The organism is Amycolatopsis sp. NPDC049691, from assembly GCF_040675005.1.
Classification (GTDB): Bacteria; Actinomycetota; Actinomycetes; order Mycobacteriales; family Pseudonocardiaceae; genus Amycolatopsis.
The window spans coordinates 283,017-340,076 of sequence record NZ_JBFANX010000010.1 but is presented as its reverse complement, the minus strand read 5'-3'; the positions used below and the strand labels follow the sequence as shown (position 1 = coordinate 340,076).

Sequence of the window (57,060 nt, the reverse complement as noted above, 5' to 3'; positions counted from 1 at the left end):
CCGGCGGCTGCAGCACATGCAGCGGCTCGTCGGGCGCGGGATGCCGGTGCGCGAGGCGGCCGCGGCGGCCTTCGGCGGCGCGCCGGCGGACCCGCCCGAAGTGCCGGCCGCCCGCCGGGTGCGCGAGCTCGAGGAGGCGGCCGACGACCTGCGCTCGGCCACGGTCGCGGGCCTGCTCGACGAAACGCTCGGCACGCTCGGCCCGGCGGCGGCGTGGACCGACGTCCTGGCCCCGGTCCTGCGCGGCCTGGGCGACCGCTGGCAGCGCGGCGACCTCTGCTTCGCGTCGGAATGGGCGCTGACGACGGAGATCTCGCTCGCGTTCGAGCGGTTCAGCCACCGCTTCCCGGAGGCGGTGCCGGGGCGGCCGGTGCTGCTGGCCTGCTGCCCGGCCGAGCGGCATTCGCTGCCGATGGAGGCCCTGCGCGCGACGCTGGCGGAGGCGGGCATCCCGGTGGCGTACCTGGGTCAGCTGGTCCCGGCGGAGACCGTCGCCGACCTGGCCGCGCGGCTGGACCCGGTGCTGGTGCTGCTGTGGTCGCTGGCACCCCCGACGGCCGACGACCTCCTCGCGGCGAGGGTGCGTGACCTGGGCCGGGTGGTGGGCACGGCGGGGCCGGGCTGGGCGCACCTCGGCGATCGCGGCTTCGCGCGCGTGAACGACCTGGCGTCGGCGGTGGACCTGGCCGTGGAGAGCGTGCGGGCTTAGGTCGCGCCGGGGCGGCCGGATGCGGATTCGTTGCACTCCGGTGCGGGTGCCGCTCACCGGTGCGCCGCGAGCCAGCGGCCGACATCGATGTCATTCTTCCTAATTCTTGTCCTCCTTGTCTTCTTGACGCTGCCTGCGCGCGCGGCGGAAGCTTCCTGGCAACGTTGTCACCCACGCCCGAACGGAGTTCTCCCATGGCGGAGGAGTACGGCATCGCCGCCGATGTCGAGCCCGCGGAGGTGACCGCCGTTTCGCGGCGGCACGTCCTGGCCGCCGGGACCGGCCTGCTGGCCGGGTTCGGCCTCGCGGCCGTCCTGCCCGGGGTCGCGTCCGCCGCGCCCGCCGCCGCCGACGCGCAGGCGGCGAAGACCGACCTGGCCCTGTTCCGCCCGGTGCAGGTGTCCTCGACCGCCTACGCCGCCACCCCGGCCGACTTCGCCGTCGACGGGCTCGCCCAGGTCGGCGTCAAGGGGTCCGGCTGGCGCGCCGAGCCGGGCGACGGCCAGTGGATCGTCGTCGACCTCCAGGGTCAGTGCCGGATCGACTCGGTCGTGCTGACCTTCGAAGCCCAGCCCGGCGACCCCGCGTTCGACGCTGCCGGCTCACGCAGCCACACCAGCGGCTTCGAGATCCTCTCCAGCTACGCCGTGTCCTTCGACCTCGACGTCTCCGGCGACGGCAAGGCCTGGCGCACCGTCCACCACACCGACGCCGGCACCGGCGGCGTCGTCACGATCCCGCTGCCGGCCGTCACCGCGCGCTGGGTCCGCTTCAGCGCGGGGAGCCGGTCGACGACCAACCCGCTGGGCCTCAACGGCTTCCAGGTGTTCGGCACCAGCAAGGACAACCGGCCCGCGGTCCGCGGCTGGACGAGCTTCCCCGTCCGCCCGAACGACGACCCGCCCGCGCTCGCCGTCGCGGCCGACGGCACCGTCCCGCTCGAGTCCGGCTGGGTCCTCACCATGGACGACTGGGCGCCCACCGGTGACGGCAAGGCGCTCTCCGGAACCACCGTGGACACCCGCGGCTGGCTCCCGGCGACCGTCCCCGGCACGGTCCTCGCGTCGCTGGTCGAGCAGGGCCAGCTGCCCGACCCGGTCTCCGGGATGAACCAGCTCCACGTCCCGGAAGCGCTCTCTCGCCACGCCTGGTGGTACCGCCGCCGCTTCGCCCTCCCGCGCGGCCTCGACACCTCGCCGGGCCGGCACGTCTGGCTCGAGTTCGACGGCGTCAACCACGAAGCGCAGATCTGGCTCAACGGCGCCGAAATCGGCACCCAGAGCCACCCGTTCGGCCGCGGCGCGTACGACGTCACGGCGGCGCTGCGCCGCACCGGCGACCAGGCCCTCGCGGTGAAGATCTCGCCGATGCCGCGGCCGGGCAGCCCGGGCGACAAGGGCGCCGACGGCAGCTCCTGGCGCGACGCGGGCAGCACCATGTTCGACAACTCGCCGACCTACCTCGCGGTGTCCGGCTGGGACTGGATGCCCGCGGTGCGCGACCGCGCGTCCGGCATCTGGGACCACGTCCGCCTGCGCTCGACCGGCGCGGCGGTCCTCGGTGACGTCCGCGTCGACACGAAGGTGCCCGACGCGGCCACGGCCGAGGTGACGCTCACCGTGCCGGTGCGCAACGCCGCCGCGACCGCCCAGCGCGTCAAGGTCGGCGCGGCTTTCGGGCCCGTCAGCGTGTCCACCACGGTCACCGTCCCGGCCGGCCAGACCACCGACGTCGCGTTCCCCAAGCAGGTGGTGAAGAACCCGAAGCTGTGGTGGCCCAACGGCTACGGCGACCCGAACCTGTACGACCTGACGCTCACCGCGGCGATCGGCGCGAGCACCAGCGACCGCCGGACGGTCAAGATCGGCCTGCGCGAGATCGGCTACCGGTACGACCTGCCGATCGTGATCGCCGACGGCCGCGCCACCCAGACCGTCGACCTCGCGCCGCAGAACGCCCGGTTCGTCCGCATGCAGGGCCTCAAGCGCGCCACGGGCTGGGGCTTCTCGCTCTGGACGATGGCCGTGCTCGACAGCTCCGGCACGGACGTGGCGCAGGGCAAGGCGGCCAGTTCGCTGTCGGTGGCCGACGGCAACCCGCCCGAGCGGGCCTTCGACGGCGACCCGAACACCCGCTGGACGTCGGCCTACGAGGACAACCAGTGGCTGCAGGTCGACCTCGGCGCCGCGACCGCGTTCGACAAGGTCGTGCTGACCTGGGAAACCGCCTACGCGGCGACCTTCAAGATCCAGGTGTCGCAGGACGGCGACACGTGGACCGACGCGGCGTCGGTGGACAACAGCCCGAAGCCGCTGACCTTCCTCGTCAACGGCGTCAAGGTGTTCGCCCGCGGCGGCAGCTGGGGCTGGGACGAGCTGCTGCGCCGGATGCCGGCCGAGCGGACCGACGCCGTCGTCTCCCTGCACCGGGACATGAACTTCACGCTGCTGCGCAACTGGGTCGGCTCGTCCTACCGCCAGGAGCTGTTCGACGCCTGCGACAAGTACGGCATCCTGCTGTGGAACGAGTTCTGGGACGGCTGGTCGACCGACCCGGCCAACCACGACATCTTCCTCGCGCAGGCGAAGGACACCGTGCTGCGCTACCGCCACCACGCGTGCGCGACGGTCTGGTTCGGCTGCAACGAAGGCACCCCGCCGCCGGTGATCGACAACGCGCTGCGGGACATCGTGCACGCCAACACCGATCTGCTGTACCAGGGCAACTCGGCGGGCGGGGTGATCACCGGCGACGGCCCCTACTTCTGGCAGGACCCGAAGCGCTACTTCACCGGTGAGGCGACCGGCGGCAAGTACGGGTTCTGGAGCGAGATCGGGCTGCCGACGGTGTCGGTCGTGGAGAGCATGCGCAACCTCGTCGGCTCCGGCGACCCCGGCTGGCCGATCGGCGCGCCGTGGTTCCTGCACGACTGGTCCACCGGCGGCAACCAGTCGCCGCAGAGCTACCTCGCCGCGATCGACGCGCGGCTCGCGCCCTCGACGAGCCTGGCCGAGTTCTGCCGGAAGGCGCAGTTCGTCAACTACGAGAACATGCGGGCGATCTTCGAGGCGTGGAACACGAAGCTGTGGGCCGACGCGACCGGCGTGCTGCTCTGGATGTCGCACCCCGCGTGGCACAGCACGGTGTGGCAGACCTACGACTACGACCTCGACGTCAACGGCAGCTACTACGGTGCGCGCAAGGGCTGCGAGGCCCGGCACGTCCAGGCCGACCTGACGACGTGGCAGATCCGCGTCGTCAACCACACGCCGGCCCCGTTGAGCGGGGTGACGGTCACCGCCCGGCTGTTCTCCTTGGACGGTGCCTCGCTCGGCGCTCCGGTGCAGCAGAAGCTCGACGTCGCCGCGAACGTGGGCGCTCCGGCGTTCACCGTGCCGTTCGACGCCGGGCACCCGGACCTGCACCTGCTCCGGCTGACCCTGACCGACGCGGGCGGGGCGGTGCTGGCGGAGAACACGTACTGGCGCTACCGCAGCGACACGGCCATGCGCGCGCTCAACCAGCTGCCGGGCGCGCGGCTGACGTCGTCGTTGAAGGCCGACGGCGACGCCTTCACCGCGACCGTCCGCAACGACGGGCGGACGGTCGCGGCGATGATCCGGCTGTCGCTGCGCGAGCGCAACGGCGTCGACCGCGTCCTGCCGACCCGCTACGGCGACAACTACTTCTGGCTGTTGCCGGGGGAGAGCCGCACGGTCCGCGTCGAGCCGCGGCGGCGCGTGCCGGGCGCGCGGCTGCAGGTCGAGGCCTACAACGTGGCGGCGAAGCTGACGTCGTAGCCGCGTTCGTGCGGGCGCACGAATCGACGAGGTGAATTCGTCCCTCCCGACGAACTAGGCTGGCGGTGTCCCGCCTAGCTTCGGGAGGTGCTCGTTTCGGTGAACCTGCGCCCGCACGCCAGCCTCGGCCGCGTCCTCGACGACCTGGGCGGCACGCTCCTAGACCTCGTCCTCGGGGACGCCGACCGGCCCGGCGGCATCGGCGGCGTCGCGATCCACGACCCGCTCGACGAGCCCGCGCTCCCGCAGCACGCGCTGGTGCTGGGCGTCGGCCTCGCCGAACCGGACGAGGTGGTGCGCCAGCTGCGGATCCTGGCCCGCCACGACGCCGCCGGGCTGGTGCTGCGGGCGCCGGTCACCGTGACGGCCGCGATCACCGCCGCCGTCGAGGAGTCCGGCGTCGCGCTGCTAAGCCTGGCCCGCGGTGCGTCGTGGGCCCAGCTGGCGGCGATGCTGCGGTCGCTGCTGGCCGAGGGGGACGTCGGCGACGCCGAACCGGAGACCCTGGCCGGGCTGCCCTCGGGTGATCTCTTCGCCGTGGCCAACGCGATCGGGGCGCTCATCGACGCGCCGGTGACCATCGAGGACCGCCGCTCGCGCGTGCTCGCGTTCTCCGGCCGCCAGGACGAAGCCGACCCCTCGCGCGTCGAGACCATCCTGGGGCGGCAGGTGCCCGAGCGGTTCTCCCGGATGCTGGCCGACCGCGGGGTGTTTCGCGAGCTCTACCGCAGTGACCGGCCGGTGTACGTCGACCGCCCGCCGGAGAGCCCCGACGGGTTCATGATCCCGCGCGTCGCCGTCGCGGTCCGGGCCGGCGACGAGATCCTCGGCTCGATCTGGGCGGCGGTCCGCGAACCGCTGACCCCCGACCGCACCCAGGCGCTGTGCGACGCGGCCCGCCTGGTGGCACTGCACCTGCTGCGCGTCCGGGCCGGCGCCGACGTCGAACGCCGGCTGCGCGCGGACCTGCTGAGCACGGCCCTCGAAGGCGGGGCGGCCGCCCGGGAAGCGTTGAGCCGCCTGGGGTTGGCCGACCAGCCGGTCGTCGTGCTTTCGCTGGCGGTGCTGGAAAACGGTGCCGAGGACGCGGAGCTCGCCACCGAGCGGCAGCGGCTGGCCGACGGCCTCGCGATGCACCTGAGCGCGGTCCACCCGCGCTGCGCGGCGGCGCTCGTCGGCGACACGGCGTACGGGCTGGTCCCGGTGACCCGCGACGCCGACGGCGAACGCCGCGCGCTGCGGATCGCGAAGGACTTCCTGGACCGGGTGGGCGACCGCGTCCGGGCCGTCATCGGCATCGGACCGGTGGCGCGCAGCGCGGCCGAGCTCCCGGAAGCCCGCGACAGCGCGGACCGCGCGTTGCGCGTGCTGCGGTCGGGCAGCGGCGCGGGCCGCCGCGTGGCGTCGCTGGCCGACGTGCACGTCGAGGCGCTGCTGCTGGAGCTGCAGGACCTGGTCGCGGCGCGCGGCGACCGCCCGACCGGCCCGGTCGCCCGCCTGCTCGACTACGACGAGCAGCACCACGCCCACCTCGTCGAGACGCTGCGGGCCTGGCTCGACGCGTTCGGCGACGTGATCGCCGCGTCGGCCGCCGTGCACGTCCACCCGAACACGTTCCGGTACCGCCTGCGCCGGCTGGCCGAGGTCGGCGGCTTCGACATGGCGGACCCGGAGGCTCGTTTCGCGGCGATGCTCCAGCTCCGGGTGGTGGCCCCGCCGGCGGGTTGAGGCCGGCTGGGCGGCTTCGGCAGCTCGACACCCCCCGTGATGCTCGAGCTTCGAGTGGTCGCGCCGCGGCGGCACCCGCTTTGCCGCGCGCCCGGCCGGCGTCGGCGGCCCCAACCGGCCTCGGCGCCCCAGCGACCGGCCCGCCCGAAATGTCGGTGATTAACTACCGACCTTCGACTCCAACATGGTGACTTACCTACTTTCGACCGGTGTGCGACCCCTTCGGGGCATGTGACCCTGCTCGGACTTCACGACAGGTGATCAAGTTTCCACGGAGGTGTACCGGGTGTCACGCAAACGGATCATCGCGGGGACGGCGGCGGTGAGCGCGGCCGTCGTCGCGGTGTCACTGGCCACGACCGGCTCGCCGGCCTACGCGACCATCGCGCAGCCGTCGATGCACGCGCTGAACGCCCTCGCGATGCCGTTCGGCAGCGTCGTGCGGTCGCAGCAGGAGATCGGCGGCGTGCCGGTGTTCGGCGGCCAGCTGGTCCAGCTGCGCGACAAGGCCGGCGCGGTCCTCGCGACGCACGGCCGCACCACGAAGAAGACCAGCGGTGCGTTCCCGGCGAGCGACGCCGGTGCCGCGGACGCCGCCATCGCGGACGTCGCCCAGCGCACCGGCCTCGCCGAGAACACCCTCAAGGCCGACGCGCCCCGCGCGTACTGGTACGACGCCACCCTCGGCGGTGGGAAGGGCGACGGCATCGCCGTGCCGGCCTACCAGGTCACCGTGCACGGCGCGAAGCTGAACGACAAGTGGACCGAGGTAGTCAAGGCCGGCACGCGGGACGTCCTGACGTCGTGGTCGGAGGTCCGCGAGGCCAACCGGGACGTCTGCGACGCCAACCACAAGGTGGTCAGCGGCAGCACCGAATCCGTGCGCTGCGGCACCGCTTTCGACGTCACCCGCAAGGAAGGCGGCGCCGAGTCGGGCGTCGCCGACGTCAACAACGTCTACACCTTCTTCGGCCAGGCTTCGGACTTCTACCAGAAGTACGTCGGCGTCGACCTCACGAACCTCATCGGCGCCGACTACTCCGACGGCACCGGCAAGGCGCTGCGCGGCACCGTCCGGATCTGCGTCAGCGGCGAATGCCCGTTCGCCAACGCCTTCTGGGACGGCGAGCAGATGGCCTTCGGCGAAGGCGTCACCACCGACGACATCACCGGCCACGAGCTCACCCACGGTGTCACCCAGCACACGTCCGGCCTGAGCGGCGGCCAGGCCGACTCGATCAACGAGGGCCTGTCCGACGTCTTCGGCAAGTTCATCGGCATCACCTCGAACGACCCGAACGACACCGGCGACAACCGCTGGCTGCTCGGCGCGGGCTCGTCGCTCGGCGCGATCCGGAACATGAAGGACCCGCGCTCGTCGCTCAAACCGCAGCCGGACATGGTCAACGGCCCCGGCTGGGACACGAACAACCCGGACGAGCACATCAACGACGGCGTCGTCAACAAGGCCGACTACCTCATCACCGACGGCGACACCTTCAACGGCCGGACGGTCCGCGGCCTCGGCCTCGACAAGTCCGTCCAGATCTGGTGGGGCGTCGAGAACACGCTCACCCAGAGCGCGACGTTCAAGGACGTCGGCGACGCCCTCAACTCCTCCTGCGCGGCGCTCGCCAAGGCGGGCACCGCGGGCATCACCGCCGACGACTGCACCCAGGTCGGCAACGCGGTGAAGGCCACCCAGCTGGACCAGGACCCCAGCTAGTCGCATTTGCGCCGAAGGCCGCTCCGGGAGCCCGGAGCGGCCTTCGGCCTGCAAAACCGGTTGGTGGCCCGGAGAACCGCCGCTACGCTGCCCGGAGTCCGAGACCGCGTCGAACGAAGGGAGCCGGCCGTGCGCGTCGCCGTCGTCTCCCGCCCGCGGTCCGAGGTGATCCTCGTGTCCCCGCGCCCCCGGTGCCTGCCGCGCGGCTCGCACCGGCACCCCGTGCCGCACTCCACTGCGTCGTTCTCCACTGCGTCATCCTCCACTGTGGACTGACCGGCACGGTGCGGAATCGCGCCGCCACCACCGGATCGTCCGCAAAGGACAGCGCCATGCGCACGCACGACCTGACCACCGTCCGCAACCTCGGCATCCTCGCCCACGTCGACGCGGGCAAGACCACCGTCACCGAACGGATCCTGCACGTCACCGGAGCCACCCACAAGACCGGCGAGGTCCACGACGGCACCACCGTCACCGACTTCGACCCGCAGGAACGCGACCGCGGCATCACGATCTTCGCCGCGGCCGTCGGCTGCACGTGGCGCGGCCACCGGCTCACCGTCGTCGACACGCCCGGCCACGTCGACTTCACCGCCGAGGTCGAGCGGTCGCTGCGCGTCCTCGACGGCGCGATCGCCGTGTTCGACGGCGTCGCGGGGGTCGAGCCGCAGAGCGAAACCGTGTGGCGCCAGGCCGACCGGCACGGCGTCCCGCGGATCGCCTTCGTCAACAAGCTCGACCGCGCGGGCGCCGACCTCGACGCGGCCGTCGCGTCGATCCGGGCGCGGCTGCACCCGGCGCCGCTGGTCGTGCAGCTGCCGATCGGGCGCGAGGACGGCTTCACCGGTGTCGTCGACCTCGTGCGCCTGCCGGAGGACGCCTCGGCGGAGGCACGGCGGCGGCGCCGGGTGCTCGAAGAGGCCGTCGCCGAGCTGCACCCGGTGGCGCTGGACGAGTTCTGCGCCACCGGGACGATCTCGGCGGAGACCTTGGAAAAGGCCCTGCGGGCGCTGACCCTCAGCGGCGACGGGCTCGTCGTGCTGTGCGGCGCGGCCTACCGCGACCGCGGGATCGAGCCGCTGCTCGACGCCGTGGTGGCCTACCTGCCGTCGCCGCCGGACGTCCCGCCGGTGCGCGCCGACCGGCCCGCCGATCCGGCGGCGCCGCTGGCCGCGCTGGTGTTCAAGGTGGTCGCGACCGCCACCGGCCGGCTGACGTACGTGCGGGTGTATTCGGGAACGCTGCGGAAGGGGGATCAGGTGCGCGACGGCGAGCGCGTCGAGCGCGTCGCGCGGGTGCTGCGCGTGCAGGCGGACCGGCACGCGCAGCTGGACTGCGCGGTGGCCGGCGACATCGTGGCGGTGGCCGGGCCGAAGACGGCCCGGGTCGGCGCCACGCTCTGCGCGCCGGACGCCCCGGTGCTGCTGGAGCCGCCGCCGACGGCGGACCCGGTGGTCTCGGTGGCCGTCGAAGCCCGCCGGGCGGGTGACGGCGAACGGCTGGCATCGGCGCTGGCGCGGCTGGCGGAGGAGGACCCGTCGCTGGTCGTGCGGACCGATCCGGAGACCGGGCAGACGCTGCTGTCCGGCCTGGGCGAGCTGCACCTGGAGGTGGCGGTGGAGAAGCTGCGGCTCGACCGCGGGCTCGAAGTCGCGGTCGGCCGTCCTTCGGTCGCGCATCGCGAAACCGTGGTCCGCGGGCTGTCCGGGCTGCTGTACCGGCACGTCAAGCAGGACGGCGGGGCGGGCCAGTTCGCCCACGTGGTCCTCGACGTCGAGCCGGCCGCCGAGGGCTTCGAGTTCGCCTCGGCGGTCGTCGGCGGCCGGGTGCCGCGCGAGTACGTCCGCGCGGTCGAAGCCGGGTGCCGGGACGCCCTGGCCGAGGGGCCGCTGGGCGGGCACCCGGTGACGGGCCTGCGGGTGGTGCTGACCGACGGGACGACCCACCCGAAGGACTCGTCGGACCCGGCGTTCCGCACGGCGGGGCGGCTCGGCCTGCGGGAAGCCCTGCGCGCGTGCGAGCTGCGGCTGCTGGAACCGGTCGCCGAGGTGGCGGTGACGGTGCCGGCGGAAGCGGTCGGCACGGTGCTCGGCGACCTCGCGGCCCGCCGCGGCCGCGTGGCGGGTTCGCAGGTCCGCGCGGGCACGGCCGTGGTGACGGCGACGGTCCCGGTGGCCGAGCTGTTCGGCTACGCGAACCGGCTGCGCAGCCGGACGCAGGGCCGCGGCACGTTCACCGCGACGCCGTCCGGCTACGCCCCGGTGCCGTAAGCGTCGTGAGTGTTGAGCCGGGTTTTAACCCGGCTCAACACTCACGACCCGCCGGCCGAAGCGACTCCGGCGAGGAGGGCGTCGACGTCGGCTTCCGTCGTGTACGGCGCGATGCCCGCCCGGACCGCGCCCGTGTCGCCGAGCCCGAGGTGCCGCGAGCACTCGATGGCGTAGAAACTCCCCGCCGGCGCGTTCACGCCCAGCGCCCCGAGGTGCTCGTACACCGCCTGTGACGCGACGCCGTCGACGGAGAACAGGACCGTCGGTGTGCGGTGCCGGTCCGGTGCGCCGTACCGCGTCACGCCCGGGAGCGCGGCCAACCCGGCCTCCACCCGCGCGAGGAGCGCGTTTTCGTGGTCCTCCAACGCCGCCAAGGACTCGAGCAGCCGCGCGCGGCGGGAGCCCGAACCCGGCACCAGGCCCGCCAGGAAGTCGATCGCCGCGGTCGTGCCGGCCAGCAGCTCGTACGGCAGCGTCCCCAGCTCGAACCGCTCCGGGACCGCGTCGGTCGACGGCAGCAGCTTGTCCGGGTGCAGCGTCTCCAGCAGCGACGGCGCCGCGGCGACCAGGCCCAGGTGCGGGCCGAGGAACTTGTACGGCGAGCACGCGTAGAAGTCGGCTCCCAGTGCCGTGACGTCGAGGGGGGCGTGCGGGGTGAGGTGCACGCCGTCGACGTACAGCAGCGCGCCGGCCTCGTGCACCGCGGCCGCGATCGCCGGGATGTCCGGCCGGGTGCCGAGCAGGTTCGACGCCGCCGTCACCGCCACCAGCCGCGTCCGCTCCGACAGCAGGTCCGCGACGGCGGTGGTCGCCAGCAGTCCGGTCGCGGGGTCGAAGTCGGCCCAGCGCACGGTCGCGCCGGCGGCCGCCGCGGCCTGCACCCACGGCCGGATGTTCGCGTCGTGGTCGAGCCGGGTGACGACGACCTCGTCGCCCGGTCCCCAGTTCTTGGCCAGCGCGCGGGAGAAGTCGTAGGTCAGCTGCGTCATGCTGCGCCCGAAGACGACCCCGCCCGGATCCGCGGCCAGCAGGTCGGCGACGGCCTGGCGCGCCTCGGCGACCACCGCGCTCGCCCGGCGCTCGGCCGCCGTGACGACGCCGCGGTTGGAGATCCCGGAGCACATCGTGCCGGCCACCGCCTCGCCGACGACGTCGGGAACCTGCGAGCCACCCGGACCGTCGAAGTGCGCGGCGGAGAGGGCGGGGAAGTGCTTGCGGATCGTCTGCACGTCGTAGCTCATGGCGTCAGCGTGCCAGGAACCCGGCGGTTGCGGGGGTGCCCGCGGGCCCGCCGTTCGTTGCCGTGCTTGTAGTTGCCGGTGGCGCGGGCCATCAGCGGCTGGTGGGTGATCGTGACGGTGCCGTTTCCCCGGGGTGGAACCGGGGGTTTCCCGGATGGCGCCGGAGCGGGGGCCCGACAGAATGCGAGGGATGATCAGAGGGGGACGAGGGGTGCGGGCCAAACTGGGGAACGCGTACGTGCTGCTGGGCGCGCAGGTGCTCGTCCTGGCGGTGCTGCTGGTGTCGTACACCAGCGGCCGCCTGAGGTTTCCCGCTTACCGCGTCGACCTGGACGTCTACCGGCTCGGCTCGGCGGCGCTGTTGCACGGCGACGCGCTGTACGGCACCCTCCCGCCGACCGGCGACGGCCAGCTGCTGCTGTTCACCTACCCGCCGTTCGCGGCGGTCGTGCTGGCGCCGCTGGCCGTGCTGCCGTACTGGGCGGCCTGCCTGGTGGCCACCGTGGGCACCCTCGGCTTGCTGGCGTTGGTGCTGGTCACGGTGCTGCGGGCGCTCGGCGCGCGAGCCGGCCGGCGGCGGGTCGCGGTGCTCCTCCTGGCGGCCGAAGTCCTCGAGCCGGTGCTGCGCACGGTGTACGCGGGGCAGCTCGACCTGCTGCTGCTCGCCCTCGTCGTGCTCGACGTTCTCGTGGACACCCCGCGGTGGCCGCGCGGCCTGCTGATCGGGCTCGCCGCCGCGATCAAGCTGACCCCGGCGGTGTTCCTGCTGTACTTCCTGCTCCGCCGGGACACCCGGGCCGCCATCACGAGCATCGTCACGTTCCTGGCCGCGACGGCGCTGGGCTTCCTGCTGGCCGGCGCCGACTCGGTGCGGTACTGGACGGGCGCGCTCTGGGACACCGGCCGCGTCGGCGAGCCGACCTACGCCGGCGACCAGTCGCTGCTGGGGCTGCTCGCCCGCGCCGGCGTGCCCGCCGACGCGCGGACCGCGTGGTGGCTGCCGCTGGTGGCGGTGGTCCTCGTGCTGACCGCGCTGGGCGTGCGGCGCGCGCTGAACGCGGGGGAGCGGACGGTCGCGCTCGGCGTCAATGCCGTCGGCGGCCTGCTGATCTCCCCGATTTCGTGGACGCACCACTGGGTCTGGGCCGTGGTCGTGCTGCTCGGCTGGGCGGAGCTGGCGCGCCGCACCCGCCGGCGCGGGTTCGCCGTCGTCGCCGGGGTCGGCGCGGTGCTGTTCGTCGCCGGGCCGCAGTGGTGGTGGCCGCGCGGCGGGGAAACCGAACGCGACTGGACGTTCCTCCAGCAGCTGACCGGCAACGGCTACGTCCTCTTCGGGCTCGCCGTGCTGGTCACCGCCGTGCTGGTCCGCTTCCCGCGGCCGGTCGACGACTTCAGCGGTGCCGTTCCGGCCGTCGCCACAGCCAGCCCGCGCCGAGGATGAGCATCGCCGTGCCGAGCGCCAGCGCGAGGCAGATCCCGGCGGTGTTCATCGGCAGCACGTCGGTGACCGCCTGCGGCAGCGGCAGCAGCGCGGCCAGGCCGGCCACGGTGTAGACGGTGCCGGCGGCGACCAGGAACCGGGCGGCCAGGCGCGAGGAGCGGGTGCAGAACACCGCGGCGGCTCCGGTCAGCAGGTGCGCCAGCGCCCACGGCCCGGACACCGAGAACACACCGAACAGCTCGTGCGGGCCACTGCCGTCGGCGACCCCGGACATCAGCTCCAGCGCGGCGAGCACGAGGAACAGCAAGCCGATCAGCATGCCCATGCCCTGCACGGGGGCGGGGCCGCGCCGGGTCCCGGGTTCGGTGGCCGTCATGTTCACCAGGTTCCCCGTGCGGCGTCTTTTAATGCACCCCTCAAGGGGTATTCGGGGCGTCGACGAAAGGGAAGCCGATGACCGAGTACCGCCACACCGCGACCGCCGACATCCCCGCCGACGAGCTGTTCGCGTTCCTGAGCCACCCCGAGAACCTGCCGCGGTACTTCCCGGAGATGAAGGTGGCCGAGCCGAAGGGCGGCGACAGCGTCCACGTCGAGGCGGAGGTGCACGGCCACCGCGTCGCGAGCGAGGCCTGGCTGCACACCGACGCGGCGACCCGCTCGCTGAAGTGGGGCGCGGAAGGCCCCGACGACTACCACGGCGAACTGCGGATAGCCGAGGACGGCCCGGCGTCGTCGGAGATCACGGTGACGCTGCACAGCGTCCGCGAAGCCGAAGGCGACGAGGTCCAGCGGGGCCTGGAGCAGACGGTCGCCGCGATGACCCACGCGGCCACCTCGGACGCCGACGTCGAAGCGGCCGAGGGGCAGGGTGGCTGGACGTCCTACGACAAGGGGGAATCGTCGAGCTGAGGTTCGATTTCACCTCATTGTGTGGCTAGCCGGACGGAATCCGCTCTCGTAGGTTGATTGCCTCTCTTCCCCCGGCGAAGGCGGCCCCTCCATGCCCGACGCAGACCCGCGCGCCGGCGTGCTGTCCAAACGCGCGCTGGTGACCGCGTCGCACGCGGTCGAACGCGCGGCCCTCGCCGACGGCGCCGGCGCCGACACCGTGGTGTTCGCGCTGTTCCAGCGGTTGCCGTACTTCGAACGCGAACGCGAGGTGTACGCGCGGATCGCGCGGAAGGCCGCCGTCACGGTCGTCGGCATGGTCGGCTCGGGCCGGCCCGACCTGCCGCACGGCGTCACGCCGGTGCTGCTGCGCCCCGACGAGCCGATGGCGCGCGAGTGGTCGGTCGTGGTGCTGTCGCCGACGTTCGGGGCGTCCGTCGTCGCGCGGGACCTCGAGGAGATCGACCCGCAGGCGACGTCGGTCGAGCGGGCGCGGCTGTTCCGCGGCCGCTGGGGGCTGCGGCGCGACGAGGCGTACGCCGAGGTGGTCCGGCTGCGCGACGCGATGGGCGACCGGCTGCCGCCGGCGGTCCGGCGGCAGGTCGGCCAGGTCCTGGCGTCGGTGGAAACCCCGGCGGAGCTGGACATCGAGAGCCGCGCGGAGGCCGCGCTGCGGCACCTGGCGTCCCGGCTGGACGCCGCCCGCGCCTCGGCGCCGGTCCGGGTGGGCCCGGCGGTCGACCCGGACACGGGGCTGGACACCCTCGCCGGCCTCACGCGCTGGCTCGGCGACGCGACGGACACGGTGCCGCTCGGCCTGGTCCTGGTGGTGGTCGACGACCTGGCGGCCGTCGAACGCCGGCACGGCACGCGCGTCCGGATGCACACGGAGCAGAACATCGCCGAACTCCTGCGCGGCGGCCTCCGCCCCGTCGACCGCGCGGTCCGGCTCGGCCCGGGGGAGTTCCTGGTGATCCAGCCGGCCGTTTCGGCGGCGGCGCTGACGGCGCGCGGCCGCCACCTGGAATCGAGGCTGGCGGCGCTGCACGCGACTTACCCGTTCGTGGACCTGCACCCGCGGACGACGACGTTGCTGACCCGCCGTCGCCCGCTGCCGCTGCGGAAGCTGCGCGCCCAGGTGCGGGAGGTGCCGGCGGTGCCGTTGTGGCCGCCGAGCCAGGGCTCGCTGCCGATTCCGCCGGAGCCGCAGGGCACGGCGGTGGGCGCCCGGTTCCGCTGAAGGTCACCCAAAGTGTATAACGACCTATACGGCCGTCGTCGGGACAGTGTTCCAGCCGGATCTGCGATCATGACGCCGTGAAGCCACGCCGCTGGAACCCCGACACCGTCGCGCCGCCGCTGGGCCGCTACAGCCACCTGGCGGAGGTGCCCGCCGGGTACCGGCTGGTCTTCCTCGCCGGGCAGCTCGGCGTGGGCCCGGACGGCGTCCTCGCCGGCTCCGGCGCCGAAGCCCAGGGCAACCGGATCTTCGCCAACCTCGGCGCGCTCCTCGCCGCCGAAGGCGCCGGGCCGGAACACCTCGTCAAGCTGCTGACGCTGGTCGCGGGTACCGAGCACCTCGACGGCTACCGCGCCGCGCAGGCCGAAGCCTTCGCGCGGTGGTTCCCGGACGGCGACTACCCCGCGCAGACCCTCGCGGTCGTCGCGGGGCTGGCGCGACCCGAGTACGCCGTGGAGGTCGAGGCGGTCGCCGCCGTGCCGGGCTAGGCGAAGAGTGTCAGCGCCAGCCCGGTGCCGATGATCAGCACGCACGCCGCGATCGTCGTGCGCCGGTAGTGCAGGATCAGCGCCGCGAACTCGCGCAACAGCGCGCTCGGCAGGAAGTACCGCGCGGTCGGCGCCCCCGTCGCGTCGAAGGGCAGGCCGAGCCGGCGGCACTCGACGGCCGTGCGGAAGACGTGGTAGTTGCTCGTCACCGCCAGCACGCGGTGCGGCCGCACGCCGCCGGGCAGCAGGTCCGCCGAAAACCGGAGGTTCTCCTCGGTCGTCGTCGCGCGGTCCTCGCGGCGGATCCGGTCGGCCGGGATCCCGCGGGCGACCAGGTACTCGTGCATCGCGGCGGCCTCGGTGACGGTCTCGCCCGGACCCCGGCCGCCGGACACCACCACCAGCGGCGGTTCCGCTTCGCGCTCGAACAGCCGGATCGCGCGCTCGAGCCGGGCGGCCAGCAGCGGCGTCACGCGGTCGCCCGCCAAGCCGCAGCCGAGGACGATGATCGCTTCGACCCCGGTGCGGCGCCGCAGCCTGCCGTACAGGATCGAGTAGCCGAGCAGGGACGCGAACAGGAACCCGAAGTAGCACGCGAGCACCGCCGCCGTCGTGACCAGCGCCGAGCCCCACCGCCCGAGCGGCACGAAGAACAGGCCCTCGAGCACCAGCAGGCCTACGCCGAGGACGAACGACAACAGGTTCCCGAGGCTCCGGCCCTCGCGCCGGACCATCCGGACGCCGTTGCCGATCAGCGCGGCCGGCAACACCACCGCGACGAGCACCGCGACCGCCGCCAGCAGCCCGGCCAGCACCGGGGTCAGCCACTCCAGGTGCAGGGCCGCGCGCAGCAGCCACAACGCGGTGAGCAGGAGCGCGATCCCGAGCCAGACGGCGTTGCCGAGCCGGCGGGGTTCGCGGGCCAGGCGGACCGCGAACACCAGCAGCGCCACGGCGGCGCAGCCGGGCAGCACGGCGTTCGTGACGCTCACCCCCTCCCGTGCAAGGCCAACGTAGAGCACGCTGCCGGGAACCGGGCGGCGGCACGGCGATCTGTCATGGTGGAGGGGTGAGCGACCGGCGACCGGCCTTCGTGCTGCACGAGCACTGGCGCCCGCGGCACCACTTCGACCTCCGGCTGGAGGAGGGTGGCGTGCTGCGCTCGTGGGCCGTGCCGCGCGGGCTCCCGCCGGACGCGCGCGGCAACCGGCTCGCCGTCGCCGTGCCCGACCACGGGCTCGACCATCTCGGCTACGAGGACGACACGAAGAAGGTCGCCGACACCGGCTGGTGGGAGGAGCACGACCGCACGGACAAGCGCCTCCTGTTCACCCTGCACGGCCGGACGGGCGCGGTCCGCTACGCGCTGATCCGCACCGACCGCGACTGGCTGCTGCACCGCACCCGCGACCAGCCGGGAGACGCCGATGCGCGCTGAAGTCCTCTCCGCCACGCCCACGCTCTTCCGCGACGACCTCGCACTCGACGAGGACGCCAACACCGCGTTGCTGACCTGGTTGCACGACCGTGTCGACGGCGTCTTCGTCGCCGGGACGACGGGCGAGTTCCCGGCGCTGGACCGCGCCGAACGCCGGACGCTCGCCGGGATCGCGCTGGACGTGTTCGGCGCGGAGCGCACGATCGTGCACGTCGGCGCGGCGAGCACGCGCGAAGCCGTTTCCCTGACGAAGGACGCCCTCGCTGCGGGTGCCACGCGGCTGGCCGTGATCACGCCCTACTACCTGCCTGCGGACGCCGACGCGGTCCGCCGGCACTTCGCGGCGGTGCGCGAGGCGGCGGGCGACGCCGACGTCTACGGCTACCTCTTCCCGGAACGCACCGGCGTGACGCTGTCGCCGGCGGAGTTCGCCAAGACGGGCCTGCGTGGCGGCAAGCTGTCAGGCGCCGCGGCGACCCGGTTCGCCGACTTCCGTGCGGCCCTGCCGGAGGCGCGGTTCTGGTCGGGTGCGGACACCGACGTCGCGGCGGTGGCCCGGGCCGGCGGGGCGGGCGTGGTGTCCGGGCTGTCGGCGGCGTTCCCGGAACCCTTCACGGACCTGGCGGCCGCGGTCGAGGCCGGCGACGCCGAAGCCGGCCGCACTGCCCAGGCCCGCGCCGACGCCGTCCGGGCTGCGCTGGGCGGCACGGTCGAAGGGATCAAGGAGGCGGTCCGGGTGCGGGGCTTCGGGAACGGTCTGCTGCGGATGCCCGCCCCGGCCCCGCCCGTGGAGCGGATCGCGGCCTACGCCCGCAGCTGAACCCCCGCGCGCATCGCCCGGTGCGCCCAGTGGCCCAGCACCGCGAGCAGCGCGATCTCCAGCACCATCATCAAGCGTTCGACCAGGCCGGTCGCCACCGTCGGGAGGTGGCCGCCGAGCACCACGTTGACCGCGAACGGCACGATGAACGGCAGGTAGAACGGGATCGCCGCCAGCGCCAGCCGCCGCGACCAGGTCGCGAAGCGCCGCCAGCGCGGGTCGTCGCGGTGCCGCCGCCCGAGCGCCCAGCCGACGACCGGGAGGCTCAGGCACGTCACGGCCGACGCGTAGAGGTGGATCTTGCCGGTGGCGGTGATGGCACCGCCTTGCGGGTCCTTCGCGAAGACGGCGACGGCCAGCAGGCTCACGCACCACAGCGCCTTCGCCGCCACCAGCGCCGGGTTCGCCAGCAGGCCCCGCCGGTAGAGCGCCACCAGCAGCAGCGCCGAGCCGGTGCTGGTGAGCAGCAGCGCGCCGTCCCACATCCAGCGGCCGGGGCTCAGCGCGTAGTCGCTGAGCATCGTGCTCACCGGGTCGAGCGGGGCGAGCCGCCGGTCGAGGTGAAGCACGGCCAGCAGCACAACGGCGCCGGCGAACGCGGCCAGGGCGCCGGGCACGAGCAGCCGGGCGCGGAGACGGGGACGGACGGGCGCGGGGTACAGCATGTAGAGGGACACTCCCGGGCGGCTCGGCTGGTTCAAGCGGAGCCGCGGACGCTACCCGTGACCATTCCGTGATCGACACGCGACACGCCCGAGATGTGACCCGGACCACTCAGCGGTCGCCGTCCTGCGGGATCTCCGCCGAGTCCGTCAGCCGCAGCTTGCGCCGCGCCCGCTGGTAGAAGGTCGTCATCCCGAGCCGGACGACCCGGGCGGCGCTGGGCCGGGCCCGCAGGTCGAGGCGGTCGCCGGGGGAGACGTACCCCGCGACCTGGCCGTCGACCTCCACCGCCAGCCTGCCGCTGGTCGGCAGCAGCTCCAGCGTCACCTCGTCGTGCACCGACAGCACCACGCCCCGGCTGTACGCCGAGTGCGGCGCCGCGGGCGTGACCAGCAGCGCCTCCACCGACGGGCTGGTGATCGGGCCGCCGGCGGAGAAGCTGTACGCCGTCGACCCGGTCGGCGTCGCGACCACCACCGCGTCCGCCGAGTAGCTGACAAATGGCTGGCCGCCGACGCGGACCGCGACCACCGCGCTGCCGTCGCCGGGCACGCGGACCACGGCGATGTCGTTGAACGCCGTGATCTTCCGCCCCTCCAGCACGGCGTCCACGGCCAGCCGCGGCTCCACCGTGAACTGGTGGTCGTCGATGGCCGAGAGCGCGCCGGGCAGGTCCGGCACGTCGACCTCGGCCAGGAAACCGAGCTTGCCGAGGTTCACCCCGAGCACCGGCGCGCGCTGCCCGTCGGCCAGCCGCATGGCCCGCAGCATCGTGCCGTCGCCGCCGAGGCTGACGACCAGGTCGGACCGGCGGCCGAGCTCCTCGGCGCTCACCCCGACCGCCGCGCAGTTGAGGCGGACGATCTCGTCGGCGATGCCGAGGATTTCGATGTTCCGGTTGCCCGCCCAGCCGAGCACGGCCTCGACGGCGGCCGCGGAGTCGCGGCGGGGGTGCAGCACGAGTCCCGCGGAGTGCATGTCAGCGGCCCCGGACGGGGGAAGAGAGCGTCATGCGCTCAGTCTGCCCGCTCCCGCCTTCCGTCGCGAGAACCGCAGCGCGCCGTCGTCGATCTTGCCGTGCCGGAGCTTGACGACGTCGTGGGCGTAGCTCATGCCCAGCTGCCACGGCGCCCGCGACCCGGCCTTCGGGAATTCGTCGATCGAGCGCAGCACGTACCCGGCGTCGAAGTCGAGCAGCGGCCGTTCGGTGACCGCCGGATCGTCGTTGACCGGGACGGCCTGGTCGTAGCCGTGCCGGTCGAGGTGGCGCAGCAGCCGCACGACGTATTCGCCGACGAGGTCGGCCTTGAGCGTCCACGACGCGTTCGTGTACCCGATCGTGAACGCGAAGTTCGGCACGCCGCTGAGCATCATCCCCTTGTACGCCATGGTTTCCGGCAGCTTGACGGGGTCGCCGTCGACGACGAGGTCGATGCCGCCGAAAGCCAGCAGCCGTAGCCCGGTGGCGGTGACGACGACGTCCGCGTCGAGGTGGTCGCCCGACTCCAGCCGGATGCCGGTCTCGGTGAAGGTCGCGATCCGGTCGGTGACGACCGAGGCGTCGCCGCGCTTGATGGACCGGAACAGGTCGCCGTCCGGCACCAGGCACAGCCGCTGGTCCCACGGCTGGTAGCGCGGCTTGAAGTGGGTGTCGACGGCGTACCCCGGCGGCAGCTGCTTCATCGCGGCCTTGCGGATGAGCGCCTTGACCACGCCCGGGCGGCGCCGGCTGAGCTGGTAGATCAGCGTGCTCACGGCGACGTTCTTCCAGCGCGCGATCGGGTAGGCCAGCTTCGGGCCGAGCAGGCCGCGCAGCCGGTTGGCCAGCGCGTCCTCCGACGGCAGCGACAGGATGTAGGTGGGGGAGCGCTGCAGCATGGTCACGTGCCCGGCGCGGTCGGTCATCGCCGGCACGAGCGTCACGGCGGTGGCGCCGCTGCCGATCACGACGACCTTCTTGCCGGCGTAGTCGAGGTCTTCGGGCCAGTGCTGCGGGTGCACGACGGTGCCGCCGAAGTTCTCGATGCCGGGGAACTCCGGCGTGTGGCCGGCCGCGTAGTCGTAGTAGCCGCTGCAGACGTAGAGGAACTTCGCGGTGAACTCGACCGGTTTCCCGTCGTGCACCGCCTCGACCGTCCACAGAGCGTCCTCAGTGGACCATGCGGCGCGGACCACCTTGTGCCCGAACCGGATGTGCCGGTCGATCCCGGCGTCGGCCGCGGTGTCCCGGACGTACTTCAGGATCGACGGGCCATCGGCGATGGCCTTCGCGTCGGTCCACGGCCGGAACCGGTACCCGAGGGTCTGCATGTCCGAATCGGACCGGACGCCGGGGTAGCGGAAGAGGTCCCACGTGCCGCCGATGGCGTCGCGGGCCTCCAGGATCGTGTAGGTCTTGCGCGGGAACGCGGTCCGCAGGTGGTGCGCCGCGCCGACGCCGGACAGCCCGGCACCGACGATCAGGACCTCGACGTGCTCGGTCATCGGACGGCCTCCGTCCGCCGCGGGCGCCTCATCACGCGCGAAAGCACGGCGTTGTAGTGGGTAGGGGTGATGCGGGCGAGCGCGTCGAACAGGTAGGCGTCCGGGCCGACCAGGATGCGGGCCTTGCCGCGGTCGACGCCGGCGTGGATGATCGCCGCCGCCTTGTCCGGCGACGTCATGGTCATGGCCTCGAACTGCGCGGCCATCTGCTCCTTGGTGCGGCCCAGGCCTTCCGGGTCGCGCCGCATCCGGGCGTTGCGCGCGATGTTGGTCGTGATGCCGCCCGGGTGCACGGTGATCGCGCGGACCGCGGACCCCCGCAGCTCCTGCCGCAGCGACTCGGTGAAGCCGCGGACGGCGAACTTCGCGGCGCAGTACGCGCTCTGGTTCGGCATGCCGAGCAGGCCGAAGACGCTCGAGGTATTCACGATCGCGCCTTCGCCCTGGTCGACGAGGATCGGCAGGAACGCGCGGGTGCCGTGCACGACACCGTGGAAGTTGATGTCGTGCAGCCAGTCGTCGTCCTCGATGACCGCGTCGAGAACCGTGGACGTGACGGCGACCCCGGCGTTGTTGAACACCGCCGCCAGGGGAGCGGGGAGCCAGTCCTTCACTTCGGAGGCGAAGCGCAGCTGGTCGTCGGCGTCGCGGACGTCGAGCACGCGCGTCAGCACCCGGCCGTGCAAGGTGGCCGCGGTGGCTTTGAGACCGTCTTCGTCGATGTCGGCCAGGGCGACCGGCGAGCCGAGCCGGGACAGGCGCGTGGCGAGCGCGCGGCCGATGCCGGACGCCGCGCCGGTGATCACCACCGGGCGGCCGGTGATGCTACGGGGCCGTGACATCGCTGCTCCTCACGTGCTTGTCGATGAGGTCGAGGATCGTGGGCCACGCGCCTTCGGGCAGGTCGTGACCCATGCCGGCGACGGTTTCCCGGCGGGCGCCCCGGATCGCGCGGGCGGTGGCGGCGCCGCCGGTGGGGTGGACCATCCGGTCGCGGTCGCCGTGGATCACCAGCGTGGGCGCGGTGATCTTCCGCAGCAGCGGAGTCCGGTTGCCCGACTTCATGATCGCGGCGAGCTGGCGGCCGACGCCGCCGGAGGTCGGGTCGCGGTCCCAGCCCGTCCCGGCCAGCTCGCGCACGAAAGCCTCGTCGAACGGAAAGCCGTGGGAGCCGATGTGCCGGAACATCCGGACGGCGCTTTCGACCGCCTCTTCCCGGGTTTTCGGCGGCTTCGCGCCCATCATCCGCAACGTCGAGAACGCGGGGCGGCCGAGCAGGCGCGACCCGGTGGTCGACATGATCGACGTCAGGGTGCGGATCCGCTCCGGGTACAGCGCCGCGACGGTCTGGGAGATCATGCCGCCCATGGAGACGCCGGCGATGTGCGCGGTCTCGAGGTCCAGGGCGTCGAACAGGCCGATGGTGTCGGCGGCCATGTCCGTCAGGTCGTACTGCTGCGCCGGGAACCGGCCGGCGAGCATGCCGAGCAGGCTCGGCGGCCGGAAACGCGGGTGCGTCGAGCGCCCGGCGTCGCGGTTGTCGAACCGGATCACCTCGAAGCCGCGGCCGGCCAGCTGTGCGCAGAAGCCGTCCGGCCAGCTGTGCAGTTGCTGACCCAGCCCGGCGACGAGGACGAGGGGCTCGGCGCCGGCGTCCCCGATCCGTTCGTACGCCAGGGAAATCCCCCGGCCGACGTCGGCGATCTGTTCGGTCACTGCTCTCCTCCGGTCGTTCGGCGGCGCACGACCGCGCGGCCGCCCTTGGCGGGGGCGTAGGCCACGCCCCGCGAATGCCAGCGTTCGTCGGGGTCGCGCGTCGGGACCAGCGTGAAGTCCCGCAGCAGGGTCCGCAGCACGACGGTCATCTCCATGGTCGCGAAGGCGGCGCCGAGGCAGCGGCGGGTGCCGCCGCCGAACGGGATCCACTGGTAGAGGTCCGGGCGCGCGCCGGCGAAGCGGTGCGGGTCGAAGGTGGCCGCGCGCGGGAACACCGCGTCGTCGTCGTGGATCAGCGCGATGCTGACGAGCACCGCGTACCCCTTCGGCAGCGTCCAGCGGCCGAGCCGGAAGCCGTCCTGCTTGACCTGGCGGGCGGTCAGGTCGATGACCGGGCGCGTGCGCTGGACCTCGAGGATGGTGGCGTCGAGGAGCGTGCCGTCGTCTTCCCGCAGCTCGTCGAGCAGCGCGGGGTGCCGGCGGAGGCGTTCGACGGCCCAGGCCAGCGTGGTCGCCGTCGTCTCGTGGCCGGCGGTGAGCAGCGTGAGGAGCTGGTCGGCGATCTCGTCGCGGCCGAGCCCGGAACCGTCGTCGTAGCGGGTCTGCAGCATCATCGAGAGGACGTCGTCTTTTGCTTCGCCGCGGGCCTTGGCGATCAGCCGGTCGACGATCGCGTCGTACTCGCGGCGCATCCGTTCGAAGCGGCGCCACGGGTTGAAGCGGCCCTTCTTGGGGATCGGCGCGACGGCCAGCCGGGACCCGAGGGTGACGAACGGCGGCAGCAGCGCGCGCAGCTCGGCGAACTCGGCTCCCTCGGCGCCGAACACCGCGCGCAGGATGGCGTTGAGCGTGATCCGCATCATCGACGGCAGCGTGGCGAACGCCGTGCCGTCGGGCCAGGTCGCGAACTCGCGGAGCGCCTCCTCCTCGACGATCCGCTCGTAGGCCGCCAGCCGCTTCCCGTGGAAGGGCGGGACCAGGAGCTTGCGCTGCCTTTTGTGCTCGTCGCCGGAGAGCGCGAACATCGAGTGGGGGCCGAGCACGCGGCCGAGGTTGACCTCCAGGTTGTCGACGAGGTCGGGGCCGGAGGTGAACAGCTGCTTGATCTCGGCGGGGTCGCTGACCACGACGGCACGGCCGAAGATCGGCACGTTCACGGTGAAGGCGTCCCCGTACCGCTCTCTGAGCCGCCGCATGCCCCGCAGCGGCTGGGTCAGCGCGTACGCGCCTTGGATCGCGCGGGGCGCGGTCGGTCCCGGCGGCAGCCTCACCGCGCTTGTCATGGTCGTCATCGACCCTCCCGAGAGGTGGTACGCGAGCGTACCGTCGGTACGGTACGCCGGTGTACCATCTCCTTTCAAGGGGAGGGAGATACGGTGACTTCCGTGGATGTCGACACCCGCACGCACCGGCAGCGGCTGCTGGACGGGCTGGCCGCGTCGATCACCGAGGAGGGCTTCCGCGAAACGACGGTCGCCGGCATCGTCCGCCGTGCGCGCACGTCCCGCCGGACGTTCTACGAGCACTTCTCCAGCCGTGAGGAGTGCCTGATCGCGCTGCTGGCCGACGCGAACCGCGCGATGATCCAGCAGATCTCCGACGCCGTCGACCCGGGTGCGCCCTGGCGGGAGCAGGTGCGCCAGGCGATCGAGACGTGGATCGCGTGCGCGGAGTCCGAGCCGGCGATCACGCTGAGCTGGATCCGCGACGTCCCCGCGCTGGGTGCTCCGGCCCGCGAACTGCAGCGCGAGGCGATGGAGGGCTTCATCGCGATGACCCAGCGGCTGACGGACACGCCGGCGTTGCGCGCGGCGGGAATCAGCCCGCCGTCCCGCCAGACGGCGATCATCCTGCTGGGCGGGCTGCGGGAGCTGATCGCGACGACCGTGGAGGACAGCGGCCGGGCCGGCGACGTCACCGAGGTCGCGGTTCGGGCGTCGATCGCCCTGCTCGGCCCGGCCTGAACCCCCGTCAGAGCGCGGGCTTGAGCACCTCCCGGCACCAGGTCCGGAACGCGGTCGGCGCGATCGCCGCCTTGGCCCAGTCCGCGTCGTAGACGCCTTCGTCCTGTGCGGCGAGCATCTCGACCGAGTCAGCGACCACCCGTTCACTCGCGCCCTGGGCCCGGCGCCGGGCGGCGAACTCGGCGAGGGGGATGCGCTGGTAGCGGACCGGCCTGCCCAGTTCCTCGCTCAGCACCCCGGCCATGCCGTCGGGGGTCAGCCGGTCGGGGCCGAACACGGGAACGTCGGCGCGGCCGGTCCAGGAGAGGTCCGTCAGCAGGCCGGCGGCGGTGGCGGCGATGTCCCGCGTCGCGATCGTGGCCAGCGGCCGGTCGCCGGCGCAGGTGAGGGAGAACGTGCCCCGCTCGCGGATCGCGGCGAGCTGGCCGAGCAGGTTCTCCATGTAGAAGGGCGGGGACACCGCGCGGTAGTCCGCACCGGACTTCCGCAGCTCGGCGTCCATGGCGAAGGCCGCGGAGAGGACGCCGGCCGGCTTGGCCCAGCCGTGGCCGGCACTGCTCACGGCCACGACGTGGCCGACGCCGTGGCGGCGGACCGCTTCGGCACCGGCGCGGGCGAAGGCGAGGTAGTGCGTCTCGGCGCTCGCCGCGGCGGGATTCGGCGGCACGAGCCAGAACAGCGCGGCGGCTCCGGGCAGCGCCGCGTCGAGCACGGCCGGGTCGTCGTGGGCTCCTTCGACCACGTCGACCTGCGCGCGGACGTCGTCGTCCAGGCGGGCGGGGTTGCGGACGACGACCTTGACCTTGCTGCCCGCGGAGAGCAGGTGCCGGACGAGCCGGCCGCCGATCTGCCCGGTCGGGGTGGTCACGACGATCATGAGGGCTCCTAACATGAAGGTGAATTCCGCTTCCGAATATAGCGCGGACGGCACCGCGGTCAAGTACGCTGGGGCGACCATGACCGCTTCCCGACGTGTGCTGCGCGCCGATGCCCGGCGAAACCGCGACGCCATCCTCGACGCCGCCGGCGAACTGTTCGCCCAGCGTGGCGACGCCGTCCAGATGGAGGAGATCGCCGACCGCGCCGGCCTGGGCGTCGGCACCCTGTACCGGCACTTCGCCGACAAGCACGCACTGCGCGCGGCGATCATCGGCCGCCGGTTCGAGCAGATGACCTTCCTCGCCCAAGCCGCCGAAGAAGCCGAGGACCCGTGGGTGGCGTTCGAGTCGCTGCTCCACGGCTACCTGGAAGCGGCGGAACCCGACGCCGCGTTCCGGTTCGCCCTCCTCGGGCCGGAAGAGCCGAGCTGGGCCGACATCGAAGAGCAGAAGGTCGCGTTCTCGGCGATCGTCGAGCGCATCGTGCGACGTGCCGTCGAAGCGGGCCGGCTGCGTGCCGACTTCGGCCCCGGCGACTTCGTCCTCGTCACCCGCGCGGCCATGGCGAACATGACCGGCGACGGCCGCTGGCGCCGCCTGATCGACCTGCAGCTGGACGGAATCCGCGCCTGAGCACGCAACGAGGGCGCGGCACCGGCGTGCCGCGCCCTCGTGCCGATCCCGCCGGTTAGGCGTCCAGGTCCCGCGCGATCAACTCGGCCAGCGCGTCGACCGACGCCTGGGCGTGGTCGCCCTCGGCGGTCAGCTCGACCTCGTCGCCGAAACCCGCGCCCAGGGTCATCAACCCCAGGACGCTCGCGGCGTCGACCGGGTCGCCCGCCACCCCCGCGGTGATCTTCGCGATCCGGACCTTCGCCTGCTGACCGGCGGCCGCCTTCGCGACCAGGCCCGCGGGCCGGGCGTGCAGCCCGACACTGCTGGCGACGAGCGTGCGGCGTTGGTACACAGTGGACTCCTTCATGCGTTGACCGGCTGGGTGGGGACGGCGGCGGAACGTTCGGCCGCCCGGAAGCGCACCTGCTTGAGCGCGATCACCGAGCCCGCGGCGACCAGGGTCCCGGCGACCAGCGCCACCAGGAACAGCAGCGGGCTGCCGATCAGGGGGAGCACGAAGATCCCGCCGTGCGGGGCGCGCAGCGTCGCGCCGAACGCCATCGACAGCGCACCCGTGACCGCCGAGCCGAGCATGATCGACGGGATCACCCGGAACGGGTCCGCCGCCGCGAACGGGATCGCGCCCTCGGTGATGAACGACGCGCCGAGCAGCCAGGCCGCGCGGCCGTTCTCGCGCTCGGCCTCGGTGAACAGCTTCTTCCGCACGGTGGACGCGAGCGCCAGTGCCAGCGGCGGCACCATCCCGGCCGCCATCACCGCGGCCATGATCTGCAGCGAGCCCGTGGCGCCGGTGGTCAGGCCGCCGACGGCGAAGGTGTAGGCCGCCTTGTTGACCGGCCCGCCCATGTCGAACGCCATCATCAGGCCGAGCAGCGCGCCCAGCAGCAGCGCGCTGGCCCCGCTGAGGCTGTTGAGCCAGTTCGTCAGCCCGCTCGTCGCGGCCGCCATCGGCTTGCCGACCACGACGTACATCAGCACACCGACCACAATGGACCCGAGCAGCGGGTAGACGACCACCGGCATGATCCCGCGCATCGCCTTCGGCACCCGGACTTTCTTCAGCCACAGCACCACGCCACCGGCCAGCAGACCGGCGACGAGGCCGCCGAGGAAGCCGGCGCCGACGGTGACGGCGATCGCGCCGCCCACGAAACCGGGCGCGATGGCCGGGCGGTCGGCCATCGCGAAGGCGATGAACCCGGCCAGCACCGGCACCAGGAACTTGAAGGCGGCGCTGCCGATCTGGAACATCAGCGCGGCCCAGCCCGCCACCGAACCGGCGTCGAAGTGCTCGGTGACCGCGGGCGCGTCGGAAATCTTGTAGCCGCCCAACGCGAAACCGAGCGCGATGAGGAGCCCGCCGGCGGCGACGAACGGGATCAGGTAGCTGACGCCGGTCATCAGCCACTGGCGGACCTTGGTCCCGGCCTTGTCGTTCGCGCCGACCTTCGAGGTGAGTTCCGGGGCAGCGGGAGCGACCGGCTCGCGGGCCGCGGCCTTGGCGCGTTCGAACAAGCCGGCCGCGTCGTTGATCGCGGCCTTGACCGGCGCCTCGACGATCGGCTTGCCGGCGAACCGGTCCCGGCCCTGCACAGCGAGGTCCGCGGCGAAGATCACGGCGTCCGCGCTCGCGATGTCCTCTGTGGACAGTGGTTCGGAGCCGGCCGAACCCTGCGTCTCGACGACGATCGTGTCGCCGTTGGCCTTCGCGGTCTGCTCGAGCGATTCGGCGGCCATGTAGGTGTGCGCGATGCCGGTGGGGCACGCGGTGATGGCGACGAACTTCATGGTCAGGACACCTCCTGGCGGATGTACGAGGCGACGGCGCCGGCGTCGGTGGCGTCCAGGAGGTGCTGCTTGAACTCCGCCCGGACGAGCCGGCGGGCGAGGGCGGCGAGGACCTTGAGGTGGTCGCTGCCGCCGCCTTCCGGCGCGGCGATGAGGAAGATGAGCTTCGCCGGGCCGTCCGGCGCGCCGAAGTCGACGCCGGCGGCGCTGCGGCCGAACGCCAGCGTCGGCGCGGTCACGGCGGCCGAGCGGCAGTGCGGGATGCCGATGCCGCCTTCGAGCCCGGTGGCCATCTGCTCCTCGCGCGCGGCGACGTCCTTGAGGAACAGGTCGAGGTCGGTCACCCGCCCGGCGTCGACGAGCCGCTGCGCGAGCGCCCGCGTGGCGCCCTGCTTGTCGGCGGCGTCGAGGCCGAGGTCGACCAGGTCGGCGGTGATCAGGTCTGGGGTGGTCATGCGGCGGCTCCGCTGAGGGTGAGGGTGGGGTCGGCGTCGAGTACGCGCACCTGGTCGGGGTGCACGTCGTGGGGGGTGGGCATGCGGCTGCCCTCCTGCGTGACCGCGGCGGTGCCGTAGGCGACCGCGGTGCGCAGGGCTCGGGGGCCGGACCCACCACTGTGGAGGAACCCGGCGAGTGCGGCGTCTCCGGCGCCGACGGTGCTGCGCACGGCGACCAGGGGGCCGAGCGCGTGGTGGGTTTCGGTCTCCCCGACGAGGACGGCGCCGCGCGCGCCCAGGCTGACCAGCACGGTGCCGACGCCCCCGGAGATCAGCTCGCGGCAGAAGGCGACGACGTCGCCGAGCAGCGGCAGCGGGCGGCCGGCGAGCTCGATCAGCTCGTCGAGGTTCGGCTTGAGCAGGTCCGGCCCGCCTTCGCAGGCGGCCGCGAGCGGCGCGCCGGAGGAGTCGACGGCGACCTTCGCCCCGGCGTCGTGGGCCAGTTTCGTGAGCCGCGCGTAGAAGTCGTCGGGCACCCCGGCGGGGAGGCTGCCGCAGCACACCAGCCATTCCGCGCGCGCGGCCAGCTCGACGGCGCGGCGTTCGAGCGTGGCCAGCTCGGCGGGGGAGATCTCCGGACCGGGCTCGTTGATCTTCGTCGTGGTCCCGTCGGCTTCGACGAGCGTGATGTTGCTGCGGGTCGTCCCGGCGATCGGCACGGCGACGACCGGGACGCCTTCGGGGGCGAGCAGGTCGGCCAGGCGGTCGCCGACCAGGCCGCCGGCGGGCAGGAGCGCGACGGTCGGGGTGCCGGCGGCGGCCAGCGCCCGGGCGACGTTGACGCCCTTGCCGCCCGGGTCGAGCCGGACGGCCTCGGCCCGGTTGACCTCGCCGCGGCGCAGGGCGGCCAGCCGCGCGGTCCGGTCGAGGCTCGGGTTCGGGGTGACGGTGACGATCACGCCAGCACCACCTCCGGGCCCGCTTCCTCCAGTTCGGCCACCGCACCGGCGTCGAGGCCGCTGTCGGTGACCAGGACGTCGATCTCGGCCAGCCGCGCGAACCGGCTGAGCTGGTCGGTGCCGTACTTGCTGTGGTCGGCCAGCAGCACCCGCTTGCGGGCGGCGGCGACGACCGCGGCCTTCACCGCGGACTCGGCCATGTCCGGCGTGGTGCAGCCGTGCTCGGCGGAAAAGCCGTTGGCGCCCAGGAAAGCGACCTCGACGAGCAGGCCGTCGAGCGCGTGCAGCGTCCAGGCCTCGACGGCGGCGAGCGTCGTCCCGCGGACGCGGCCGCCGAGGATGTGCAGCGTGATCCCGGGGCGGGTGGCGAGGATCGAGGCGACCGGGATCGAGTTGGTGATCACGGTCAGCTCGCGGTCGGCGGGCAGCAGCGTCGCGAGCCTGCTGGTGGTCGTGCCGGCGTCGAGCAGGATCGAGCCGCGGTCGGGGACCAGGTCGAGCGCGGCCCGGGCGATCGCGTCCTTCTCGGCGGCGTTGGTCCGGTCCCGTTGCGCCACTTCGGGTTCGAAGTCGAGCCGCTCTACGGCGACCGCGCCGCCGTAGACCCGGCGGACGACGCCCTGGCGTTCGAGGACGCCGAGGTCGCGGCGGATGGTCTCGGGGGCGACACCGAGTTCGCCGGCGACGTCGTTGACGTCGACCCGGCCGTCGCGACGTGCGCGTTGCGCCAGGAGCTGGTGCCGTTCGGCGGCGTACATGCCCGTTCCTCTCCGATGTTTGCCCGTTGCAGTTTGATTGTGCCCGTTGTTACCGTACTGTCAATCCCCAGTTACGAGATCCTTTGCCCCCGGAGGTCCCGCCATGCAGTTGTCCGGAGTCGGAGTCAGCCCCGGCCGGGTCGCCGGTCCGCGCGTAGTCGTGGCCGCTGACCTGCGGGAACCCCCGTCCTCGCCGGTGCCGGACGATCTTTCGGCGGAAGCGGGCAAGATCGGGCCCGCGGCGGAAGCGGTCGCGGCCGCGTTGTCCGATCGTGCCCGTTCCGTGTCCGGAGCTGCCCGATCCGTCCTGGAGACGACGGCGGCGATGGCGTCGGATCCCGCCTTGGTCGCGTCCGCCTCGGACCTCGTCCGCACGCGGTCGTTGCCGGCGCCGCGCGCGGTGTGGGAAGCGGCGGGGGAGTTCATGACGGCGCTGCGGTCGGCCGGTGGGTACCTGGCCGAGCGCGTCGCGGACGTCGCCGACGTCCGCGACCGGATCGTCGCCTCGCTGCTGGGCCTGGCCCCGCCGGGCGTTCCGGAGCTGACGTCGCCGAGCGTGCTGGTGGCCCGCGACCTCGCGCCGGCCGACACCGCCGGGCTGGACGCGGACCTCGTGCTCGCGCTGGTGACGGAGGAGGGCGGGCCGACGAGCCACACGGCAATCTTGGCGCGGGCGCTGGGAATCCCGGCGGTCGTCGCGTGCGCGGGTGTCCTGGAGCTGGCGGCGCCCGGGCTGGCGGTCGACGGATCCGCGGGCACGGTTTCACCGTCCGGCGGCGAGGTTTCGGCACCGGCCCGAGCGGCGCGGCCGTCGTGGGACGGCGTCGGGCGGCTCGCGGACGGCCACCGCGTGAAGCTGCTGGCGAACGTGGGGTCACCCGCCGACGCCCGCGCGGCCGCCGCGGCCGGTGCCGAAGGAATCGGCTTGTTCCGCACGGAATTCTGCTACCTGTCGGCTCAAGCCGAGCCGAGCGAGGCCGAGCAGCGTTCCGCTTACGCCGAAGTGCTGGCACCGTTCGCCGGGAAGCCGGTGGTGGTCCGAACTTTGGACGCGGGCTCCGACAAGCCACTGGCGTTCCTGCCGATGGGCGCGGAACCGAACCCGGCACTGGGCGTCCGCGGCCTGCGCGTCGCGTTCGACCGGCCGGACCTGCTGGACCGCCAGCTGGCCGCGATCGTGTCCGCGGCCGGCGACGCGGGAGTCGAGCTGTCGGTGATGGCCCCGATGGTGGCGACGGCTTCCGAGGCGGCGTGGTTCGCGTCCCGGGCCCGCGCGGCGGGCGTTCCCCGGGTGGGCGTGATGATCGAGATCCCGGCGGCGGCGCTGTGCGCGGCGTCGATCCTCGCGGAAGTCGATTTCGTTTCACTGGGCACGAACGACCTCGCCCAGTACGTCTTCGCGGCGGACCGTCAGCTCGGCGCGGTGGCATCGCTGAACGACCCGCACCAGCCGGCGTTGCTGCGCCTGGTGGAGATGGTGGCCGCGGCGGGAGCGTCGGCGGGGAAGCCGGTGGGGGTGTGCGGCGAGGCGGCGGCGGATCCGGCGTTGGCCCCCGTGCTGGTGGGGCTCGGTGTCACGTCGTTGTCGATGAACGCCGTGGCGCTGGCGGGAGTGGGGGCGGCCCTGCGCGCGGTCGACCTCGCCGCGTGCCGCGCGTTAGCTTGACCGTCATGGAAAGTGACGACAGCCGGAACGTGTTCGACGTTCCCGCGGAAATGGCGGCGTTGCCCGCGACCGCCACCACGATGCTGGTGGACAAGTACTTCGTCGACAAACCCTCGGCCAGCGCCCGGATCTTCCGGATCTACCGCGAGGTTCCGCTGCACTACCACGAGGAGTGCGACGAGCACCTCTCCCTGCTCAGCGGCGGTGGCACGTTCCACCTCGACGGCGCGGAGTTCGAGGCGCGGCCGGGGATGTTCCTCTGCTTCGACCGGCGGAAGGTCCACGGCTTCCCGAAGATCACGTCGGAACCCCTGGTGGTGCTGGCGATCGACGTCCCGCGGCGGCGGCCGGACGACATCGTGTTCGTCGACCCTTCCGAAGGGGACGCGAAAACGTTCATGGCCCGCAACGCCTGAGTCTCAAATTGCGACAGCCGCGCGGCTCTCCCGGTTCTAGCGTCGGACCCGGCCGTGCCCCGCCACGGGAGCCGGGCGGCCGACGGAGGCGACGATGAAGGCGCTGGTCTACCACGGTCCGGGTGCGAAGGCTTGGGAAGACGTCCCGGACGCCACCGTCCAGGAGCCGACCGACGTGGTCGTGCGCGTCGACACCACCACGATCTGCGGCACCGACCTGCACATCCTGCAGGGCGACGTCGCCGCGGTCACCGACGGGCGGATCCTCGGCCACGAAGCGGTCGGCACGGTGACCGCGGTCGGCGACGCGGTCCGGGCGTTCGCCGTGGGCGACCGGGTGCTGGTCCCGGCCATCACCCAGTGCGGGCGCTGCGAGTACTGCGGGCGCGGGATGCCGTCCCATTGCCGGACCGTCGGCGGGATCGGCTGGATCTTCGGCCACCTCATCGACGGCACGCAGGCCGAACTCGTGCGAGTGCCCTACGCCGACACATCCCTGTACGCGGTTCCCGACGGGGTCACGAACGAGCAGGCGATCTTCCTGGCCGACTCGCTGCCGACGGGGTACGAGGTCGGCGTCCTGGCCGGCCGCGTCCGCCCGGGCGACACGGTGGCGGTGGTCGGCGCCGGCGCGGTCGGGCTGGCGGCGATCCTGACGACGGGCCTGTGGGGCGCGTCGAAGGTGATCGCGGTGGACTCCAACAAGTTCCGGCTGGAGAAGGCCCTGGAATTCGGCGCGACGGACGCGTTCGAAGCGGGACCCGGTGTTTTGGCGGACGTACAGGCCTTGACGGACGGCCTCGGCGTGGACGTGGCGATCGAAGCGGTGGGCTACCCGGAGACACTGCTGACGGCGGCCTCGCTGGTCCGCCCGGGCGGCCGCATCGCGAACATCGGCGTGCACGGCGTCCCGGTCGAGCTGCCCATGCAGGACATGTGGATCCAGAACCTGACGCTGACGATGGGCCTGGTCGACACGGTGTCGATCCCGACGCTGCTGAAGATGGTGGCGTCCGGCCGCATTCCCGCCGAGCGGATGGGCACGCACCGGTTCACGTTCGCGCAGATGGAAGAGGCGTACGAGGTGTTCGGCAACGCGGCCGCGAACTCGGCGTTGAAGGTGGTCATCACGCCTTAGGTGACGGTCGGGTCCCCGAAGGCGAGCTCGGGCGGGCGTCCTCGACGGCGGGTGACGACGACGGCCGCGGACCCGAACGGGGACGCCGCGACGCCCGGCCGCGACATCTCGAGCCGGAGCTTCAAGGCGCCGGTGACATCGAGGTCGATCGCGGCCGGCTTCCCGACGGCCACGTCGTGCTCGGAACGCGGTCTGCCGTCGAGGAGCACGCGGACGCGGCCGACCTGGAAGCGGTCGGCGGCGTCGTCGAGCACGCCGGCCACGGTCGAAAACCGCTGGTAGTGCCCGCCGAGGTCGAGTTCGACGAACCCGGTCCCGGCGGTCGCCGACGCGGCAGGCCGCAGGAGGATGCTGTGCTCGTACCGCACGTCGCCGATCGACGCCGAGCCACGGCGAACCCCTTGGCCGGCGCAGGTCCAGGGGAGGTCACTCGCGAGGATGGGCTGGGGCTCAGCCGATCCGCCGAGCCACCGGCCGCGGGGAGGTACCGGGTGCGTCCCCCGTCCGGTGATCGCGGCGCGCAGCTCGGCGACGCCTTCGTCGCTGATCTCCCCGATCTCGTACCGCGTCATCGAGTAGGGGTTGAGGAACGCCGGGATGTCGTCGATCGAGCCGCCGGGCAGCACGACGGGCAGGATCCGCCGGGTGCCGTCCTCGATGTCCTTGGTCATCTTGTTGCGGAGCAGGGCGGATTCGAACTGGGCGCCGCGTCCTTCGTCCGGCGGGGCGTCACCGTCGGCGCGCGCCCGGTAGAGGGGAGAGGCGACGGCGACGACGAAGTCCGCCGCCGTGATGTTCCGGGTGGCCCAGAGCGACCAGTCGATGCGGTGGTTGTCGTCCCACTGGTCGAGCACGACCTCGAGGCCGATCCGGCTGCGCAGGAAGGTCGCGAACCGCCGGACCTGGTCCTTGTGGTCCTGGGTGTCGTGCGAGTAGCTGAAGAACACCCTGGGCGGATCGGGCACGGACATCGGGTTCCCCTCGGGATCGGTCGGTGATTCACCGATCCGGGAGATCGGTTTTCCGGAAACACTTCGCACCTTGCGCGCGCAGCTTCCGTCTGTCGTCTATCGGTGCCGGAAAGATTTGTCAAGATGCATTTTCCGGCGGCACTTGGGGTCTGGCCAGTTATTGTCCTGGATCTGTCAGGTTTCCCGCCTTCTTCGCCGGTGCACGGCAGCCCTACGATTACGTCCGCCTGGTGGGGAGCGGTGAAGGAGCGTCAGCACGCGTGTACGAGTACGACGTCTTCATCAGCTACCAACGTGCCGCGACGGACATATCGGCGTGGATTCGCCACCATTTTCACCCCCGTCTACTGGAAGTGCTCGGCAACAACCGGTACGAAGACGTGCGGATATTCTTCGACGACCAGGTGCGCGTCGGAGCGCAGTGGCCGGCGGAACTGAGCTCGGCGCTGCAGCGTTCCCGCGTGCTGGTTCCGGTCTGCTCGCCGAAGTACTTCCGGGACGAGTGGTGCCTGGCCGAGTGGGCCACGATGGAGGAGCGGGAGGCGTTGACCGCCGGTCCGCGGCGCGACCACGGGAGCCCCCTGATCTACCCGGTGATCTTCTGCGACTCCCGGAACTTCCCCGACTGGGCCCACGCGCGGCGTCCCCGTGACCTGCAGCAGTGGAACCACCCGTTCGAACACTTCCAGGCCGCCCCGGCCTACCTCGAGTTCAACCAGCAGATCAAGCAAGTCGCCACGGAACTGGAGGACCTCATCGTACGAGCGCCGGAGTGGCGGGACGACTGGCCGGTGCGCACCCCGGCCCCGGAACCCCCGAAGCGGGCACGGATGCCGAGGTTCTGACGGATGCCGGGAACGATCTTCACCTTCTACTCCTACAAAGGCGGGGTCGGCCGGAGCTTCACGCTGGCCAACATCGCCGTGCTGCTCGCCCGGTGGGGCCACCGCGTGCTCTGCCTGGACTGGGACCTCGAAGCCCCCGGCCTCGGCGACTACTTCCGGCCGCGGCTGCCCGCCCGGCCGCGCGGCGGGGTGGTCGACCTCATCGACGACTTCCGGCGCGGCCGGTTCGAGCCGGAGGCGTACGTCCAGCGCCTGGAGGGCGTGGGGGTGCTCGACTTCCTCGCCGCCGGGACGGAAGAGCCCGGCTACGTCGGGCAGGTGCAGGCGATCGAATGGGACGACCTGTACGACGAGGGGTTCGGCGAGTACCTCGAGAAGTGCCGCGACCAGTGGGTCACGCGGTACGACTACGTCCTCATCGACAGCCGCACCGGGATCTCCGACATCGGCGGGATCTGCACGGCGCACCTGCCGGACCACCTCGTCCTGCTGTTCACCGCGAACCGCCAGAGCATCACCGGCGCGATGGACGCGGCGCGGCGTGCCGACGCGGCCCGCAACCTCCTGCCGTTCGACCGCGCGCGGCTGACCGTGCTCCCCGTGCTGTCGCGCTTCGACAACCGGGAGGAGTACGACCGGTCGGAAACCTGGCGCCGCATCGTCGTCGACGAGACCGCCGAGCTGTACCGGACGTGGCTCGACCAGACGGTGGAGCCCGCGACGATGGCCCGCCACCTCACCCTGCCGTACGTGTCCTACTGGAGTTTCGGCGAGCAGCTGCCCGTGCTGTCGGAACAGTCGCCGAGTGCCGACCAGATCGGCTTCGCGCTCGAGACGGTCGCGGCGGTGATCGCGTGCCGGCTCGACCGCACGGATCTGCTGGCGGAAAACCGGGACGCCTACGTGGCCGCCGTGCGCACGAGCCGGCGGGAGTTCCGGCACGAACTGCGCGTCAGCATCCCGCGCCCGTTGGTCGGCACGGCCGACGACTTGGTCTCCGCTCTGAAGAACCAGGGCGTCCGGGTGGTGAAGTCCCTGTCCGGCGACCGGTCCCTGCTCGCGCGCACCGAGGACGACGCGCGGCACCTGTGCCTGCTCGTCGACGGCAAGGTGAGCCGCTGGCAGTCCGCGGAGGTCGAGCTGTTCCTGCACCGGACGCTCGGCCAGGACCGCCGCGTGATCCCGGTCCTCACCGCGGGCACCGACGCGGCCGGGCTGCCGGGCTACGTCGGCAACCTCCGCTACCTGCGGCTGAGCGACGCGCGCGGCCCGGCGGAGGTGGCCCGCGACCTGGTCGGCCAGCTGAAGGGCGGCACCCCGCTGCTCGAGACCGACGACGACCTGGACCTCGCCACGCTGCTGGCCCAGGCCCGCGTGGCCCGCCTGCGCCCGTCCCGGTGGGACCTGGTCGACGAACTGGTGACGGCCCTGCAACCGGCGGTCGGCGCAGGAGACGCGGACCGCGCCCGGGACCTGGCGGCAGATCTGGCGGTGGCGGTGAGGCCCCGCCCGTCGAACGGCGAGACGCACCTCGCGGCGCCGGCGAAGGTCCGCCTGGCGATCGACTGGCTCCTCAGCATCCTCGAAGCCCGCGCCCAGACCACGACGAAACCGAACCACCGGAAGGATCTCGGATGACCGACCGCTTGGCGCACAAGCAGATCGCGGCGATGTTCACGCTGATGGTGCTGGGCCGGGAGGTGCCCAACCAGGAACTGGAGGAAGTCGTCGGGTTCACCCTGACCGGCCCGGAACGCACGGGCCTGAAGGAGCTCGGGTACATCGAGAGCGAACGAACCGGGCCGCGACGGAGCTACGTGCACCAGCTGAGCGACGACGGCTGGGCGTGGTGCGAGAAGGAGCTCTCGGCGGGCGGCCCGCCCCCGCAACGGGGACAGAGCCCGCTGGCCTTGGCGTTGTACGTCCTGCTCGGCGGCTTGGACGAGTACCTCCGGCGGGAGGACAAGCGGCTGTTCGAGGTGTTCGGGCCGCCGGTCGAAACTCCGGCCGAAGTCGCGGCCGAACCCGAGCCGGAGGAGGACCTGGAAACCCGCATCCGCGTCGCGTACCGCGAACTGGTGCGGGAACCGCGCGGCTGGGTGGCGCTGGTGGACCTGCGCCCGAAGCTCGGCGCGCCCGCGAACGAGGTCGATGCCGTGCTGAAGGAACTGAGCCGCACGGGCAAGGCGCACCTCGTCCCGGAGGACAACCGGAAGGTCCTCACCCCGGCCGACCGCGAGGCGGCCATCCGCATCGGTGGTGAGGACAACCATTTGCTCTCGATCGAGGCGTTGTGATGGACGAGCTGAAAGCGCTGGCAACCCTCAGCTTCGACTGGGCGGACACGCCGGATCACGTCTGGCGGGATTCGCCGTACCACGTCGACGGATTGCACGCCGACGCGCTGGCCTCGCTCGACACCGGCATCCGGGAGGCAGCGGCCAGCGACGGCCCCAGCCCGATCGGGCTGGTCCTGCGCGGGCTGAAGGGAGTCGGCAAGACCCACCTCCTGGGTCTCGTCCGGCGCCAGGTGCATCGCGCGCGGGGGTACTTCTTCCTCGACGACGTCACCGCGGCCGAGGCGTTCTGGGAGAACACGGCGGAGGCGCTCCGCCGCGGGCTGACCCGCCCGGACGACTCGGGTGACTCGCAGCTGAAGAGCTTCCTGTTGCGCGTCTGCCTGCGGGCCCACGTCGACGCCGAAGTCGAGGCGAGGATCCGGCGCGGGCGGGGGTTGACCACGAACGATGTCGAGGCCTTCGTCGACGGGGTGGCGACACTGAACGAGATGGTCGGCGACGAATGCGGGGACACCGCCCGCGCGCTCGTGCTCATCGCCAGCCGCGACCGCGGGATCAAGTACATCGGCGAGGACTACTTGGACGGGGACGCGGAGCTCACTTCCGAAGCCCGGACGTGGAACATCTATTCGCGGCCGAAACCCGCACGTGTTCTCGTCCAGGAGATCACCCGGCTGCTCGCGTTGACCGGGCCGGTCGTGATCGCCGTGGACCAGCTCGACACCCTGATCGCCCGGTCGATGAAGCGCACCGAGGCGACCGGTGACAGCGCCGGAGAGGACTTGCTCGTCGCGCGCATCGCCGACGGGCTCATGGGCCTGCGGGAGGTCACCCACAAGACGCTCACCGTGCTGGCCTGTCTGCCCAGCACCTGGGAGCAGATCAAGACGAAGGCGGCCGGCACCGTGCCCGATCGCTTCCGCGAGTCGGTGACGCTCGGCCGGATCACCGACGCCCGGATCGGCCGCGCGCTGGTGGAGAAACGGCTCGGGGTGGTCTACGAGTCCCTGGACTTCACCCCGCCGTACGCCACGTGGCCCGTGGCCGCCGCGGCGTTCGAGGGGCCGTGGGACCAGTGGACGCCGCGGGAACTGCTGAAGCGCATCGGTGCGCACATCGACGTGTGCCTGCGCACCGGGCAGGTGCGGGAGCTGACCTCCTTCGACGAGAAGGTGGAGGTGCCCGTCGCTCCCGTGCGCACAGCGGTGGACAACGACCGGTTCGCCGAACTCGACGCCGAGTTCGAAGCGCTGCGGGCGGAAGCGGACCCGACCACGCTGCTCGGCGAGCGGGCCGTGGACAAGGTGATGCCCGATCTGCTTTCGGCGGCTCTGCGGTGCTGGGTGACCGAAGTCGGCGACGACGACATGGAGTGGTCCTGCGAGCGCCAGAACGGGCGAAGCGAAGTCCACGCCTGGCTCACCCGGACGCTCGAAGAGAAAGCCGACCTCCAAGAGCACTGGGTGTTCCGGGTCATCGCGGCCCGCGATCCCCGCGCCGCGCTGAGCCGGTTCCGGAAGGCCCGGTCCGCGGCGGGACAGTTGCAGGGCGCGGACAACCGGCACCTCGTCATCCTGCGGGACGCTTGGGGCCGCGGCGCAAAGACGCGAGAAGAAGTCGAGAAGTTCACGACCGCGGGTGGCAAGACGATCCCGCCCAGCCCGGCCGACGTGAGAACCTTCTGGGCCCTGCAGAAGATGCTCGGCAACGGTGGGCGTGAACTGCACGAGTGGCTGATCGACCGGCGCCCCGCCAGCCGGTCCGAGCTGCTTTCCGCCGTCCTGCCGGAGAAGCCGTCGGGGCAGCTTTCCGAGGGGACCCACCCGCCGCCTCCCTCCGACGGGGAAATCACCCTCGGGACCGTCGTCGGCTCGGGTGAACCCGTTCGGATCGAACTCTCCGCCCTCCGCAAGCACGCCGCCGTCTTTGCCGGGTCCGGTTCCGGGAAGACCGTGCTGCTGCGGCGGATCGTCGAGGAGTGCGCTCTGCTCGGCGTCTCCGCGATCGTCCTCGATCCGAACAACGACCTCGCCCGGCTCGGGGACGCCTGGCCCACGCCGCCCGACGGCTGGGGGCCCGACGACGCCCAGCTGGCGAAGCGGTACCTCGCCGAAACCGACGTCGTCGTCTGGACGCCCGGCCGGGCCACCGGGCGGCCGCTCGCCTTCCAGCCACTGCCGGACTTCGCCGGTGTTCTCGACGATTCCGACGAGTTCGCCGCCGCGGTCGAGGTGGCCGTCGCGACCCTGGCGCCCCAAGCGAGGCTGACCGGGAGCACCGCCAAGACGAACATCGGCCTCGCCGTGCTGCGGCAGGCCGTCGTGCGGCACGCGCGGACCGGGTCGCGCAGCCTGCCCGAGCTGATCGACCTGCTGACCGAGCTGCCCGAGGACGTCAGCAACCTCAACGACGCCCCGCGCATCGCGGCCGGGCTCGCCGAGGTGCTCAAGGCGGCGATGGTCAACGACCCCCTCTTCGCCGGCGGCGGGGAGCCGGTCGACCCGGGCGCGCTGCTGACGCCGGCCGAGGGCAAACGGGCCCGGGTGTCGGTGATCAGCTTCGCCGGCCTGCAGGCGGAGGAACAGCGGCAGAACTTCGTCAACCAGCTGCAGATGGAGCTGTTCGCCTGGATCAAGCGCAACCCGGCGGGCGACCGCCCCCTGGGCGCGCTGTTCGTGATGGACGAAGCCCAGACGATGGCCGCGTCCGGCAGCCTGACGGCGAGCACGCGCAGCACGATCGTCCTCGCCTCGCAGGCGCGCAAGTACGGTCTGGGCCTGCTGTTCGCCACGCAGGCGCCGAAGGGGCTGCACAACCAGGTGGTCGGCAACGCGATGACGCAGTTCTTCGGTCGCCTGAACAGCCCCGCGCAGATCGCGGCGGCCAACGAACTGGCGCGGGCCAAGGGAAGCCCCGTCGCGGACATCTCCCGCCTGGAGCGCGCGCAGTTCTACGTGGCGGGGGAGGCGTTCGGGTTCCGCCAGGTGGCGACCCCGCTGTGCCTGTCCCACCACCCGGCCAGCCCCCTGCGGCTGGAGGAGGTGATCGCCCGGGCCCGCGGTGAGCGGGAGTAGCGGCTTGTCCCCTCCCGACTGGTGTTCCGCCGGGCCGCCCGATCGAGCGTGCGCCACCCACCCGGGCTATTCCAGGCCGGCTGGACTCCGCCTGTCCGGTGCCGATCGAGTTACCGGACGCGGCTGCACTGGGCACGGCGCGCTCGGACGAGTGACTGTGGGCGTTCGGCGGGACACAGCTGCGGCGTTCAAGAGCGCCCTCTCCGACCTTCCGCTCCTTGGTCTGCCTCCACTTTCCAGGGAGGGAGTTCGCGCGCTGCCGGGCTCTCGGGCATAATGCTGAAGACTTGATCGCGATGGAGAGGCTGGTCCAGGTGAGGTTGCCCGATGCGGAGGTCCAGGGAGATTTGATCGATCTCACCCAAGTGCCTCTCGGAGAACTTCGTGGGCTTCGCACACCTGAATTCAAATCCGCGATAATCGGCGTGCTCGAACGCTCGAAACTGGTCGAAATGGACGCCATCCAAGGGCAGGCGCAGGTATAGGGCGTGACGTTTTACTGCGGGAAGATCGGCTCCGTTCGGGTTTGGCCGGCGGCCGGGAGGCGTTTCAGGTGAACCTGAAGATGCCTCGGCATCGGCTGACTTCGTCACTCTTTGCGGAATTGTGTTCCGGTCCTGCGACCGGGCCGCTGATGAAAGATCTGCGGGTCACGCAGCTCAGTCATCGGAAGCTGTTGCTCGCATCACTCGCCGAGGCTGCGGTGAACGACGCGAGTGCGGAGGGTTTGGCGTCGAGTTTCGAGAAGGCCTGGGACGTCCTCGCCGCCGCCGAGCGGAGTGACGCGTCCGTAGTGGAGGAATTGCTCCTGCATCCCTCCGTCGGGGTGTGGCTTGCGCGAGCGCTGCGCGCGGCGGCCGCGGGTCGCCTGTGCCGCGCCGACGTCGGCTATCTGTCCTCGATGGCGGTGGCAGCCGCGGTCCGGTGCCGGATCTCTTGTGCGCTGGAGATCCCCGTCGTCCATGGCGCGGTCACGCTGCCCACCGTCGGCCAGGTCGTGCTCGTCGAGGATTCCACTGTCGATGCGGTGGAAGTGGCTGTCTCCGCCGCGGGCGAGGTGGCCCTCCGTGGGGGCGCCGGGCATCCGCAAGCCGGCCGTCCGTGGTCGAACGACGCCTTTCGCCTGGAGCCCGTGAAGGTACTCGAATGCCGATGGGACGGAGTTCGGCTCCGAACCGAGCTTGACGATCGAGGCCCGTACCGGGAATTCACCGACCCGATTCCTCCGCGCCCGCTCGGACTCCGCGAACAGGGGGAGTGGGAGAAGCAGATCGGGGACGCTTGGAGCCTGCTTGTCGAGGAATACCGGGGTTTCGCCGAAGAGCTTTCGGAAGGGGTTTCGGCGATCGTTCCGTTCGGCGCCGGAACTTCGGTTGCCGGAGCTTCGTCTTCCGTCGCTTACGGCGCCATCGCCGTATCGCGCAAGAAGAGTGCATTCGAACTCGCGGAGGCGCTCATCCACGAGATGCAGCACTCCAAGCTCAACGCACTTTTCGATTTCGCCGAATTGTGCGTTCCTGGAACCGAGAACCTCGGTTATGCGCCATGGCGGGACGATCCCCGGCCGACCGGCGGGTTGCTGCACGGCGTATTCGCGTTCACCACGGCAGTCGAATTCTGGCGACGCCGCCGTGACACGGATGGGCCCGCACGCCGCGCGGCCGACTTCCACTACGGGTACCGGCGGTGGCAGGTCAGGCAGACGCTCGAGTCATTGGCCGGGGCCGCTGATCTCACCGATCTGGGGCGCCGGTTCGTCGAACTGGTGTCCGAACGGCTCGACCTCGTCGAACACGACGACGTTTCCGGCACTGTGCTCGACGCGATCGGGAAAATGACTCGCGAGCACCGCGCCTTCTGGCGGGCTCAGCACCTCCGGCCCGACCCCAGCTGGGTGACCGGGTTGGCCGAGGCGTGGGCAGCCGGTGACGTCGCCGCGACACGCCCGCAGCCGCTTCCCGAAGTCGTTCCGTGTCAACGATCAATACCGCCTTCGCCTCGTGTCGGCATGCTGAAGGCGTTACTGCTCGACGGTGCGGATCCGGCCGAGCACGGCGGCGCCTCGAGTGCCGACTTGGCATATGTCAGGGGAGACCTCGATGCAGCTCATGGCTCATACGAGGAACAGGTGCGGTCGAATCCCGCCGACGATCGCGCGTGGCTGGCGTTCGGTCTCGCCGGCGTCGGCGGTGAAGGCGGCAACGCAGTGGTCCGTTCTCCGGAGACCGTCCTGGCCGTTCGCGATCGCCTGCTGACCGGTGGGGTGCCGATCGATCAGCCGCTGAAGCTGGTGACCTGGCTGGACTCTGCCCTCCGTTGAGATCCGGAGGTGAGTGACAGTTCGGGATCAGAGCTGCATCGTGTCGGTGTCGCAGTTGGCTCGCTCCGACTTGACTGCTTCGGCGACGGCCGGATGCCCCTCGCCCAGCGCCATCCGCAGCCGCACCAAGGTGTTGCCGTGCAGAATGGCGGCTTCGTCGTGGCGCCCCACCGCACGCAGGTCGATCGAGAGGTTCAGCGCGATCGCGAGAGTGGCGGGGTGTTCCGACCCGAGAACGCGTGCCGATCTCTCCAGGTTGGCGGCATCGAGGTCGTGCGCTTCCGATACCCGGCCCAGCGCCGCCAGGTCGCTGGCCAGGTTGGTCACGCACACCATCGTGGACGGATGGTCGTCCCCGAAGACGCCCCGCAGCGACGTGGCAGTCTGCTCGTCGAGCGCGTAGGCGCGTTCGAGGCTGCCGATCAAGCGCAGTGTGATGCCCAGGTTGATCGCCGCGACCAGCGTGAACGGATGCTCCGCGCCGTGGGTCTCGACGAACAGCCGATGGCTCGACTCGCCCAGGTCGAGCGCCGCGTCCAGGTCGCCGAGGTGCCGTAGGTCGGCAGCCAAGCACGTTTCGGACGTGATCGTGTCGAGGTGGCGGGCACCGTGCCGGCGCCGGTAGCGCTCCACGCATTCTTTCGAAAGCTCATACGCTCCTCGGTGGTCACCCGCCTTGCGCCGGGCTACCGCGAGATTGCGCATCGCGCCGATGGTCCGCGGGTGATCTGCGCCGATGACCTCGCGCTGCCGGTTCAGCGTCTCCTCCTGGAGCTCGCAGGCCTCGACCCACTGACCGCATTCCCGCAGGTCCATCGCGAAGGCGTTCAAGGTCAGGAACGTATCGACGTGTTCTTCACCGAGGACGATCTTCTTGCGCCGCCAGACGTCCTCGTCGAGGTCACGCGCCTCGAAGAACTTGCCGACGAGACGCAATGTGCCGGCGAGGTTGTTGCCCGCGGCCAGCGTCGCCGGGTCGTCTTCGCCGAGAACGCGCTTGGACCGTTGGAGGATGTCCTCGCCCATCTCGAGTTCGCGGTCGAACCGGCCCAGCGACCGCATGTCCTGGCGCACCGTGTTCGCGACGCTGAGGAAGAGCTCGTTCTCCTCTCCCATCGTCTCTCTCACCAGCTCATAAGTGCGGCGGTTGAGCCTCCGGGCCTCTTCCATCCGGCCGAGCCGCCACAGCGAGACCCCTTGCAGCCGAGCCATCGACAGGGTGTCGGGATCGGTCTCGCCGAACATGTCCTGCCACTTCTCCAGTGCCTCCCGCGACGTCTCCCGGGCACCCTCGTAGTCGCCGTAGCTGACGAGGTAGCGGACCAGGTTGACCATCATCCGGCGCACCCACGCGTCGGACCGGCACTCCATCATCCGCGACACCATGGCGTGCGGGAGCAGCTCGGAATAGGTCTTCCAGTTCGCCGAGTTCTCCGGGTCGTTGGGGTCGCCGTGCACCAGCAGCACGTGCACCGCGTGCCGCATTTCGTCGCGTTCGGCCTCGGTCAGCTGGTTCTTCAGCACCGTCTGCACCAACCGGTGCAGCTGGAGGGTGTTGCTCCGGTGGTCCAGCCTCGCCAGGCTGTACCGGCTGATCTCCCGGATGGCCAGGTTGAGCTTGATCGGCTGGCTGAGCGCCTCGCCGAGGGCGTCCGGTACCGGTGCGTTCCGCACCGCGGTGAACAGGTTGCGCGAAATCGGCTCGGGTCCGAAAAAGGCGCATACCTGGAGCAACTGCAGGGCCGCCGGGTGCGAGGCCCGGAGCCTCGCCAGCGGGACGTTCCAGGCCGCCGCCACCGAACGCTGGTAGTCGTGAGAATCGAATTCCGTGGTCAGCTCGGCGAGGTTCTGGTCCAGCAGCTGCAGGTACTCGGCCACCGGCATCCCGGTCTGCGCCCGCCAAGCCGCTGCCTGCTCGACGGCCAAGGGCAGATCGCCGAGTGCTTCCGCCAGCACGTCGGCGTCTTCGTCGGTGATTTCCCCACCGGCTTTGCGGAGCAGCTCTTTGCTCTCTTCACGAGTGAAGAGGTCGACCTCGACCGTGCGTGCTACGCCGGACCACTGCGAGTTCCGCGAGGTGACGACGATGTGCCCGCTGTCGCCGGAAATCGCCGGGAAGAAGGGGCTCACCACGTCCGGGCGATCGGCGTTGTCGAACACCAGCAGCCAGCGGGAGTACGGTTCCCCCTTCCTGAGCGCTTCCAGCACCCCCGGGACCGCCGCGTCCGCAGTACCCGGCACCTGCAACCCGAGGCGTTTGGCCAGCTCGACGAGGCTGCTCGAGATCTGCGAAGGCTGTTCGGCCGGGATCCACCAGATCACGTCGTATTCGTTGGCGTGCCGGTAGATGTATTCGACGACGGTCTGCGACTTGCCGACGCCACCCATGCCGTGGAGGGCCTCGGGCAGGACCGCGGTCGCGCCGCCGGCCTGCACGAGCCGGTCCCGAAGTTGTTCGAGCAGCTCGATTCGACCGACGAAATCGGGGTTGCGGAGCGGGATCGTGCCCCAGATCTGGGGCCGGACTCGCGATACCTGCTGGTTCTCGCCCGACGCTGTGAGAGCGGGATTGTTCACGGCTTCCTCTCCTCTGGACGAGAACGTGCTGCCGGCCGCCCGCTCGCGCTTTCGCTGGTTGCTCGCGAACGTCGGGCCCGAGCCGGTGCGGCGACCTGTAGGTGTCCCGGGGCCTTCGCCACGTCCCACGGAGTATGGACGTGCACCGAGGTGTCCACCTGGCCAGACAGTCTGCTGCAGGTCGACCTCGAGTTGCTTGGCCCGAGGCAGGTAGCGCCCGGACAACGCGCGGAGCACCGCCTCCTGAACTCGCAGGTACGGAACGTTTTCCCGGGAAGGGAAGAGACGGTCGGCGGTATCGGGATCGTCGACGGAGGCACGGTAGTTCCGCAGAGCCGGGATTTTCCCGCCGGCCATGTCGTCGAGAATTCGCGGGACCAGCACCGTCGTGTCGCGGCGCCCACCGGCGAGGAGCTCCGCTCGGATCCCGTCACGGAAGTCGAAGGTCACCTCGGCCGGATCGATCGAACGCTCGGTGCCGGGCAGCCGGCGGAGCAAATTGCCCAGCAGCACCTCCGCGAGTACGGAAAGGCCGGCACCCGGCAGGAGCACCCGGTGGACGAGCCGCATCATCGGCAGGTTCAACGGCGCGGCGGCCAGGAGACCGGCCAGCTGGAAGGCGGAGGGTGAAGCGTAGGTGCGGAACTGCAGCACCTGCTCCCGTGGCGTGAGCTCGGGTGGGGGAGGGGCTTGGTCCGTGTCCGGCAGTGGCTGCCGGCGATCCCGGCGGCGAGCGAGTACCGCGGTCGTTTCGATGGATCCGCCGGTGGAAACGAGCTGCGCCCAGCCGGCCAGCCATTCCTTCGAGAGCCCGAGCACCGGTACGGGAACAGCGTCTCCGACAACGTGGCCGGCACCTTCCTCACCGAGCCCACCGTGCCGCACTCGAAGCATGCGGTTGGGTGCCGCCGGAGTCGAGGCCGACAGGCGCATCCGGCTGGGGGAGAGCCCTCCCCAGGTCCACAACCGCTGCGGGAGCACGTGCAGCACGGCCACCGGCATCGTCGCCGTCCACCCGGCGAGCATCTCCTGCGCGGCGCCGTTGCGCCAGCTCGTGCCGATGGCATCGGTCATGACGAGGACGAGCCGCCGCCCGGTCGGATCCGTGAGGTCTTCGGGACGGTAAGTGGCTCGGGCCGAGCCTTCCACGCGGAGGCGCACCGGACCGTTCGAGGGACGCGAACCGTCGAACAGGAACGTCCGCACGTTGCGGAACGCGCCTTGGCGGCGGGCGAGATCCCGGAACTCGTTGACCGTCGGCTGCCAGATCTCCATGGACGGGGCGACGTCGACGACGAGCGTGAGTTCCAGCCGGTGCCAGGGTACGGGCTGCCACACAGGCAGCCACATGCCGTCCTCCGCCGCTCGGATCGCGGTGGCTTCCTCGTTGAGGGACCGGTCCCACGGTGATGGGGAAGTACGCATCAGCGGTCTCAGTGCTCGGGCGATCTCCCGAGCTTGGGGCAGGGCCGGCGCCGCGGGCCAGCGCGTGGTTGCCGCAGAGCCGCCGCTTTCGGCGTGGACACCGATCGCGCGCAGGAACCGATCCGGTTCGAGGGCCGAGGTTTCGCGGGTCGTGGTCTGGTCCCGGCGGCGATCGCGTTCGCCGGCGGCGGGCGATGTCCCGGAGGTGTCCGCGGACGACGGGTCGTCCGCGGGAAGCGTGTGCGCAGACCCGTCGGTCCGGCCGGTTCGCCCCGGTGACCGGTGCAGCCTGGTGGCGAGCCAGACAATGTCCCGCACCTCGCGCCAGGTGAGGTCACCCGTGCGCAACGAACGGAGGCCGGACTGCTCGAAGAGTCCGTCCCGGTCGTCCGGCGGTGGCACCGCCCCCGCGCTCGTCACTCCGGTTCCAGTGACGCCAGCGGGTGCCAGATGGCGGTCATCAGCTTCCCCCACTCGCCGTCGATCTCGTACGCACCCGACGTGGCGAGCCGGGCCGCCAGGTGGACCGCGTTGAGGAGCTGGTCCGTGGCGAGGCCCCCCACTTGTTCACTGCGGTCGAGGAATTCGCGGATGAGCCGCTCCACGTCCAGTCCCGATGTGTCGCCGAACTGGGCTGCCACCATCATGCCCAGCTGCTCGGCGGTCGGCGGCCGCATCTCCAGTCGCAGGCAGCGGCGCATGAAAGCCGGGGGGAACTCACGTTCGCCGTTGCTCGTGATGATCACCACGGGGAACGCGCGGGAGCGGATCCGGCCGTCGGTCACTTCCGCGGTCCCCCCGCGGTCGTGGGTGTAGACCGTGACCGTCGGCTGGTGCTTGGCGAGCCTCACCAGCTCCGGAATTTCGAATTCGCCGTCCTCGAAGACGTTGAGCAGGTCGTTGGGCAGGTCGATGTCGCTCTTGTCGAGCTCGTCGATGAGCAACACCCGCGGCCGTTCGAAGGGCAGCAGCGCGGTGCCGAGTGGGCCCAAGCGGACATAGCCGCCGATGTCGACCTCCTCGCCGGATGACGTCCGCGCCGCCTGCACCCGCCCGATCGCGTCGTAGAGGTAGAGACCGTCATGCAGTTCGGTCCGGCTCGAGATCGGCCACTTCAGCACCGGGCCCAGCCCGAGCTCGGCGGCGACGAGGTAGGCCAGGCTGGATTTCCCGGTACCCGGGCGACCCGTGACGAGGAGCGGGCGCCCGAGGTACAGCGCGGCGTTGACCATGGTCACCTCGTGCGGGTCGGGCACCCGGGGCAGCCTCCGCCTCCCGCCGATCCGGCGCGCCCCCTCGCCGCCGTCGTCCGAGGGCCTTTCGACCGTGCCTTGCCCGGCGAACGTCCGCCAAGGCGGCGGGCTGGGCAGCGACGCGACCGGCTCCGGTGCGGTCAGCCCGGTTCCGCGGTACACCCGCCAGTCGTCCACCTCCGGCGTTCCGGTCTCGCTCATGCGCTCGCCACCACTTCGGGCGCGGCGGCCGATCCCGGGACGACCAGGCGTTCGGGGTCGTCCCAAACCATGACGAGCCGGTTGCCGACGTGGTCGGTCGACGGGCCCCGGCCGAACGCTTCCAGCCTGACCAATCGCAGGCGTTCGAGCAGGTGGTTCGCGTCGTGGGCGTGCAGTATTTCGTTCACGGTCTGGAAGAACTCCTCTGAACGACAGTCGTCACGGTGCCAGATCATGATGGGGAACCCCGCTCGCAGACCGACTGCGATCTCGTCGTCGTCGTCACCGGCGAGCGGCCGGGGCGGGTCGCCGAGGACGAAGGCGATCAGCCTCGGCATGGATTCGAACCGCGAAGTCAGTTCGCGGATGCTCGGGACGTCTCCCCGGCAGTTCCAGAACCCCGAGTCGACGGCGATCGGACCGCCGTCGCCGGCCTGCTGCACCAGCTCGCTCCAGCGGGCGTACCAGGCGCGGTGCCATTTGCGCAGCTTCATCCGCTCGAGGCTGCGCACGGCCACGGGAAAGTGGCAGCCGAGCGGCACCGGCGTGCGCGCGTCGGCCTCCCAAGGCCATTGGTCGACGTCCAGGTGCAGGAGTTCCCGCGAGAGCACGAAGTCGATGTGGATTTCCGCGCCTTGGTGCGCCCAGTCCGACTCCACTTTCTCCGCCAGCACCGCGACCCGGTGCCGGATCTCGTCGTAACCGCCGACGAAGTCCTCACCCGGAACCGGGTACCAGCCCTCCGAAACATCGAGCTGACGCCAGTGCGAGAGCCGGAACCGATCGCCGGCCGGGCCTTCGGGCTGGAGGAGGAATACGAGGTACGCTTCGTTTCGCTGCTTCGCGTGCAAGGTGGGCCGGTCAAGCACCATTTGCGCGCGGAACGCGCGCAGTTCCGCCGTGAGGTCCATGCGGTCCGTCTGTTCCTCGACCCACAAGCGCATTTTCGCGGCGAGGTCGGACGGGGTTCTCGTGGCCAGGTGCTCGATGAACATCAGGCTCCTCGGCAACCCGTCCGGTCCGCAGTTGAGCGTTTCCAAGATCCGGAAGGCGTGCGTCGGCGAGATACCGGGCGAGACGGCCGGGCTTCCCACGCCGGCGACCTGGTGGTAAATGTCAGCCGTCCCCGAGATGCGGACCCCGGAAAGCAGGCTGAACAACTGGTTTCGTTCCCCTTCAGACCAGGTTTCGAGGGTGGTCATGTCCAGGATGATCTGACGGACGGAAGTGAGTGCGGTGGTGCCGGGTTCGATCTGGTTCAGGATGCCGAGGAGCTTCAGGAGCCCGTCGGGCCGGCGCCGGCAAGCGTCGACGATGGCGAGCAAATGCATGGTCGTTTGCGCGTACTCGGTCACCGACAACGGGTGGTCGAACTCGGCGGAGAGGAGCTCGAGCACCAACCGCCTGCTGTTGAGGTCCGAGAGGCAGGACATCTGGTGCAAAGCCCGGACGAGTGACCACAGCACGCCCCCACTGGGTGCGCCACCCGTCATCGCAAGCCCTCCGCCACACTTTGGGGACAGTGTGTCATGTTAGCGAGGATCGGAGACGGAAGCGACCGAGCGCACGGCCTAGGCTGAACGGGTTAATTCGTCCGTCGCATACCGCAGTGGTATTGAAGATCAAATCTCTCTGTCCTGGAATTGGCAATTTTGTGGACGGCGGTTTCGGACCGCGACGGACACGTGAAAGGTGTCAACGCGGTTCTCGGCGAGGCTTCACGCCGCCAGGGGAGAGGTCGTCTTGTCCGGCCGGTCGATCCAAGGGCTCCTCGTTCGACGCACTGGTGCAGACGACGACCGAGGAGGAAATCCGCGATGACCGGACCGATCAGGCTCTACATGACGATGTCGCTCGATGGCTTCGTGACCGGGCCGGACGACCGGCCGGGCCAGGAACTCGGGCTCGGCGGTTTCCGGCTGTTCGACTGGCTCGACGACCGGCACGGTGACGGGCCGAGCGCGCAGGTCTACGCCGAGGCCATGGCCACCGGGGCGATCGTCTCCGGGCGGCGGACCTTCGAGCTGGCCGGCCGGTGGGGCGGGGACCACCACGACGGTGTCCCCATCCACGTCCTCACCCACCACGTCGACCCCTCCGACACGCCGCCGGGGAGCGCGCGGTTCTTCACCGATGTCGTGGCGTGCGTGGAAGAGGCGCGCGCGGCCGCCGGGGGTCGCGCCGTCATGGTGCACGGGGCCGGGGCCGCTCAGGCGTTGCTGAAAGCCGGGCTGCTCGACGAACTGGAGCTCCACGTGGTACCCGTGCTGCTCGGTGGTGGCCGCCGGTTGTTCGGGGCGGGGGAGCACGTCGAGCTGGAACTCGTCCGGCAGCTGGCGGACCGGGGCGTGCTTCACCTGCGCTACACCGTGCGCCGGTGAGGGCGCCCGGTCCCGGGGGGTATGGACCCGAGACCGGGCCGGTCGTCAGTCGGCGTCCGGGAAGTGGATGTCGGCGACGTGGACGTCCACCGAGGCCACCTCGAGGCCCAGGTACTCCTCCACCGCCTCGATCACCTGGACGCGGATCTGCTCGGCGAGGGTCTTGACCGCACGGCCGAACTCGACCACCAGCGTGACGGCGATCGTCGCGACCTCGCCGTCCACCTCCACCGACGTGCCCGCTTCGTCGAGCTCGTGCACGCCCTCGGCGCCGCGGGCGACGCGGATGACGATCTTGCTGACGACGCCGTCCGCCACCGTCGTGCTGCCGCGGGTGCCCGCGGCCGGCCGCGCGGCTTCTTCGGCGACCGGCGCCTCTGCCACGACCGGCGCCTCGGTTTCTTCCGCTGAAACCGCTTCCCCGGAGTCCTCCTCGGACTCGGCGGTGTCCACTTCCGACACGGTCTCGCCGTCATCTTCGGCTTCGACGGTCTCGGCGGCGTCGTCCTCGGTCCCGACCTCGGCGGTGTCCTCGGCCGGCTCGGCGGCTTCGGTCTCCGTCGTGCCGGTGTCCACCGTGTCGGTGGCGGTGGTGCCGTACTCGTAGCTCTCTGAACTGGGAGTTTCGTTCTGGGCGCGACCGAAGATGCTGTTGATGACGTCGGACATGATTTCCCCTTTTCGGGATCGTCGACTGCGGATGGGGGACGAGCAGACGGCGACATGATAGGGGCAGGCGCGTGATCGAGGTCACCGGGCCCGAAGTTCGAGACTCGCTTGTGTCCCAACGGATACCCGTTGACTGGACCACTGATCACCCAGCGTCAGGCCGGGTTCGCCGGTCCGTGATCGCGGGCCGGAAATGGCGTCCAGGAATTGTCCACTTCCGGCCCGCTGGATAATTCCTTCACCCCGCCCGGAATAGGCCGGCCGGAATGCTCGACCCCAGTGCCCGGTAGCCCGCGGGGTTGAGGTGCAGGTGGTCACCGACGTCGTAGGCGGGCAGCAGCCGGGTCGGGGCCGCCGGGTCGCGGGCCACCCGGTCGAAGTCCAGGACCGCGTCGAAGTGCCCGCGGATCCAGGCGTTTACCGTGCTCCGGGCCGCTTCGCGCGCCGGATCGTCGTAGCCGGTGTTGCCGCCGAACGGGGTCAACGTCGCGCCGTACACCTGGATGCCGGCCGCGTGGGCGCGCGTCAGGATCTGGTCGTACGCGTCGATCAGGTCCGACGCCGTGGACGCGGCCGCGTCGGGGGTCGCCGTGCCGATGTCGTTGACGCCCTCGAAGACGATCGCCCACGACACGCCGCTCGTCGCCAGCAGGTCGCGGTCCAGCCGGGCCAGGACGTTCGGGCCCAGCCCGTCCTGCAGCACCCGGTTGCCGCCCGCGGCCTGGTTCACGACGGCGGCCGGGACCCGCGAAGCCAGCACGTCCGGCCAGCGGTCGTTGCCGTTCGTCGTCGACCCGCGGCCGTCGGAAAGCGAATCGCCGATCACCGCCACCGCCGACGCCGGGGACAGCACCTCGACGCCGCTCAAGAAGTACCAGTGGTCGACCGGTGTCGCACCCGGGAGATCGGGCGCGGACACCTGGTCGCCCGCCAGAAGGTAGGACGTCGTGCGCGAGCCCGGGTGCGACGTGATCGACAGCGACGCCTGGCCGTGCGCCAGGTACGTGGTCACCGTGATGTTCTCGAAGGGACGGACCGGGAACGGCAGCGGGTCGGACACCACCTGCGCGCCCACCGGAACCGTCGTCGACGGCTTGCCGTGGAACGTCACCGGCACGACGCTGCCCGGCACCACCGCGGAAACGCCGGCGGCACCGCCGGCCGGCCGGGCCACCGAAACCGCCGTGAGCGGCAGGACGGAACCGCCGAAGGCGTTCGAAAACCGCAGCCGGATCCGGGGTCCGCCGACGGAAACGTGCGCCGTCTGGCGCAGGGAAGCGTTGTCCAGCACCCGATCGGTTCCCGTGAAGGGCGCCGGCGGCATGTTGGACGGCTCCGTCAGCTGCGGCATCGACGTCCAGGTCGCGACCCAGTGCGACGCGGGCGGACGCCCCGACGCACCCACGAACAACGCGGTCAGCACCGCGAGGCAGAGGACCGCCGGCGTGCGCTTCACGACCCGAACTCCGGCGTCATCACCCGCTCGACACCGACGTACCGGCGTTCGCCGGTCAGCGTGCAGTGCAGGGTCGTGACGATCTGCTCGCTCGACGTCCCCACCCGCAGCTCGACGTCGCCCGGCTCGACCAGGCGGCGGCCCGCCCGCCCCGTGTAGGACGTCAGATCCGCGTGCAGCCCGATGTCCACCACCACCGTCGCCCCCGGCTCGACCGAAACCCGGCGGGCCGCGATCAGCTGACGCTCGGGCCGGGCGACCTCGGCGACCGGGTCGTGCAGGTACACCTGGACCACTTCGGACGCCGTCCGCGCGTGGTCGTTGCGCAGGGTCACCCGCACCCGGCAGACGCCGTCGGTCGGCCACAGCGACCCCGTCGCGCTGACGTCGGCCCAGGTCACCGGCGCGTAGGAAAGGCCGTGCCCGAACGGGAACAGCGCGGAGGGGTCGACCGTGCTCACCTCGCTGCGGCGCGCGAGCGGCGCGGCGAGGTAGGTCGACGGCTGGCTCGCGCCGGCCGCCGGGAAGCTCACCGGCAGCCTGCCGGACGGGTTGATCCGTCCACTGAGGACACCCGCCAGCGCCGGACCGCCCTCTTCGCCGGGGTAGAACCCGCAGACGACCGCCGCCAGGCGGTCGATCTGCCGCGAAAGCTCGTACGGCCGTCCCGACAGCAGCACCGCCACGACCGGCTTCCCGGTGGCGAGCAGGGCTTCCAGGAGCTCCTCCTGGCGGCCCGGCAGCCGCAGGTCGGCCGCGTCGCAGCCCTCACCGGACGTCCCGCCGCCGAACAACCCGGCCAGGTCGCCCAGCACCGCCACGCACACCGACGCCGAAGCGCACGCCGCCACGGCCTCGGCGATCCCGTCGTCGTCGCCACCGGTGACCGGGCAGCCCAGCGCGTAGGTGACTTCGAAGGATTCCCGCAGCGCCTCGACCACCGTCGGGACCGAGACGCCGAACGGGACGTCCGGGTGGTGGACGCCGACGTGCAGCGGGAAGGAGTAGCAGCCGAGCATCGCGCCGGGCGCGTCCGCGCGCGGACCCACGACGGCGAGCCGGGCGTCCGCCGCCAGCGGCAAGGTCCCGTCGTTGTGCAGCAGGACAATGGACTTCTCGGCGACTTCGCGGGCCAGCGCCCGCGACGCGGCGTCGTCGAGGTCGATCTCCTCCGGCACTTCCGGTGCCCAGTCCGCGTCGAGCAGGCCCAGCTCGCACTTCTGCCGCAGCACCCGTTCGAGGGCGCGGTCGACGGCGGCGGCGTCGACCGCACCCCCTTCCACCGCGGCGAGCAGCGGCTCGCCGTAGCAGTCCATGGTCGGCAGTTCCACGTCGATGCCCGCGGTCAGCGCCTGCCCGGCGGCGTCGCCGCGGTCGGCCGCGACGCCGTGCAGCCGGTGCAGGAACGCCACGGAGAAGTAGTCGGCGACGACGGTCCCGCTGAACCCGTAGGTGTCGCGCAGCAGGTCCGTCAGCAGGGAAGCGTCCGCGGCGCTCGGGACGCCGTCGGTGTCGGTGTAGGCGTTCATCACCGAACGCGCGCCCGCGCGCAGGGCGAGCTCGAACGGCGGGAGCAGGACGTCGGCGACTTCCCGCGGCCCGGCCGAAACCGGTGCCAGGTTGCGCCCGGCGCGGGAGGCGGAGTACCCGACGAAGTGCTTCAGCGTGGCGACGATGCCGGCGGACTCGAGCCCGGCGACGTAGGCGCTGCCGATGGCGCCGACGAGGTAGGGGTCTTCGCCGATGGTCTCCTCGGTGCGGCCCCAGCGAAGGTCGCGGGTGACGTCGAGGACCGGAGCCAGGCCCTGGTGCACACCCAGCGCGCGCATGGTCTCCCCGATGCGCGCGGCCATCCGCCGCACCACGTCCGGGTCGAACGTGGCGCCCCACGACAGCGGGGCCGGGTAGATCGTGGCCTGCCACGCGGCGAGCCCGGTCAGGCATTCCTCGTGCACCACGGCGGGGATGCCGAACCGGCTGCTGGAGACGATCTGCCGCTGGGTCCGCGCGAGGCTGCGCGCGCCGATCACCGGGTCGACCGGCCGGGTGCCGAAGACGCGGGTCAGCTGGCCGATGCCGTGGCGGACCAGGTCGTCGAAGTCGACCGCCGGGTCGTCGAAGTCGTGCTGGTGCGGTGCCACCTCGCCGGCGGAGTCGATGCCAACCCAGATGCCGTAGAGCTGGCCGAGCTTCTCGCGCAGGGTCATCCGGTCGAGCAGGGCGCGGACGCGTTCGGTCACGTCGGCCGCGGGGTCGCGCCACGGCTCGGGAGCCGTGGTGGGCTGCGTGGTCAAGGCTTTTCCGCCCTTCGTCAGAGGGAGCTTTCGGGGGTCCGGGTGGCAGAGCCCCCGGCCCGGGGCGAAGCTCCGGATGTCACAGGAGAGGAGATCGGGAGAGGGCCCGGGTCGAGCTGCGCACCACGAGGCCGGTGTCGAGCGTGACGTGGGTGCGCTCGACCTCGTCGCCGTTGATCAGCGCGATGAGCATGCTGATCGCCCGGTGTCCCATCTCCCGGATCGGCTGGTCCACTGTGGTCAGTGGCGGGCTGCAGAGCGCGGACTCGGGGACGTTGTCGAAGCCGACCACGGAAAGGTCGTCGGGCACCGAAAGACCCAGCTCGCGGGCGGCGCCGACGGTCGCGATGGCCGAGATGTCGTTCGCGGCGAACACCGCCGTCGGCCGGTCGGGGCCGGTCAGCAGGGCATGGGCCGAGGCGGCGGAGACCTCCGGGTCGTAGGCGCCGATCCGGATCAGGCTTTCGTCGGCGGGCACGCCCGCGGCTTCCAGGGCGCGCAGGTACCCCGCCTTGCGCAGCGACGCCGATTCGAGGTCGGGACGGCCGGCGAGGAACCCGATCCGCCGGTGCCCCAGGTCCAGCAGGTGCTCGGTGGCCAGCTGCGCGCCGCGCAGGTTGTCGGAGTCGATCGTGGGCAGGTGCGACGGCCCGGTGTGCGGGTCGACCGCCACGACCGGCGTGCCCGGGACGGCCTCGAGCGAGACCGCCGGTGTGACCAGCACGGCGCCGTCGACCAGGGTGCCGGAAAGCCGGGACAGGTAACGCTTTTCCCAGCCCGACGGGTCGCCGGTGCGCCCGCCCGCGGAGTAGACGACGAGCTCGAACCCGCTGCCGCGGATGGCGTCCGCGGCTCCCTTGAGCAGCTCGGTGGAGAACGGCTCGAGGTCGGCGACCAGGATCCCGATCACGTTGGTCCGGTGGTTTCTCAGGCTCTGCGCCACGAGGCTCGCCTCGTAGCCGAGTTCTTCGATCACCGCGCGGACCTTCGCGAGCGTCGCGGCGGAGACGCCGTAGCGCTCGTTGATCACTTTGGACACCGTGGCCACCGAGACGCCGGCCCGGGCCGCGACGTCACGGATGGTCACCCTCGAACTGGGCTGCATCGCCTCAGACTAACCATGGAAAACGTTATCGACAACGATTGACATCCGTTTTGCCCGGGAGCAGACTCTTCGCCAACCCGGGCGCAGTCGCGCCCCGTCCAACTCGGCCGAAGTCGTCAGGAGTGGACCCACGATGTCTGTCAAACGCCGGATCCCCGTTCTCGCCGCCCTGGCGGCCGTCGTCCCGCTCGCGCTGTCCGCGTGCAGCGGGGGGAGCGAAACGCCCGCCCAGCCGAGCGGCCCGGTCACCCTCACCTGGTGGCACAACGGCACCACCGACCCGATCAAGTCGATCTGGGAGAAGGTCGTCGTCGACTACCACCAGGCGCACCCCGACGTCACGATCAAGGCGCAGCCGCTGCAGAACGAGGACTTCCCCACCAAGGTCCCCCTCGCCCTGCAGGGCGCCGAGCCGCCGGACGTCTACCAGTCCTGGGGGGCCGGTGAGCTCGCCTCGCAGGTCACCTCGGGCAAGCTCGCCGACATCACCGACGCGACCAAGTCGTGGATCGGCCAGGCGGGCAAGTTCGCGGAGAGCTGGCAGGTCGACGGCAAGCAGTACGGCGTGCCGTTCGCCCAGCACTTCGTCGGCTTCTGGTACCGCAAGGACCTCTTCACCCAGGCCGGGATCACCGCGCCGCCGAAGACGATGGACGAGCTCAACGCCGCCGTCGCGCAGCTGAAGGCCAAGGGCATCGCGCCGATCGCCGTCGGCGGCAAGGACCGCTGGCCGGATGCCTTCTACTACAACTACTTCGCGGTCCGCGAGTGCTCCGCCGACGTGCTCAAGCAGTCGGTGAAGGCGGTCAAGCTCGAGGACCCGTGCTGGACGAAGGCCGGGCAGGACCTGAAGAACTTCCTGGCCACACAACCGTTCCAGACCGGGTTCGC

48 protein-coding genes (2 of these 48 running past the window's edge) are annotated in these 57,060 nt (G+C 71.7%); 25 read left to right on the top strand and 23 right to left on the bottom strand.

The window, feature by feature from the left end; translation table 11 throughout:
- The 6 genes from AB0J40_RS24560 to fusA all read left to right on the top strand — a co-directional run.
- Window positions 1–709, top strand: partial view of a MerR family transcriptional regulator gene (locus AB0J40_RS24560; RefSeq protein WP_364456834.1) — the 3' portion only. The gene continues 173 nt to the left of window position 1, outside the view; only the last 709 of its 882 coding nucleotides appear in the window; the start codon falls outside the window, past its left edge; it ends in the stop codon at window positions 707–709.
- 194 nt (window positions 710–903) lie between these two features.
- Entirely contained in the window at window positions 904–4,509 is a 3,606-nt protein-coding gene (locus AB0J40_RS24555) for a discoidin domain-containing protein (protein WP_364456832.1), read from the top strand.
- 87 nt (window positions 4,510–4,596) lie between these two features.
- Window positions 4,597–6,237 carry a helix-turn-helix domain-containing protein gene (locus tag AB0J40_RS24550; protein WP_364456830.1) on the top strand — a complete coding sequence of 547 codons (1,641 nt, stop codon included), beginning with the start codon at window positions 4,597–4,599 and terminating at the stop codon, window positions 6,235–6,237.
- 286 nt (window positions 6,238–6,523) lie between these two features.
- Window positions 6,524–7,963, top strand: coding sequence for a M4 family metallopeptidase (locus AB0J40_RS24545; protein ID WP_364456828.1), 1,440 nt, complete (start codon window positions 6,524–6,526; stop codon window positions 7,961–7,963).
- Between the two features lie 129 nt (window positions 7,964–8,092).
- Window positions 8,093–8,239, top strand: coding sequence for a hypothetical protein (locus AB0J40_RS24540; protein WP_364456826.1), 147 nt, complete (start codon window positions 8,093–8,095; stop codon window positions 8,237–8,239).
- Window positions 8,240–8,295: 56 nt separating this feature from the next.
- Window positions 8,296–10,236, top strand: a complete 1,941-nt coding sequence (fusA, locus tag AB0J40_RS24535; protein ID WP_364456824.1) for an elongation factor G — start codon at window positions 8,296–8,298, stop codon at window positions 10,234–10,236.
- 41 nt (window positions 10,237–10,277) lie between these two features.
- On the opposite strand, the gene AB0J40_RS24530 is transcribed toward fusA, so the two are convergent.
- Window positions 10,278–11,477 (bottom strand): cysteine desulfurase-like protein, encoded by a 1,200-nt coding sequence (locus tag AB0J40_RS24530; protein ID WP_364456822.1) that lies wholly within the window; start codon window positions 11,475–11,477, stop codon window positions 10,278–10,280.
- Between the two features lie 211 nt (window positions 11,478–11,688).
- Here AB0J40_RS24530 and AB0J40_RS24525 point away from each other — a divergent pair, with 211 nt between their 5' ends.
- Entirely contained in the window at window positions 11,689–12,918 is a 1,230-nt protein-coding gene (locus AB0J40_RS24525; RefSeq protein WP_364456820.1) for a glycosyltransferase 87 family protein, read from the top strand.
- On the opposite strand, the gene AB0J40_RS24520 is transcribed toward AB0J40_RS24525, so the two are convergent.
- Window positions 12,869–13,294: a DUF4383 domain-containing protein gene (locus AB0J40_RS24520; RefSeq protein ID WP_364456818.1), complete on the bottom strand. Its 426-nt coding sequence runs from the start codon at window positions 13,292–13,294 to the stop codon at window positions 12,869–12,871. The genes AB0J40_RS24525 and AB0J40_RS24520 overlap by 50 nt on opposite strands.
- Window positions 13,295–13,371: 77 nt before the next feature.
- On the opposite strand from AB0J40_RS24520, the gene AB0J40_RS24515 reads away from it, so the two are divergent.
- The 3 genes from AB0J40_RS24515 (at window position 13,372) to AB0J40_RS24505 (ending at window position 15,537) form a co-directional block, all read left to right on the top strand.
- Window positions 13,372–13,830, top strand: coding sequence for an SRPBCC family protein (locus AB0J40_RS24515; RefSeq protein WP_364456816.1), 459 nt, complete (start codon window positions 13,372–13,374; stop codon window positions 13,828–13,830).
- Window positions 13,831–13,921: 91 nt separating this feature from the next.
- Window positions 13,922–15,049, top strand: a complete 1,128-nt coding sequence (locus tag AB0J40_RS24510; RefSeq protein WP_364456814.1) for a DICT sensory domain-containing protein — start codon at window positions 13,922–13,924, stop codon at window positions 15,047–15,049.
- A 77-nt stretch (window positions 15,050–15,126) separates the two neighbouring features.
- Window positions 15,127–15,537, top strand: coding sequence for a RidA family protein (locus AB0J40_RS24505; protein WP_364456812.1), 411 nt, complete (start codon window positions 15,127–15,129; stop codon window positions 15,535–15,537).
- Here the strand turns inward: AB0J40_RS24505 and AB0J40_RS24500 are convergent.
- Window positions 15,534–16,529, bottom strand: a complete 996-nt coding sequence (locus AB0J40_RS24500; RefSeq protein WP_364456810.1) for a YdcF family protein — start codon at window positions 16,527–16,529, stop codon at window positions 15,534–15,536. The genes AB0J40_RS24505 and AB0J40_RS24500 overlap by 4 nt on opposite strands.
- A 77-nt stretch (window positions 16,530–16,606) precedes the next feature.
- Between AB0J40_RS24500 and AB0J40_RS24495 the strand changes: the two genes are divergently transcribed.
- A complete protein-coding gene (locus AB0J40_RS24495; RefSeq protein WP_364456808.1) occupies window positions 16,607–16,975 on the top strand; it encodes a DNA polymerase ligase N-terminal domain-containing protein in 369 nt (122 codons plus the stop codon).
- On the top strand, window positions 16,965–17,795 hold the full coding sequence (locus AB0J40_RS24490) for a dihydrodipicolinate synthase family protein (RefSeq protein ID WP_364456806.1): 831 nt from the start codon (window positions 16,965–16,967) through the stop codon (window positions 17,793–17,795). The genes AB0J40_RS24495 and AB0J40_RS24490 overlap by 11 nt, the downstream gene beginning before the upstream one ends.
- Here AB0J40_RS24490 and AB0J40_RS24485 read toward each other — a convergent pair.
- The 6 genes from AB0J40_RS24485 to AB0J40_RS24460 form a co-directional block, all read right to left on the bottom strand.
- Window positions 17,780–18,460 (bottom strand): DUF998 domain-containing protein, encoded by a 681-nt coding sequence (locus tag AB0J40_RS24485; RefSeq protein WP_364456804.1) that lies wholly within the window; start codon window positions 18,458–18,460, stop codon window positions 17,780–17,782. The genes AB0J40_RS24490 and AB0J40_RS24485 overlap by 16 nt on opposite strands.
- Window positions 18,461–18,569: 109 nt before the next feature.
- The gene (locus AB0J40_RS24480; RefSeq protein WP_364456802.1) at window positions 18,570–19,436 is read right to left on the bottom strand and encodes an NAD(+)/NADH kinase; all 867 of its coding nucleotides are present in this window, start codon (window positions 19,434–19,436) and stop codon (window positions 18,570–18,572) included.
- Window positions 19,437–19,466: 30 nt separating this feature from the next.
- A complete protein-coding gene (locus tag AB0J40_RS24475; protein ID WP_364456800.1) occupies window positions 19,467–20,942 on the bottom strand; it encodes an NAD(P)/FAD-dependent oxidoreductase in 1,476 nt (491 codons plus the stop codon).
- Window positions 20,939–21,784: an SDR family oxidoreductase gene (locus tag AB0J40_RS24470; RefSeq protein WP_364456798.1), complete on the bottom strand. Its 846-nt coding sequence runs from the start codon at window positions 21,782–21,784 to the stop codon at window positions 20,939–20,941. Before AB0J40_RS24470 ends, AB0J40_RS24475 begins: the two co-directional genes overlap by 4 nt.
- Complete coding sequence (locus AB0J40_RS24465) at window positions 21,768–22,658, bottom strand: alpha/beta hydrolase (protein WP_364456796.1); 891 nt, start codon at window positions 22,656–22,658, stop codon at window positions 21,768–21,770. The genes AB0J40_RS24470 and AB0J40_RS24465 overlap by 17 nt, the downstream gene beginning before the upstream one ends.
- Complete coding sequence (locus tag AB0J40_RS24460; protein WP_364456794.1) at window positions 22,655–23,950, bottom strand: cytochrome P450; 1,296 nt, start codon at window positions 23,948–23,950, stop codon at window positions 22,655–22,657. Before AB0J40_RS24460 ends, AB0J40_RS24465 begins: the two co-directional genes overlap by 4 nt.
- A gap of 84 nt (window positions 23,951–24,034) precedes the next feature.
- On the opposite strand from AB0J40_RS24460, the gene AB0J40_RS24455 reads away from it, so the two are divergent.
- Window positions 24,035–24,622 carry a TetR/AcrR family transcriptional regulator gene (locus AB0J40_RS24455; RefSeq protein ID WP_364456792.1) on the top strand — a complete coding sequence of 196 codons (588 nt, stop codon included), beginning with the start codon at window positions 24,035–24,037 and terminating at the stop codon, window positions 24,620–24,622.
- A gap of 7 nt (window positions 24,623–24,629) precedes the next feature.
- Here AB0J40_RS24455 and AB0J40_RS24450 read toward each other — a convergent pair whose 3' ends face one another.
- On the bottom strand, window positions 24,630–25,499 hold the full coding sequence (locus tag AB0J40_RS24450; protein WP_364456791.1) for an NAD(P)H-binding protein: 870 nt from the start codon (window positions 25,497–25,499) through the stop codon (window positions 24,630–24,632).
- A gap of 79 nt (window positions 25,500–25,578) precedes the next feature.
- Between AB0J40_RS24450 and AB0J40_RS24445 the strand changes: the two genes are divergently transcribed.
- Window positions 25,579–26,133: a helix-turn-helix domain-containing protein gene (locus AB0J40_RS24445; RefSeq protein WP_364456789.1), complete on the top strand. Its 555-nt coding sequence runs from the start codon at window positions 25,579–25,581 to the stop codon at window positions 26,131–26,133.
- Window positions 26,134–26,188: 55 nt separating this feature from the next.
- Here the strand turns inward: AB0J40_RS24445 and AB0J40_RS24440 are convergent, their stop codons facing one another.
- Genes AB0J40_RS24440 through AB0J40_RS24420 form a run of 5 tightly spaced genes read right to left on the bottom strand, consistent with a single transcriptional unit; the run spans window position 26,189 to window position 30,078 of the window.
- Entirely contained in the window at window positions 26,189–26,467 is a 279-nt protein-coding gene (locus tag AB0J40_RS24440; RefSeq protein WP_364456787.1) for an HPr family phosphocarrier protein, read from the bottom strand.
- 11 nt (window positions 26,468–26,478) lie between these two features.
- On the bottom strand, window positions 26,479–27,924 hold the full coding sequence (locus AB0J40_RS24435; protein WP_364456785.1) for a fructose-specific PTS transporter subunit EIIC: 1,446 nt from the start codon (window positions 27,922–27,924) through the stop codon (window positions 26,479–26,481).
- Between the two features lie 2 nt (window positions 27,925–27,926).
- The gene (locus AB0J40_RS24430) at window positions 27,927–28,379 is read right to left on the bottom strand and encodes a fructose PTS transporter subunit IIA (protein ID WP_364456783.1); all 453 of its coding nucleotides are present in this window, start codon (window positions 28,377–28,379) and stop codon (window positions 27,927–27,929) included.
- Window positions 28,376–29,320 carry a 1-phosphofructokinase gene (gene pfkB / locus AB0J40_RS24425; RefSeq protein WP_364456781.1) on the bottom strand — a complete coding sequence of 315 codons (945 nt, stop codon included), beginning with the start codon at window positions 29,318–29,320 and terminating at the stop codon, window positions 28,376–28,378. The genes AB0J40_RS24430 and pfkB overlap by 4 nt, the downstream gene beginning before the upstream one ends.
- Window positions 29,317–30,078 (bottom strand): DeoR/GlpR family DNA-binding transcription regulator, encoded by a 762-nt coding sequence (locus AB0J40_RS24420; protein ID WP_364456779.1) that lies wholly within the window; start codon window positions 30,076–30,078, stop codon window positions 29,317–29,319. Before AB0J40_RS24420 ends, pfkB begins: the two co-directional genes overlap by 4 nt.
- A gap of 103 nt (window positions 30,079–30,181) precedes the next feature.
- Here AB0J40_RS24420 and AB0J40_RS24415 point away from each other — a divergent pair, with 103 nt between their 5' ends.
- From AB0J40_RS24415 to AB0J40_RS24405, 3 genes are all read left to right on the top strand, one after another.
- Entirely contained in the window at window positions 30,182–31,744 is a 1,563-nt protein-coding gene (locus AB0J40_RS24415) for a putative PEP-binding protein (RefSeq protein ID WP_364456778.1), read from the top strand.
- A gap of 5 nt (window positions 31,745–31,749) precedes the next feature.
- Window positions 31,750–32,160, top strand: coding sequence for a cupin domain-containing protein (locus AB0J40_RS24410; RefSeq protein WP_364456776.1), 411 nt, complete (start codon window positions 31,750–31,752; stop codon window positions 32,158–32,160).
- A 94-nt stretch (window positions 32,161–32,254) separates the two neighbouring features.
- Complete coding sequence (locus AB0J40_RS24405; protein ID WP_364456774.1) at window positions 32,255–33,298, top strand: alcohol dehydrogenase catalytic domain-containing protein; 1,044 nt, start codon at window positions 32,255–32,257, stop codon at window positions 33,296–33,298.
- Here AB0J40_RS24405 and AB0J40_RS24400 read toward each other — a convergent pair.
- The gene (locus AB0J40_RS24400; protein ID WP_364456772.1) at window positions 33,295–34,269 is read right to left on the bottom strand and encodes an SEFIR domain-containing protein; all 975 of its coding nucleotides are present in this window, start codon (window positions 34,267–34,269) and stop codon (window positions 33,295–33,297) included. The genes AB0J40_RS24405 and AB0J40_RS24400 overlap by 4 nt on opposite strands.
- Before the next feature lie 260 nt (window positions 34,270–34,529).
- Here AB0J40_RS24400 and AB0J40_RS24395 point away from each other — a divergent pair, with 260 nt between their 5' ends.
- The 6 genes from AB0J40_RS24395 to AB0J40_RS24370 all read left to right on the top strand — a co-directional run bounded on the left by AB0J40_RS24395 (window position 34,530) and on the right by AB0J40_RS24370 (window position 42,808).
- Window positions 34,530–35,114: a TIR domain-containing protein gene (locus tag AB0J40_RS24395; RefSeq protein WP_364456771.1), complete on the top strand. Its 585-nt coding sequence runs from the start codon at window positions 34,530–34,532 to the stop codon at window positions 35,112–35,114.
- A gap of 3 nt (window positions 35,115–35,117) precedes the next feature.
- Window positions 35,118–36,752, top strand: a complete 1,635-nt coding sequence (locus AB0J40_RS24390) for a CATRA system-associated protein (protein ID WP_364456769.1) — start codon at window positions 35,118–35,120, stop codon at window positions 36,750–36,752.
- Window positions 36,749–37,411 carry a hypothetical protein gene (locus AB0J40_RS24385; protein ID WP_364456768.1) on the top strand — a complete coding sequence of 221 codons (663 nt, stop codon included), beginning with the start codon at window positions 36,749–36,751 and terminating at the stop codon, window positions 37,409–37,411. Before AB0J40_RS24390 ends, AB0J40_RS24385 begins: the two co-directional genes overlap by 4 nt.
- Window positions 37,411–40,488, top strand: coding sequence for a DUF87 domain-containing protein (locus AB0J40_RS24380; RefSeq protein WP_364456766.1), 3,078 nt, complete (start codon window positions 37,411–37,413; stop codon window positions 40,486–40,488). Before AB0J40_RS24385 ends, AB0J40_RS24380 begins: the two co-directional genes overlap by 1 nt.
- Before the next feature lie 287 nt (window positions 40,489–40,775).
- Window positions 40,776–40,973: a hypothetical protein gene (locus AB0J40_RS24375; protein ID WP_364456765.1), complete on the top strand. Its 198-nt coding sequence runs from the start codon at window positions 40,776–40,778 to the stop codon at window positions 40,971–40,973.
- A 68-nt stretch (window positions 40,974–41,041) separates the two neighbouring features.
- The gene (locus AB0J40_RS24370; protein WP_364456763.1) at window positions 41,042–42,808 is read left to right on the top strand and encodes an HEXXH motif domain-containing protein; all 1,767 of its coding nucleotides are present in this window, start codon (window positions 41,042–41,044) and stop codon (window positions 42,806–42,808) included.
- A 27-nt stretch (window positions 42,809–42,835) separates the two neighbouring features.
- Here the strand turns inward: AB0J40_RS24370 and fxsT are convergent, their stop codons facing one another.
- The 3 genes from fxsT to AB0J40_RS24355 form a co-directional block, all read right to left on the bottom strand.
- Window positions 42,836–47,128, bottom strand: a complete 4,293-nt coding sequence (gene fxsT, locus AB0J40_RS24365) for an FxSxx-COOH system tetratricopeptide repeat protein (protein ID WP_364456858.1) — start codon at window positions 47,126–47,128, stop codon at window positions 42,836–42,838.
- A gap of 98 nt (window positions 47,129–47,226) precedes the next feature.
- Complete coding sequence (locus AB0J40_RS24360) at window positions 47,227–48,264, bottom strand: MoxR family ATPase (protein WP_364456762.1); 1,038 nt, start codon at window positions 48,262–48,264, stop codon at window positions 47,227–47,229.
- Window positions 48,261–49,757: a hypothetical protein gene (locus AB0J40_RS24355; RefSeq protein ID WP_364456760.1), complete on the bottom strand. Its 1,497-nt coding sequence runs from the start codon at window positions 49,755–49,757 to the stop codon at window positions 48,261–48,263. Before AB0J40_RS24355 ends, AB0J40_RS24360 begins: the two co-directional genes overlap by 4 nt.
- A 324-nt stretch (window positions 49,758–50,081) precedes the next feature.
- Here AB0J40_RS24355 and AB0J40_RS24350 point away from each other — a divergent pair, with 324 nt between their 5' ends.
- Complete coding sequence (locus AB0J40_RS24350; RefSeq protein ID WP_364456758.1) at window positions 50,082–50,645, top strand: dihydrofolate reductase family protein; 564 nt, start codon at window positions 50,082–50,084, stop codon at window positions 50,643–50,645.
- Window positions 50,646–50,690: 45 nt separating this feature from the next.
- Here the strand turns inward: AB0J40_RS24350 and AB0J40_RS24345 are convergent, their stop codons facing one another.
- The 4 genes from AB0J40_RS24345 to AB0J40_RS24330 form a co-directional block, all read right to left on the bottom strand.
- Complete coding sequence (locus AB0J40_RS24345) at window positions 50,691–51,314, bottom strand: Asp23/Gls24 family envelope stress response protein (RefSeq protein WP_364456756.1); 624 nt, start codon at window positions 51,312–51,314, stop codon at window positions 50,691–50,693.
- A 238-nt stretch (window positions 51,315–51,552) separates the two neighbouring features.
- Window positions 51,553–52,770, bottom strand: coding sequence for an SGNH/GDSL hydrolase family protein (locus AB0J40_RS24340; RefSeq protein WP_364456754.1), 1,218 nt, complete (start codon window positions 52,768–52,770; stop codon window positions 51,553–51,555).
- Entirely contained in the window at window positions 52,767–55,064 is a 2,298-nt protein-coding gene (locus AB0J40_RS24335) for a glycoside hydrolase family 3 N-terminal domain-containing protein (RefSeq protein ID WP_364456752.1), read from the bottom strand. The genes AB0J40_RS24340 and AB0J40_RS24335 overlap by 4 nt, the downstream gene beginning before the upstream one ends.
- Window positions 55,065–55,143: 79 nt before the next feature.
- A complete protein-coding gene (locus tag AB0J40_RS24330) occupies window positions 55,144–56,169 on the bottom strand; it encodes a LacI family DNA-binding transcriptional regulator (protein ID WP_364456750.1) in 1,026 nt (341 codons plus the stop codon).
- A 133-nt stretch (window positions 56,170–56,302) separates the two neighbouring features.
- Here AB0J40_RS24330 and AB0J40_RS24325 point away from each other — a divergent pair, with 133 nt between their 5' ends.
- A protein-coding gene (locus AB0J40_RS24325; RefSeq protein WP_364456748.1) for an extracellular solute-binding protein crosses the window boundary here: on the top strand, window positions 56,303–57,060 show its 5' portion. 535 nt of this gene lie beyond the right edge of the window; only the first 758 of its 1,293 coding nucleotides appear in the window; it begins with the start codon at window positions 56,303–56,305; the stop codon falls past the right edge of the window.

What these genes read in the sequence shown, in the direction of transcription:
- AB0J40_RS24555 (WP_364456832.1), top strand. Translation starts at nt 904, where the DNA reads ATGGCGGAGGAGTACGGCATCGCCGCCGATGTCGAGCCCGCGGAGGTG.
- fusA (WP_364456824.1), top strand. Translation starts at nt 8,296, where the DNA reads ATGCGCACGCACGACCTGACCACCGTCCGCAACCTCGGCATCCTCGCC.
- AB0J40_RS24530 (WP_364456822.1), bottom strand. Translation starts at nt 11,477, where the DNA reads ATGAGCTACGACGTGCAGACGATCCGCAAGCACTTCCCCGCCCTCTCC.
- AB0J40_RS24520 (WP_364456818.1), bottom strand. Translation starts at nt 13,294, where the DNA reads ATGACGGCCACCGAACCCGGGACCCGGCGCGGCCCCGCCCCCGTGCAG.
- AB0J40_RS24515 (WP_364456816.1), top strand. Translation starts at nt 13,372, where the DNA reads ATGACCGAGTACCGCCACACCGCGACCGCCGACATCCCCGCCGACGAG.
- AB0J40_RS24510 (WP_364456814.1), top strand. Translation starts at nt 13,922, where the DNA reads ATGCCCGACGCAGACCCGCGCGCCGGCGTGCTGTCCAAACGCGCGCTG.
- AB0J40_RS24490 (WP_364456806.1), top strand. Translation starts at nt 16,965, where the DNA reads ATGCGCGCTGAAGTCCTCTCCGCCACGCCCACGCTCTTCCGCGACGAC.
- AB0J40_RS24485 (WP_364456804.1), bottom strand. Translation starts at nt 18,460, where the DNA reads ATGCTGTACCCCGCGCCCGTCCGTCCCCGTCTCCGCGCCCGGCTGCTC.
- AB0J40_RS24480 (WP_364456802.1), bottom strand. Translation starts at nt 19,436, where the DNA reads ATGCACTCCGCGGGACTCGTGCTGCACCCCCGCCGCGACTCCGCGGCC.
- AB0J40_RS24475 (WP_364456800.1), bottom strand. Translation starts at nt 20,942, where the DNA reads ATGACCGAGCACGTCGAGGTCCTGATCGTCGGTGCCGGGCTGTCCGGC.
- AB0J40_RS24470 (WP_364456798.1), bottom strand. Translation starts at nt 21,784, where the DNA reads ATGTCACGGCCCCGTAGCATCACCGGCCGCCCGGTGGTGATCACCGGC.
- AB0J40_RS24460 (WP_364456794.1), bottom strand. Translation starts at nt 23,950, where the DNA reads ATGACGACCATGACAAGCGCGGTGAGGCTGCCGCCGGGACCGACCGCG.
- AB0J40_RS24450 (WP_364456791.1), bottom strand. Translation starts at nt 25,499, where the DNA reads ATGATCGTCGTGACCACCCCGACCGGGCAGATCGGCGGCCGGCTCGTC.
- AB0J40_RS24445 (WP_364456789.1), top strand. Translation starts at nt 25,579, where the DNA reads ATGACCGCTTCCCGACGTGTGCTGCGCGCCGATGCCCGGCGAAACCGC.
- AB0J40_RS24435 (WP_364456785.1), bottom strand. Translation starts at nt 27,924, where the DNA reads ATGAAGTTCGTCGCCATCACCGCGTGCCCCACCGGCATCGCGCACACC.
- AB0J40_RS24430 (WP_364456783.1), bottom strand. Translation starts at nt 28,379, where the DNA reads ATGACCACCCCAGACCTGATCACCGCCGACCTGGTCGACCTCGGCCTC.
- AB0J40_RS24420 (WP_364456779.1), bottom strand. Translation starts at nt 30,078, where the DNA reads ATGTACGCCGCCGAACGGCACCAGCTCCTGGCGCAACGCGCACGTCGC.
- AB0J40_RS24415 (WP_364456778.1), top strand. Translation starts at nt 30,182, where the DNA reads ATGCAGTTGTCCGGAGTCGGAGTCAGCCCCGGCCGGGTCGCCGGTCCG.
- AB0J40_RS24410 (WP_364456776.1), top strand. Translation starts at nt 31,750, where the DNA reads ATGGAAAGTGACGACAGCCGGAACGTGTTCGACGTTCCCGCGGAAATG.
- AB0J40_RS24405 (WP_364456774.1), top strand. Translation starts at nt 32,255, where the DNA reads ATGAAGGCGCTGGTCTACCACGGTCCGGGTGCGAAGGCTTGGGAAGAC.
- AB0J40_RS24400 (WP_364456772.1), bottom strand. Translation starts at nt 34,269, where the DNA reads ATGTCCGTGCCCGATCCGCCCAGGGTGTTCTTCAGCTACTCGCACGAC.
- AB0J40_RS24390 (WP_364456769.1), top strand. Translation starts at nt 35,118, where the DNA reads ATGCCGGGAACGATCTTCACCTTCTACTCCTACAAAGGCGGGGTCGGC.
- AB0J40_RS24385 (WP_364456768.1), top strand. Translation starts at nt 36,749, where the DNA reads ATGACCGACCGCTTGGCGCACAAGCAGATCGCGGCGATGTTCACGCTG.
- AB0J40_RS24380 (WP_364456766.1), top strand. Translation starts at nt 37,411, where the DNA reads ATGGACGAGCTGAAAGCGCTGGCAACCCTCAGCTTCGACTGGGCGGAC.
- AB0J40_RS24360 (WP_364456762.1), bottom strand. Translation starts at nt 48,264, where the DNA reads ATGAGCGAGACCGGAACGCCGGAGGTGGACGACTGGCGGGTGTACCGC.
- AB0J40_RS24355 (WP_364456760.1), bottom strand. Translation starts at nt 49,757, where the DNA reads ATGACGGGTGGCGCACCCAGTGGGGGCGTGCTGTGGTCACTCGTCCGG.
- AB0J40_RS24350 (WP_364456758.1), top strand. Translation starts at nt 50,082, where the DNA reads ATGACCGGACCGATCAGGCTCTACATGACGATGTCGCTCGATGGCTTC.
- AB0J40_RS24345 (WP_364456756.1), bottom strand. Translation starts at nt 51,314, where the DNA reads ATGTCCGACGTCATCAACAGCATCTTCGGTCGCGCCCAGAACGAAACT.
- AB0J40_RS24330 (WP_364456750.1), bottom strand. Translation starts at nt 56,169, where the DNA reads ATGCAGCCCAGTTCGAGGGTGACCATCCGTGACGTCGCGGCCCGGGCC.